Source organism: Azospirillum sp. TSH58 (genome assembly GCF_003119115.1).
Lineage (GTDB): Bacteria > Pseudomonadota > Alphaproteobacteria > Azospirillales > Azospirillaceae > Azospirillum.
This window is the reverse complement of the sequence record NZ_CP022367.1, coordinates 1,561,265-1,618,935: the sequence shown is the minus strand read 5'-3', so window position 1 is coordinate 1,618,935 and position 57,671 is coordinate 1,561,265. Positions and strand designations below refer to the sequence as shown.

Sequence of the window (57,671 nt, the reverse complement as noted above, 5' to 3'; positions counted from 1 at the left end):
CCATCCTGACCATCGTCGCGGTCAGCTTCTGGGACTACGACAGCATCCGCATCTACCCGGACTTCGTGCTGACCAACTACGAGGAGCTGCTGACCTCGCCGGTCACCTGGAAGACCTACCTGAACACGGTGAAGTTCGCGGCGCTGACCTGGGTCATCACATTGCTGATCGGCTTCACCGTCGCCTATTTCCTGGCCTTCCACGTCCAGTCCACGACCTGGCAGATGGTGCTGTTCCTGGTCTGCACGATCCCCTTCTGGACCTCCAACATCATCCGCATGATCTCGTGGATTCCCTTCCTCGGGCGCAACGGGCTGCTGAATTCGGGGCTGATCTCCGCCGGGCTGATCGACCAGCCGCTGGAGTTCCTGCTGTTCTCCGACTTCGCGGTGGTGCTGGCCTTCGTGCACCTCTACGCGCTGTTCATGGTAGTGCCGATCTTCAATTCGATGATGCGCATCGACCGCGCCCTGGTCGAGGCGGCGCGCGACGGCGGCGCCAGCGCGGCGCAGGTGGTGTGGAACGTCATCCTGCCGCTGGCCAAGCCGGGCATCGCCATCGGCTCCATCTTCGTCGTCACGCTGGTGATGGGCGACTTCATCACCGTGCGCCTGATGAGCGGCGGGCAGAGCGCCTCCATCGGGCTGATGATCGCCAACGAGATCTCGCTGCTGCAATACCCCGCCGCCGCCGCGAACGCCGTCGTCCTGCTGGCCGTCGTCCTCATCATGGTCGTGGCGATGCTGCGCATCGTCGACATCCGCAAGGAGCTGTAAGCGATGACCGGCACCGGCACCCGGCGCGGCCTGTCCTTCTACCTGCTCGCCGCCTTCTTCGGGCTGTTCGTCCTGTTCCTCTACGGGCCGATCGCCACCATCACCATCCTGTCCTTCCAGGGGCCGGAGGGCGGGCTGACCTTCCCGATGAACGGCGTCTCCCTCCACTGGTTCAGGAACCTGTTCGAGCAGCAGGCGGTGGGCGATTTCGGCGGCTCCTTCCGCCGCTCCATCGCGCTGGGGCTGACGGTGATGGTGCTGACGGTGCTGTTCTCGCTGCTCGCCGGCTTCGCCTTCCGCCGCCGCTTCCTGGGCAGCGGGGCGCTGTTCTATCTGGCGGTGGCCAGCCTGATCGTGCCGTCGATCCTGGTCAGCCTGGGCATCGGCCTGCTGTTCAACATCCTGGGCATCGAGCCGACCTGGTACGGCTCGGCGCTCGGCGCGCATCTGACCTGGACGCTGCCCTTCGGGCTGCTGATCGTCTTCGCCATCTTCAACCGCTTCAACCCGGCCTACGAGGAGGCGGCGCGCGACCTCGGCGCCACGCCCTGGCAGACGGTGCGGCATGTCGTGCTGCCCATCCTGCTGCCCAGCCTGATCGGCGTCGGGCTGTTCGGCTTCACCCTGTCCTACGACGAGTTCGCGCGCACGCTGATGACCGCGGGGTCCTTCAACACCCTGCCGCTGGAGATCTACGGCATGACGACCAACGTCACGACGCCGGTGCTCTACGCGCTGGGCACGCTGACGACGCTGTTCTCCTTCACGGTGATCGGCCTGTTCCTCGCCGGGGTGATGATCCTGCGCCGCCGCCGTCTGCGGCGGACCGGCGCCGCCGCTTGAAACGCAGGGAGCCAGCCATGCGCATCCTGGTCGTCAATCCCAACACCACCGCCTCGATGACCGAGAAGGCCGGAGCGGCCGCCCGCGCCGTCGCGGCGCCGGGGACGGAGATCGTCGCCGCCAACCCGGCCATGGGACCCGCCAGCATCGAGGGCTATTACGACGAGGCGCTCGCCGTTCCCGGCCTGCTGGAGGTCATCGCCGCCCATGAACGCGCCGCACCCGGCATCGACGGCGTGGTGATCGCCTGCTTCGACGATGTCGGGCTGGACGCCGCGCGTTGCCTCGCCGCCGTCCCGGTGGTCGGCATCTGCGAGGCGGCGATGAAGACCGCCACCCTGCTCGGCGGGCGGTTCAGCGTGGTCACCACCATGCCGCGCTCCGTCCCGGCGCTGGAGCATCTGGCGGAGCGCTACGGCGTGGCCGGGCGCTGCCGGGTGCGCGCCGCCGGCGTGCCGGTGCTGGCGCTGGAGGACCCGGCGTCCGGCGCCGTGGAACGGGTGCGCGAAACCATCCGCCAAGCCATCGCGGAGGACGGGGCGGAGAGCGTCGTCCTGGGCTGCGCCGGGATGGCGGATCTGGCGCGTGCCCTGACCGCCGAGATGGGCGTGCCGGTGGTTGACGGCGTCACCGCCGCGGTGAAGCTGGTGGAGGGGCTGGCCGTGCTGGGCTTGCGCACCGGCAAGACCGGCGGTTACGCTTTCCCCCTGCCCAAACCCTACGCCGGGGACATGGCGCGCTTCGCCCCCGCCCCGCAGCCCTGAACCGGAGGGACGCCATGGAAGGCTACCGCGTGCGCGTGATGAGCCGGGCCGAGCTGGATCTGGCCGTCGACTGGGCGCGGGCGGAGGGCTGGAACCCCGGCCTGCACGACGCCGGAGCCTTCCACGCCGTGGACCCCGAAGGTTTCCTGATCGGGGAGCTGGACGGCGAGCCGGCAGCCTGCCTCTCCGTCGTCCGCTATCCCGAGAACTTCGGCTTCCTCGGCTTCTACATCGTACGGCCCGGAATGCGCGGGCGCGGGCTCGGCTGGGACCTCTGGAAGGCAGGGCTGAGGCATTTGGAAGGCTGCACCGTTGGGCTGGACGGGGTGGTGGCCCAGCAGGACAACTATCGCAAGTCCGGCTTCGCGCTGGCCTACCGCAACGTCCGCTACGGCGGCGCCCCGCCCGCCGGAACCTCCTCCGCCGCGGCGCTGGTGGACGCCCGGACGGTGCCCTTCGACCGGCTGCTGGCGTGGGACCGCGCCCTGTTCCCGGCGCCGCGCGCCGGTTTCCTGTCCAATTGGATCGCCCTGCCCGGCGCCACCGCGCTGGCCGCCGTGGTCGACGGGGAGTTGCGGGGCTTCGGGGTGATCCGCCCCTGCCACAGCGGCAGCAAGATCGGCCCGCTCTACGCCGCCGACCGCGGCACGGCGCGCGATCTGGCTCTGGCGCTCGCCGCCACGGCGGGCGACGCCCCGATCTTCCTCGACGTTCCGGAGGTCAACCGCGACGCCGTCCTGCTGGCGGAGGAGCTGGGCCTGACACCGCAGTTCGAAACGGCCCGCATGTATCTCGGCCCCGCCCCAACCATCGACACCGCGCGTCTGTTCGGGGTGACGACCTTCGAATTGGGCTGACGGCGGGCCGGGCTGAACCGTAACAGTCCGTTACCAAACAGGGGGGCGCCGGACACACGCCGGCAACAGGGTGGGCGCAGCATCGGGGCATCGGGATCACGATCCCAGCCTGACGAAACGAGGGATACCCCCATGTCGCGCATCCTGATCGCCGCCATGACCGCCGCTACCGTGCTGGCCGGCCTGGGCACCCAAGACGCTGCCGCCGCCGGCTGGGGACCGGATCACCGCGAACCGCCGCGGATCGAGCGGGACCACCGCGGTCCCGATCTGCACCGCCCCGATCTGCACCGCCCCGATCTGCGCCGTCCTGAATCGCACCGCCCGACTCCGCCGGTCCACCGCGCGGCGCGGCACTGGAAGCCCGGCGACCGGCTGCCCACCGCCTACGCCTCGCGGCGCCACGTCATCGCCACGCCCGCCGCCTATCACCTGCACCGGCCGCCACGCGGCCATCACTGGGTCCGCGCCGGATCGGACGCCATTCTGGTGGCGTCCGGATCGGGAATCATGGTCCGGATCGTCCCCGGCCTGTTCCGCTGAGAACCTGCCCTTCCTTCGTGGACGCGCCCCGGCCGGGCGGTCTACTCTCCCCCGAGTTGCACCGCCCTTCCCCGCGATGCCCGCTCCCACGATGGACGCTCCATGACGGACAGCCGCAATCCCCGGCCCTCGCTCACCGATGCCCTGACCCTGCATAACGACGGCCGGGGCGACGAGGCGGAGCGGGCGTACCGCCAGATCCTGAAGCGTGAGCCGCGGAATCCCGACGCCTGGCACCTGCTGGGCGTGCTGCTGTCCGAGCGGGGCGATCACGACTCCGGCATCGCCAGCATCCGCACCGCCCTGTCCTTCCGGGAAGCCTTGGAATACCGCCTGAATCTCGGCTCGTCCCTGCTCGACGCCGGCCGCGTGGACGAGGCGCTGGACGCCCTGATGGCGGCGCTGCGCCTCGGTCCGGACCGGGCGGACGTCCATTTCCGGCTGGGCAACCTGTTTCGTCTTCAGCGCCGCCCCAACGAAAGCGTCGCCGCCTACCGTCAGGCCATCGCGCTCCAGCCCGGCTTCGTGGAGGCGTTGAACAACCTCGGCTCGCTGTTCCTGGAGGTCGGGCAGACCGACGCCGCCATCGCCGCCTTCACCGACGCCATCCAGGCGGCGCCGGCCAACGCCGAGTCCCACTGCAACCTCGGCTACGCCCTGGATCTGCAGGACCGGCTGGGCGAAGCGGCGGCGGCCTACCGCGTCGCGCTGGCCTTCCAGCCCGATTTCGCCCTGGCCTGGTCCAACCTCGGCAACACCCTGAAGGGGCAAGGGCACCCGGACCAGGCCATCGCCGCCTACCGCTCGGCATTGACGCACCGTCCGGATTTCCCGATGGCGCACAGCAACGCCCTGATGGCGCAGCATTACCTGCCGGAGTGCGGAAACGCCGACTTCCTCGCCGCCGCCCGCGACTGGGTCGAACGAAGCGGCGGCGGCCTCCCCGTCGCCGCTCCGGCGGTCCGCGACGATCGTCACCGTCCGCTGCGCATCGGCTACGTCTCCAGCGACTTCAACAGCCATCCCGTCGGCTATTTCCTGGAAAGCGTCCTGAGGGCGCACGACCGCTCGGCGGTCACCGCCTACGGCTACGCCAACAACGGCCGGACCGACGACGTGACGGACAGCCTGCGCGCCGCCGCCGACGGATGGCGCCCCATCGTCGGCATGGGCGACGCGGCCGTGGCCGAGCTGATCCGGCGGGACGGCATCGACATCCTCGTCGATCTGTCCGGCCACACCGGCAACAACCGCCTGCCCCTGTTCGCCCGGCGGCCCGCCCCCGTCCAGGTGAGCTGGCTCGGCTATTTCGGGACGACCGGCCTGCCGACGATGGACTGGATCATCGCCGACCGCCACGTCCTGCCGCCGGGGGAGGAGCGCTTCTTCACCGAGAAGGTCTGGCGCCTGCCCGGCAGTTATCTGTGCTTCACCCCGCCGGCGGAGGATGTGCCGGTCGGGCCGCTTCCCATGCTCGGCGGCGGTCCGGTCACGCTCGGCGCCTTCCACAACCGGGCCAAGATCACCCGGCCGACCGTCGCGCTGTGGGCGCAGGTCCTGACCGCCCTGCCGCAAGCCCGCCTGCTCCTGAAATCGCGGGAGTTCGCCGATTACGGGGTGCGGCAGACCCTGCGCGACCAGTTCGCCGCGCACGGCATCGCGCCGAACCGCCTGCGCATGGAAGGGAAGACGCCGCGGGCGGACTATTTCCACAGCCACAACCGCATCGACCTCGCCCTGTCCCCCATCCCCTTCGGCGGCGGCACGACGACGGCCGAGAGCCTGTGGATGGGCGTGCCGGTGGTGACCCTGCGCGGCGACCGCTGGGCTGGGCGCATCGGGGTCAGCTTCCTGGAAACGCTCGGCCTCGCCGACCGGCTGGTGGCGGACAGCCCGGAGGACTACGTCGCCAAGACCGCCGCCCTGGCCGGCGACCCGGAGGCCCTGGCCGCCCTGCGCGCCGGCCTGCGGGAGCGTCTGCGCCAATCCCCGCTGTGCGACGCGCCGGCCTTCGCCCGCTCGCTGGAGGAGGCCTACCGGTCGATGTGGCGCGAACCGTAAGGGTGCCGTGGGCGTGCCAAAGGAAGTCCTTCCGATACGCCCTGGCACAACGGCGCCGAACATGCGTTGAAGGACCCGACGACGCAGCGGAAGCGAGGCCGAGACGCCGATGATGAAGGATCCCAAACAGATCGCGCGGGTTGCCCTGCAATCGGCCCGCGTCAATGTCGAGGTCTACGAGGCCTGCGGCCTGATCGACACGCCGTCGGCCCACGGCCTGCGCTACAAGATCGCCGTTCAGGCGAGCGACGTGAACGGCGACGAGTGCCGTTTCCCCTCCTGCGCCTGCCCCTGGCCGGACTGTTCCCGCCAGGCGGAGGCGGGGGCCGCGGACGGTCAGCCCAGCGGGCCGACCGTCTCCACGTAACGCTCCATGGCGGCCACGCCTTCTTCGGTCAGCTCGATGAAGACGCGGCGGCCGTCCTTGTCGTCGGCGATGCGCCGGACCAGCCCGCGGTCGTGCAGGTCGGTGATGCGGCGCAGCGCCGTGGTCTGCGCGACGCCGGACGCGATGCACAGCGAGGACACGGAAATCCGCCGCCCCTGGAGATGGTTGATCATCAGGTCCAGCAGCATGTCCCAGCAGGGGTCCTCGAACAGCCCCTTGGGAAAGAACTTCTCGCGGGCGGCGCGCTTGCGCCGGATCGCCGTCAGGATGCCCAGGCTGTCCGGCACACCGCCGTCCGCCACCGCTTCGCAAACGGGTGGAGCCACGGTCGCGATGGCCGCGGGGGACGCCGTCGGTGCGGCGGCCGCGCGCTGGGCCGCGACGAAGGGCATCACGCGGGCCGCCGCGGCTTCCCCGCGCAAGGCCCGCACCGTCTCGACCAGCGCCAGCCCGTGACGGTAGGCCTGCTCCAGCGCGTCGTCGCGGCTGTCCATCGCCGCCGGGAAGTCCGGAACCGGCGATGCGCCCAATTCGCCACTGTCCAGGACACGGGCCAGCGCGCGCTCGATCTGCGCGTCGTCCTCCGGGTCGGTCACCACGTCGGCCGCCTCCAGACGGAGGGCACGCACCACGTCGTCGGCCTCCGGGTTGCGGGCGAAGAGGATGCAGGCGAGGCCGCGGTGGGTGCGGTGCAGCCGCTCCATCAGCGCCAGACCGTCGAACCAGGGCGACCCGCCGTCCACGAACACCACGCCGACGCTGCGGTCCACGTCGAGCAGGCCCAGCGCCGAGATCACGTCGCGCGTGTCCTGAACCCGGTGGCCGAGCCGCAGGGCGCAGTCGCGGATGCCGGCGATGGCCGCGCTGTCGTTGCCGATGATCAGAATGGAAGGCGCCGCCGCCGAGTAGGCCGGTGCCGAGTAATTCGGTGCCGCTTGACTGGTCGCCGTTTGACCGGCCGCCATATGGCCAGTCAGCGCGAGACGCTCCGCCGAACGCGAAACCAGGGACCGTTGCATGCCGCTCTCACCCGCATCAGATCGCGCGCCGGTTGACCGGCGGCGGTGTCAGGCCCGGCGCGGCGACCCGATGCGGCGGAACCGTCCGCCACTTCCAGGTACCCGCTTGGAACCGTCAATCATTCGTTGGGTGATGTATAGCATTACCCCGTTCGAACGCGTATCAACGGCCGTTGATACTTTTCTGTCGGAGTAACGTGCGGTTTATTATTGCATATTAATCATTATCGTCAAGAATCGTCGGATTCCAATGCATAACCGACCCCGCGGACGGTAATGATCGGCGAGGGTGCGCCGTCGTCCAGCCGCATCTTGCGGCGCAGCCGGGTGATCAGCGTGTCCACCGTGTGCTCGCTGATGGAACGCGGGTCGCGGTTGCTGATCACGTCCAGAAGATATTCGCGGCTGACCGGGTTGGGCCGCATGGCCGCCAGCGCCGCCAGGATGTTGAACTCCCCCGTCGTCAGCGCGAGGTAGGAACCGTCGGGACGGAACAGCGCGCGGCGCACCAGATCGAGACGCCATCCCCGGAAGGTCAGCGGCGCGTCGGGCGCCGGCCCCGCCGCCGCCTCCACGGATGTGGGCGGAACGGCGGGCGCCCCGGAGCGGCGCAGCAGGTTGCGGATGCGGATCAGCAGCTCAAGCAGGTCGACCGGCTTGGTCACATAGTCGCCGCCGTGGGACAGGCCGGCGATGCGGTCGGTCGGGCTGTCGCGCCCGGTCACGAAGATCAGCGGAACGGTTTCCCCCAGCCGCAACCGCTCGGCCAGGGCCAGCCCGTCGCAATCCGGCAGGTTGATGTCCAGAAGCACAAGGTCCGGCCGGTCCTGCGCGATGCGCTCGGTCAGTTCCGCCCCGTTCGCCGCCCGCAGCACCCGCAGCCCCTGATGCTCCAGGTAGGTCGCGATCAAATCCTGCGTCTCCGGGGAATCCTCGACCACCAGCACGGTCCGCCCGACCAGCTCCGATCCGACGCTCATGATGCCCCGCCCACCGCCGCCGCTCCCGTCGCGACAACCCCTGTCGCACCACCTTCTGTCGCATCAACCCCTGTCGCCGTCATGTCAGCCCCGCCTCCCCCGTTTCGATGGCGCGCAGGGCGGCATGAAGCCGATCCCGAAGCGCCGCCGCATCCCCTTGCATGGAAGCGGCCTCCCCATTCCCGTTCTCGACGGCCTGCGCCGCCCGCTCCAACGCCCGCGCCGCGGCGCTCACCTCCGGAAACCCATAGGTGCCGCCACTGCCCTTCATGCGGTGGGCCGCGTCGACCACGCGCCGGGGCGGCGATTCCGCATCGTCAAGAACCGCCAGCACCTCCCGGCAGGCCTGGGCGAAGCGCTCCATCAGCCGCGCGCGGTCGGCGCTGGACAGCCCCCCCGGGAGGAGCCCCCTGGCGAGCGGCGCCTGCCGGACCGCGAAGGACGGAGCGGGCGCGGACGCGCTGGAGCCGGACGGCGCGTGACGCGCGAGCGCGTCCTGAAGCGCGTCGGGGTCCACCGGCTTGGCCACCACCTCGTCGACCCCGGCGTCCAGATAGTCCGCCCGATCCTCCGGAGAGCTGTTGGCGGTCACCGCGATCACCGGCACCAGCGCCCGCTCGGCGTCCGGCAACGCGCGGATGCGCCGCGTCACCTCCACCCCGTCGATCCCCGGCAGCCGCATGTCGAGCAGCACGACGTCCACGGTCCTGGTGGCCAGAACCGCCATTGCCTCCTCCCCGCTGTCCGCATAGACGGCGCGGTGGCCGCCGGGCGCCAGATACTCGCGAAGGATGGCCTGATTCTCCGGCGCGTCCTCCACCACCAGGATGTCCAGGCTCCCCGGCACCGGCATGGGCGCGGCGCGGCCCGGCGAGGGATCGGCGACGGGAAGCGGGCGTGTCGGAAGCGAGACCGTGAAGAGGGAACCGCCGCCCGTCCGGCCTTCCAGGCAGACGTCGCCCCCCATCAACTGCACGAGCCCGTTGACGATGGCGAGCCCCAGCCCGGCGCCGTCGCGTCGGTTGCCTTCCAGCCGAGCCCCCTCCAACCGATGGAAAGGCTCGAAGATGATGGCCTGGGCCGACCGCGGAACGCCGGGGCCGCTGTCCGCCACGGTCAGGCACAGGACGACCGTCCCGCCCACCGTGTCCGCCGGAGCCGGCCTTACGGTCAGCGTCACCTCCACCCCGCCCCGTTCGGTGAATTTCACGGCGTTGCTCAGCAGGTTCAGAACGATCTGGCGCAGGCGCAATGGATCGATCCAAAAGCGCGCCGCCCCCAGCCCGCTGACCGTCAGGGACAGGTCGATGCCCTTCTCCTCGGCGCCCGCGCGCATCAGCGCCACGGCGTCCTCCACCAGCGCGACCACATCGGTGGGCTGTGGATGCAGCTCCATCCGGCCCGCCTCCAGCCGCGACAGGTCGAGGATGGTGTCGAGCATGGAGACGAGATGGCGCCCCGCCTCGTCGGCGACGCGCAGCCGTTCGTCGAGCTGGCCGGTCGGGCCTTCGCGGCGGATCACCCGCACCATGCCCAGAACGGCGTTCAGCGGGGTCCGGACCTCGTGGCTGAGGTTGGCGAGGAAGCGCTCCAGCGTCGCGGACTTGTCCGACAGGGCGCGGGTGCGCTCGGCGATCTGGCGCTCCAGTCCTTCGTTGAGGGCGGCCAGTTCCTGCGACAGCCGGCGCTCGTTGAGGAAGGCCGTCTCCACCCGCCGCCCCAGCACCAGCGCGTGGCTGAACAGGAACAGCAGCGCGCCGTAGGGAACGAGGTCGATGCTCTCGAAGAAATGCGCGTACATCAGCGCGTCGTGCACCACCGCCCCCAGGAAGGCCAGCGCCCCCGCCCCCAGCAGGAGCGCGCCGGAATGGCGGCGCAGGGCGGCCACGGCGAGGCGCCACGCGAAATACAGGGCCGACAGCACCAGCAGCAGGCTCGCCACGTCGCGCAGCCGGGTGAATTGCGCCGGCTCGGTCACCAGCACCAGGAACATGCCGGGCACCGCGACCGCCATCATGGCGCGCCCGACCCCACGGTGCAGGCATCCCGGGAACAGCTCGCGCAGCAGGTGGAAATAGATCGGGTAGAACATGTAGATCGGCAGATATTCCAGCCGGTAGGCCCAGACCTCCGACACGCCGGGGAAGAAGACGCGCAGCAGTTCGCTGGTGCACATCAGCCGCATGGCGCAGGCGGCCAGCAGCATCACAAGGAACAGCGGGGCCGCCGACAGGCGTCGGCGCAGGAAGGCGCCGATGAACAGCGCCATCAGCGACAGCGACATCAGCGCCCCGGCGTTCGTCATCAACTGCCGCTGCCACAGCCGCGACAGCCCGCCGTTGGCGTCGAGATAGATCGTGCGCCCGATCCCGCCTTCGAAATGGAAGTGGTTGGAGACCTCCACCGCCAGCTCGATCACCCGCTGCCCGCCATGCAGCGTGACGAACCGGGAAACGGAGGAGGACTGCTCCTGCGCGGCGGCCAGCGCCGGAACCCCGGCGGCGGCGACCGAGCGGCCGTCCACCCACACCCGCATGGCGGAATTGACCGGCGGCATCTTCAGCGTCAGCGGCGGCATGCCGGGCGGCAGCAGGATCTTCAGGCGGAAGGTGGCGGCGCCAAACCCGCCCATCTCCCGCCCGTCCGGGCGCTCGGCCCCGTTCCAGATCGCCGGCAGGGTGAAGGGCGTCCACAGCGCCCCATCCGGCTCCGGCAGGGGATTCAGGCTTTCCTCGCCGGCCAGCCGGTCCCAGGACACCAGCCATTCGCCGTCCAGCGAGACCGGCCCGTCGAGGTCGGCGTACCAGCCGCGCAGATCGAGCACGCCGCGCTCCGCCTGCGGCAGGACGGTGGCCAGGGCCGGAACGGTGCAAAGGAGAACGAGAAGCAGAACCGCGCCCAGCCGTCGGGCGACACGCGCAACAAAGGCGGTTAGAGACGGCATGGCGGCAGGCGGCGGAGGCACCGGGGCACAATTCCTTCGGCAGGCGCACGGCACAGGCCGCGGCCAGACCCGCAGGTCGAGGGGTGCCGAGCCAGTCCCGTCATGAGAGGTATCGCAAAACGGTCGTTGCGGAAATACCGATGCACCCTGGCATTTAAAGCCGAAACCCCATGAAACCGAAACCGGCCACGCAGCGAAGTATAATCGGCCATCGGCGCAACAACGACTCAGAAATTCGCAACAAGCTTCATCAATCGTAAATCCTATAGAAAATGTGGTTTTAACCTCTCAATCGAAGACACGGCCCATATTTGGCGCTGACCGCTGGACAGGACGATTTCAACAGAAGCCTCTAATAGGCAGAGCGTCCGGAACCGCCCGAACACAGGCGAACTTCCGGACGCTCCGATGCAATGCGACCGATCGGCCGGGGCGCTGAACGCGGTCAGGCCATGGCCTTCATCTGCTTGTCCATGCGGGCGAGCACGGCCATCACCTCCTTGCAGCGGCTCTTCACATCCTCGTCGGTTTCCGGGATGCCGTCCTGCGAGGAGATGTTGCGCCAGTCCTTCAGGAAGGCCTTCAGCTCGGGCATCTTCGGCAACTGGGTGCCGACGCCACGGATGTCCTCCTTCCACAGGTCCTGGTAATCGCCCACCGTCTTCGCCGTCTTCAGCTTCTTCGCCAGGGACAGCATGTATTTTTCCAGGATCTCCCGCCCCTTGGCGCGCACCTTGTCGGCCTTCTCGATGGCGTCCTTCATGCCCTCGTAGTCATCGACAATCTTGTCGCCGAGCGAGGACTGGTTGAAGGCGACGAAGAGCTGGTCGGCGGCCTTGGCCACCTTCTCCGCGTGGGCGGTGGAGTCCTTCGGGATCAGCTTGTTCGACTTGAACTTCTTCGCCGTCGCCTCGGCCAGATCGCGGAGCTTCTGGAGCTGGGTGCGCAACGGCTCGACCGAGCGCTTGTACTCCGCCCGCGCCTCGTCCAGCAGCGAGTCGAGATCGTCCAGTGTGGCGTTGCTGGGGGCGTTCACCGACACGCTCAGCTTCTTCCAGTCGATGGCGCCGTGCGCCTTGTCCACCGCCTTCATCGCGTCGCCGACGCCGGTCTTGCCGGCGATCTTGGCGATGGCGCCCTTCTTCTTGTCCCAGTCCTTCTGGGTCAGGATGTCCGGGATGTCGATGCGCTTCAGGGGACCACCCATCTCTCAGCTCCTCCGCTTAACCAAACATTCACCCTACCGGCCTGCATGGTAGGAGGCGGGCGCGCCCCTCGGAATCGGCGATTGCTCCTCTCCCGCCGCTACCGGAGCCGAATGGGTCCAAAACGGCGGCTTCGCTCCCCGCCTCGTTTCAGCGACCGCCCACCAGCTGCACCACGCCCTTGCAGACGGTGGCGAACTCCTTGATGAGGTCGGTGATCTGGCGGGCGGTGTAGTCGGGCGGCACGCGCATCGGCGGCCCGTCGCCGCCCTGCCCGGCCCAGGGGGCAAGCTTCCGGCGGTAGAAGTCCGGATCGGCGCGCAGCCCGTCCAGCGCCTTCGCCGCGGCGAGCTGGGTGGCGAGATCGCGGGCCAGCGCCGGGAACAGCTCGTTGTAGGTGTCCGGCGTCGGCTTGGCGCGCACCTTGGCGACCCCGGCGGCGGCGCGGGCCAGCGCGCCGTTGATGTTCGCCTCCCACCGCTTCTGCGCGCGTTCCGACGAGGCGGCGTCCTTTTCGGCCTGGGCGGCTTGTGCCTTGGCGCGGTCGGCGTCCGCGCCGATGGCCGCCTCCAGGTCGGCAAGCTCCTTGGCGAGCGCCTTCAACGCCCGTTCGCAGGCCGCCGCCGCGGCCTTGTCGCCACGGATTGCCGTATCCTCGTCGAGCGCCTTGTCCAGCGCGGCCAGATAGGCTTTGCGCGCCTTCACGGCGTCCTTCCCGGCGGCGGCGAGATCCTTCGCCGCCTCCTCACCGGCCCCGTCGCTGGCCGTGGCGGCGCGGTGGACGGCGTCGCCGGCCTTCAGCGCCTTGACCAGCGCGGCTTCGCCGTTCAGCGCGGCGGCGACCGCCTTGGCGTCCTTCGGCCGGTGCTTCGCCGTCGCGGCCTCGAAGCGCTTGCGGGCCGCGGCCCAGCGCTGCTCGTAAGGGACATGCGCCATCGCCGCCCGCCCGTTCCGACGCTACGCGACGGTCGGCTGGAGACGATCCTCCAGGGAGCGGATGGCGGCCCAGTCGCACTCGAAGACGGCGCGGTCCGGATGCGCGAGATAGATTTTCGCCAGCACCTGCGTCAGATCGAGCGTCGGAACCACCTCGTCCCCCAGCCGCGGCACGAGGCCGTAGCCGCGCACGCTCGCCATCCCGTCCAGAATGGAGAGATCCGGCAGCCCCTCCACCCGGCCAGACACCAGAACCGGCAAATAGAGGACCATCGCGTCGGCCAGGAACCGGTAATGGCCGTCGAGCAGCGGCTCCATCGCCGCCGCCCCGTCGAAGGCATCAACCAGCAGATCAACCTGATCGTGCCCGGTGCCCGCCGCGACGGCGGTGGTGGAGCCGGCCGGCCCCATGGCGCGCGCCGCGATCTCCACCAGAGCCGGACCACGCGACGTCATCCGCACCTCGGCATGGCCGGCGCCGTCGGTGATCTCCAGCGCGTCGAGGACCCGGCGGATGTAGGCCATCAGCGCCTGCGCCACCGGCTCCTCCGGCGGCAGCAGCCGGTAGTAGTCGTAGACGAAGGGCGACCCGTTCAGCGTCCGCTTGGCCGACAGCAGCACGTCGCAGACATAGTGGCGCCCGCCGCGGCTGACCGTGTTGACGACGTATTCGAGGCCGTCGAGGTAGGTCTGCACCAGCACCCGCTCGTTGGCCGAGCCGCAGAAGTCGCGGCTGCCCAGGATGGCGTCGACGGCGGCGCGCAGTTGCGCAGGCGTGTCGCAGAAATAGACATGGTCGGTGGAGGCGCTGGCCATCGGCTTCGCCACCACGGGCCAGCCCGCCCGCTCCGCCCACTCCACCGCCTCGGCGGCGCCGGTCGCCATGGTCTGGCGGGCGGTCAGCAGGCCGGCGGCGGCCAGCCGCTCGATCATCATGAACTTGTTGCGGCGGGCGGCGGTCAGCTTCGGGCTGTTGCCCGGCGTGCCGAGAGTGGCGCCCAGCGCGTCGGTCAGTTCCACCGCGGACTCGTTGCCCGGCAGGACGAAGGCCGGCGCCAGCGGACGCAACCGCTCGGCCAGCGCGTCGAGATCACCGTCATGGAGGATGTGCGCCGCGAAGTCGTCAGGCTGGTAGCTGCGCAGCAGCGACGGGGCGAGGTCCGGGCGGCTCTGCACCGCGACCACCTCGTAGCCCCGCGCGCGCAGGCGCGGCGCCAGAAGGATGCCGGTGGAATAGGGATCGACGACGACCGCCGTCTTGCGGAAGGCGATCATGGCGTGACCTCCAGCGCGGCGTCCTGCGGCAGGGGGTCTTCGGACAGGGCCGGCACGGCCTCCACCGGGCGCGCGTAGGTGACCAGCGGCACGGGACCGTCCAGCTCCACCGAACGCCCGACCCAGCCGGCCTCGATCACCGCCCTCTGCTCGTCCAGCTCCGGCACGGCGAAGACGCGCTCGCTGCCCGGCACCCAGGCGGGCGGCGCCGCCCCCAGGTCGCGGTGCAGCAGGTAGCGCAGCCGCCCGCTGGCGTGCATGACCAGCACCCGACGCACCAGGAAGCCGCCCGCCAGCAGGTTCGACAGGCTGCGCGGGTTGGACAGGGCGACGCGCGAGAACAGGTGCGGGCGCCCGGCCCCCAGAGCGTGGAGCGTGCGCAGGGTCACCAGCAGCCGCTGCAACCCGTTGCCGCGGAAGTCGGGATGGACCATGCAGCTCGCCATGTGGGCGGTGGCGGTTACGGCGGGGCGGGTGCCCGGCAGATCGTCCACGAAGGCCGGCATGCCCGGCAGGGGCAGGCCCAGGATGGCGCAGCCGATCAGCCGCCCCTCGGCCTCCAGCCCCAGCGTCACGCCGCGCTCGCCCAGATGCAGACCGGCGAATTCCGGCGTTTCGGGGAAATAGGCGTCGATGTCCGGCAGCTGCCCGAAGATGTAGCCGCGGAAGGCCTCCAGCGCCGGCAGGTCGGCGGGGCCGAGGAAGCGGATGCGGTAGGGAACGCAGACCGGCTGGCCGCGCCGGACGCGCAGCATGCCCGTGTGGACCGTCTGTTCAGGGGATAAGAGGACCGTCATGTCAGGCGTCCTGCACGATTTCGGCGATGTTGAGCAGGCGCATCGGCGGGTAGAGGTCCAGTTGCTTGGCCGCCCCGATGCGCAGCAGCAGGGAGAAGCGGTTCAGCGTCTCCACCGGGATGCCGTCGGCGGGCTTGGCCCCGCTCAGGATCTCCACCGCCTTCAGGCCGGCGAAGCGCCCGACGTTGACCGCCGGGCTGACCAGCCCCATCAGCAGGTTGGCCCGGCGGATCGGCAGCTCGGTGGAGCAGAAGGTGGCCAGCCGGTGGGCCAGCGCCTGCTCCGCCACCACCGCGTTGTTGCTGGAGGCGACCAGCGTGTCCGGCCCGATGTAGACCAGTTCCGCCCCGGCGCGGGCGGCGTCGGCGATCAGGTCGGGAATGGCCGCGGCGACCGGCGCGCCGGAGGCGTCGCGCGGCAGGGCGGCGTCGTGGACCTCCACCCCCTGGCGGGCGGCCTCCTCCTTCAGGTCGCGCACGGCGACGACCATGTTGTCCTCCGCCGGGTTGTAGACCGCGGCGATCTTCTTCCAGCGCCGGTAGGACAGCATCGTCTTCATCTGAACCGCGACCGGCGCGATGTGCCGCGTGCCGGTGACCGCGCGCCCCGGACGGTCGAGCGCGCGCACGACGCGCGAGGCCACCGGGTCGGTGACCGAGGTGAAGACCACCGGCACGTCGGTCAGGAAGCGCGACGGGTCGGGATCGTCGTAACGCCCGACCGTCGCCAGGGTCAGCGGCGTGAAGACCGTCACCACCAGATCGGGCTTGGACGCCCGGATCTCCGGCAGCAGCGTCGGCATGGCGGAGGCCTGCGGCACCTCGCGCACCTCCACCGTGGCCGACAGGCCGCTCGACGCGATAAAGTCGCGCAGGCCCAGAACGTCGCCGACATCCTTGCGCGGGGTCAGCACGACGATGCGCGCCGGCTTGGCGGCGGTGAAAGTCCTGGCCGCCGGACCGAAGGATGGCTGCGCGAAGGCCGGAAGACCGCCGGCCGCCAGCGTACCGGCGGTGAGGGCTCCCGTCAGGACGGTGCGGCGGGACAGGCTCATGCGGGGGTCCTCTGCGGAAGGTCGGCGGCGGGCGGGCGCGGGCGGAACAGGGTGCTCAGCAGAAGCTGCACGGCGACGCAGGCCGCCAGCACCGCGCCGATGCCCTTCAGCGCCCCGGCGTAGCCGTAATGGGCCAGGAACATCCCGGCCAGGAAGGGAGCGACGACGGAGCCCAGCCGCTCGATCAGGCGGAACATGCCGATCACCGTGGTCTCGCCCAGCGCCGCCCGCTCCTTGACGCAGACGTCGGCGAGCATGGCGAGCTGCGGCGCGCCGAGCATGGCGTGCGCCACCCCCAGCAGGGCGACCCCGGCCAGCGCCGTGCCGAGCGACCCCGGCATCGACAGCACCCACGCCGCCCCGGCGGCGACCAGCCCGCCCACCACCAGGAAGCCGATGCGCTGGCCCGAGCGGTCCGACAGCTTCGCCGCCATCGGCGACACCACGATCATCAGCAGCCAGTAGAGCAGCAGCACGCGCCCGATCCAGGACTGGCTGACCCCCTGGTCGTCCAGCGCCAGCGGCAGCAGGAAGAACAGCAGCGCCGTCAGCCCCAGCTTGGCCGGGACCGCGCTGAAGACGGCCAGCCCGACGAAGCGCGGGTTGCGCAGGCAGAGCACGGCGTCGGCCAGACGCAGGCCGCGGCTGGATTTCGCCTGGGCCGCGCGCACCCGCGGCAGCACCTGCCACGCCATGAAGGCGGCGAGCAGCGCCAGCCCGGCGGAGATCAGGAAGGTCGTGCGGAAGCCCACCTGCCCGGCGATCACGCCGCCGATGGCCGGGCCGCAGACGCCGGCGCTGAGGATGCCGCCGGCGTACATGGCGATGGCCTGCGCGCGCTGCTTGGGGTCGGTGGCGTCGATGACGAAGCCCTGCGCGGCGATGAAGACGCTGGCGTAGCCGATGGCGGTCAGGCAGCGCGCGACGATGAGCTGGATGAGGTCGGTGGCGAGGCCGGAACCGACGAGGCCGGCGAAGGACAGCAGCGCGCCGCCGAGGAACACGGCCCGCCGCCCGCGCCGTTCCGACACGCTGCCGGCGATCGGCTGGCTGACCGCCCAGAGCAGCATGAACAGGGCGATGGGCGCGCCGATGACCATCTCCATCGACAGGCCGGGCACCGGCTCGAACAGCTGCTTGATGTAGACGGACAGGAAGGTGCGGGTCAGCTCCTCCGCCAGGGAGAAGATGAAGATGGCGAAGCGCAGCTCCACCACCCGCTGCATCATGCCGATCTTGGTCATGGCCGGCTCGGAGGCGGACATGTCGGCCTTGTGCTGCACGCTGTCCAGCGCCCAGTCGACGGCGCGCGACAGCTCCCCCACCTCGTCGCGGTTGCGCAGGGCGACGCGCACGCCGAGATGCCCGTCGGCGGCCTGCTTCATCACCGCCGTCACCCGGCGCAGCGGTGCGGCGACGGAGGAGCCGACGACCAGCAGCAGAATCTCGATGTTCAGCAGGATGGCGACGATCAGCACGGAGCCGAGGTCGAACACCACCTCGTTCATGGCGGAGCGGACATAGCCGGAATCGACGCCGACGTGCAGCCGCGCCTCCCCGTTCCCCTCAAGCGCCAGGACGGTGTCGAGGAACTGCGGGGACTCGCCCTCCGGCGGGGTGTCGGCGACGGTCAGGCGGCTGCCGGACCGCGCCTCCTCCGTCCCGGAGAAGGCGTAAAGGCGCCCGCCGATCTCCAGCGCCAGATACTTGACGTCCGGATTGGCGGCCAGCGCGTCGGACAGCAGCTCGTCCACCCCGACCAGCTTGTCCAGCTCGAAGCCGAGCGCCACCGCGCGGTCGATCTGCGCCACCACGTAGGAGCCGACGACCTCGGCCTTGCGGGCCAGCTCCGGCTCGATCAGCGGGCGGAACAGCGTGTTGACGTGGTTGGTCTGGACGGCGAGGCTGACCAGCATCAGGACGGACACGACGCCCGTCAGCATCCAGTTCAGGCGGCGGATGAAGGACAGCTTCATGGCGTGACTCCCGCCGGGCGCGTGGCCTCCGCCGGACCGGCGGGCTGGGGATGGTCCTCCTCCGCGCCGTGCTGCTGCTGTTCCAGGATGCGGTCGGCGAAGTCCTTCAGGCCGGGGGCGAAGGCCACCATCTCGGGGGTCAGGTTGGGCGGCTCCCCCATGCCCAGCTTGTTGATGCTGACCGTCATCTCGCGCAGCCGGCGCTGGATCGGGCGCAGCAGCAGCCAGACCGCGATCATGGTGACCAGCAGCCCGGTCACCAGATTGATGCCGCCGGACAGCAGCAGATCCGGGATGGTGCCGCGGATCCCCGCCTGCACCTCGCCCAGCGAATAGGTCAGGGCGACGCCGCCGGCGACACCGCCGAAGGCGTTGCGGATGCCGAGCAGAAGCGCCTGGCTGTCGCCGTCGGCGACGGCGGCCACCCGGTCGGACTTGCCGTCGCGGGCGAAGGCCGTCTTCCAGCCGGCGGGGATCGCCCCCACCGGCCCGCCGTGTCCCGCTCCCCGGCCCGCCGCCGCCAGCACCTCGCCCGTGTCGGTGAAGAGGACCAGACCGGTGATCCGGTCGTCCCGCGCCATCGCGCGATGGATCAGCGCGTCGAGATTGCGCAGGGCGGTGATGGACACGCCGAGGCTGACGGCGCCCTCGACTTCGCCCGCCAGCCCGCGCAGGGCGACGGTGAAGCGGGACGCCACGGTGTCCTCCACCATGCGCTCCATCTTCAGATAGGAGAGCGCCGCGGTGGAGAGCAGCGCGAAACAGAGCGCCACCTGCAGCAGCAAAATGATCTTGGTCGTCAGGGTCAGGCGCATGGGTCCGGTGCCGGCAAGGGGTGCGGCCACCTTACGCGCATCGCGCGCGCCGCCGTTTCCAAGACGGGTCCAGTCTGGAGAAGACCCTTGCGACATGGCTCCGCTCCGGCCCGACCGCGCCACGCGCGTTCCAGCACCGGCCAATCCGCAACCGGCAGGCGCAATTCACCGGCTTTGATGTATCGGGCGAAGAACATCCGGCACCGCAAACCGGATACTCTATGCCGTTCCGCCTAATCGATCGGATTTTTGCGGAATTTTGAGACATTTTTTGATCGCTCTATTTTGGACCATGATTGCATCCATGATGGTTTGCTTTGCGTGGTAATCCTTAAGCACAGCATTCCATGCACCCAACGGGGGAAGGGCTTCGATGCGGATCGAGTTGGAGCGACCCTTGGCGTGGCCGGTGCGTCCGGTCCAGACCAGCGCCGGCCTTCATGTTTCGGCGACGTCCATTCTGATCGCCTGCGCGGACCGCGCGCTGGGCATCGGCATGCACGACGCCTTCGAACGCAACGGCCACCGCATCCATGTGACCCACGACCCCATCGCGGCGCTCGACACGCTGGAGGCGGACGGCAGCATCGGCATCGTGGCGGTGGAACTGGCCCTGCCCCATTTCGACGGGCTGGCGCTGGTCGAGCGGATGCGCAAGAGCGTGCAGCGGCATCTCCAGGTCATCGTCGTCGCGCCCAACGCCACGGCGGCGGACGTCGTCCGCGCCATGCATCTGCGCGCGGCGGACTTCGTCAGCGACCCGCAGGACGGCAGCCAGCTCCATGGCGCGCTCGCCCGCGCCCTGGCCGCCCACCAGGCGGCGGCCCCGCTGCCCGCCCCTCCCCCGTCCACCGGCAACAGCGGGTTGAATGGCGCGCTGGAGGACGCCTACCGCCACGGCCTCGCCCTGATCGAGGCGGTGAAGGCGTTGCGCGAAGGCCAGCCGGCGGTTGCCGTCCCGGTTCCGGTCCCCGCACCGGCCGCACCGTCCTCCGCCCCCGCCGCGGCGGGAGAGAACCGGCGTCTGGCGGTGTTGAGGACGCTCCAGCAATCCCGCGTCGCCCGCGACAAGTACTTCCCGAAGGGGCTGTTCGAGGACCCCTGCTGGGACATGCTGCTGGACCTGATGGCCAACCATCTGCGCGGGCGGCGGATTTCCGTGTCGTCGCTGTGCATGGCCTCCGGCGTGGCCCAGACCACGGCGCTGCGGCGGATCACCGAACTGCACGACCGCGGGCTGGTGCGCCGGATCGCCGACGAGAAGGACGGCCGCCGCGTCTTCATCGAGCTGACCGAGCAGGGGATCGCCGCCCTGTCCGGCTATGTCGAGCACATCCAGGAACTGACCTGACCGGGCCGGATCGGCGCGAATTGGCCCGGTCCGGCGGGTTTCCCCCCCAGACTGCTTCAACCGGGACCTGTCCCGGATCGACAGCGTGCCCTGAATGCGGCGAGCATCGCGGCAAGGAACGCCCTGCGCGCAGGACGGCGGAGACCCGATGGCCGACCAGAAACTGAAGGATGTGATCGTCGTCGCGACCCCCACGGAGGGGATCGGTCCGACATCCTCCCTGCCGACGCGGCCGGCGACGCCCAGCGAGGAGCCGGACCGCCAGCGTCTGGCCGAACGGCTGCGCGCCCAGGGCTGGAGCTACCGCCGCATCGCGGAGGAGCTTCAGGTCTCCTACATCCTGGTGTCGCGCTGGCTGGGGGGCGACGGCGCCACCCCCGCCGGTGCCCGCACGCCCCCAGCCCCCGCCGCTGCCCCCGCCCCGCCGCCGCCCGCGCCCGGCGGGACGCGGACGACCAAGGCGGGCAAGGCGCCCAAGGCTGCGAAGACGGCGGCCAGCGCGGCGGCGGCCAGCGCCGACGAGGACGTTCTGGCGCTCCAGTTCCACGCCTTCGAACAGTATGTGCGCGAGGTCATCGACACGCTGGAGACGCGGCACGAGACGCTTCTCCAGCGCCAGGAGGAATTGATCCAGGCGCTCGACACGGAGCGCACCGCCGCCCGTGCGCGGGAAGAGGAGTTGCTCGCCACCCTCGACCAGGAGCGCCAGCGCTGGACCGAGGCCGAGGACCGCTTCCGCGAGGAGTTGGAGCGCTTCAAGGCGGAAATGCGCCGTGGCCAGACCGCGGCGGGCGCCGTCGCCGTCGCCGCCACGGCCCTCGGCGGCGCCGACGATGAGGATGAAGAGGAATCCTCGGATTTCTCCGCCTTCAGCTTCGACGACGACGAGGACGACGAGGACGCGGCCAAGGACGACGCCGCTGGCGGCGGTGACGCCAATGCCTTCAGCTTCGACGATGATGACGAGGACGGCAGCGATCCCTTCAGCTTCGACACCGACGACACGGACGAGAAGGCCGGCGACGAAACGGCCGAGGCGACCGACTCCGACGACGGCGGCGACCCTTTCAGCTTCGACGATGACGAAACGGAGGAGCCGTCCAAGGACACTTCCGGGGACAAGGACGCGGAGCCGGACGAGGACCCGTTCTCCTTCGACACCGACGACGAGCCGGACGAGCCCAAGGCCGGAAGCGAGCCGACCGGAACCGCGGAAGCCGACGCCGAGGACGATCCCTTCTCCTTCGACGACGAGCCGGAACCGGAGCCGGAACCCGAACCGGAGGCCCCGCCGAAGAAGAAGGGACTTTTCACCTTCTGGCGCAAATGAGGGCCGTGCCGGGGTCTTGGGAATGCGGCCAGCGCACACGTTTGCGTGTTGATCGCGCCCCGTCGCCGGTTGTATGAAATGGGACATGATTCAACCGCGCCGCTCCCTGCCCGCCGCCGAGCGGTTCGACTGGCTCCGTCTGATCCGATCGGAGAATGTCGGGCCGATCACCTTCCACCGCCTGCTGGAGCGGTTCGGCAGCGCCGGCGCCGCGCTGGAGGCGCTGCCCGACCTCGCCAAGCGCGGCGGGCGGACCAAGCCGCTGCGCATCGCGCCGAAAGCGGACATCGACCGCGAACTGGCCGCCAACGACCGCATCGGCGCCCGCCTGCTCTGTTCCTGCGAGCCCGACTATCCGGAACCCTTGGCGGCGCTGGACGACGCGCCCCCGGTGGTGTCGGCCCTCGGCCACCCGCATCTGCTGCAACGGCGCGCGGTGGCGCTGGTCGGGGCGCGCAACGCCTCGATGAACGGCAAGAAGTTCGCCGAGCGGCTGGCGCGGGAGCTGGGGGAGGCCGGGTTGCTGGTCGTTTCCGGGCTGGCGCGGGGGATCGACACGGCGGCCCACGCCGGGGCGCTCGGCACCGGCACGGCGGCGGTGGTGGCGGGCGGCGCCGACGTCGTCTACCCGCCGGAGAACGAGAAACTCTACCGCGACATAGTGCAGCAGGGCGTGATCCTCGCCGAATGCGCCGTCGGCACCACGCCGCAGGCCCGCCATTTCCCCCGCCGCAACCGGCTGATCTCCGGCCTGTCGCTGGGGGTGCTGGTGGTGGAGGCGGCGCTGCGCTCCGGCTCCCTCATCACCGCGCGCATGGCGCTGGAACAGGGGCGGGAGGTGATGGCGGTTCCCGGTTCGCCGCTCGACCCGCGCTGCCACGGCACCAACAATCTGCTGCGTCAGGGGGCGGCCTTGGTGGAAGGGGTGGACGACGTGTTGCGGGCGCTGGACAGCCTGTCGCCGCCCGCCGTTCGGGAACGCCAGGGCGACCTGTTCGCCGCCCCCCGCCCCGCCGTTCCGTCCGAGTCGGACCTTGACGCGGCGCGCGCCGTCATCCTGGAAAACCTCGGTCACACGCCGGTTGCCATTGACGAACTCGTCCGCGGGTGCCAATTGTCCGCTCCGGTGGTGTTGACCGTGGTGCTGGAACTTGAGCTTGCGGGCCGTGTCCAGCGCCAGCCTGGGAATCAGGTGAACCTGATCTGATCCCGATCCGCACCGCCGGTGTATGGGATAGGCACTTTCAGGGGCGCGGACTCTTGCCGGGCAGCAACGTCGTCATCGTCGAATCGCCGGCCAAGGCGAAAACCATCAACAAATACCTTGGCTCGGACTACACCGTGGTCGCCAGCTTCGGCCATGTGCGCGACCTTCCGGCGCGCGACGGATCGGTGCGTCCGGACGAGGACTTCGCCATGGACTGGGAGCTGGGCGACCGCTCCAAGCGCCACATCGATGAGATCGCCAAGGCGGTCAAAGGGGCCGAGCGCGTCTATCTCGCCACCGACCCGGATCGCGAAGGGGAAGCCATCGCCTGGCATTTGTCGGAGCTGCTGCGCGAAAAGCGGCTGATCGACGATTCCAAGGTCCAGCGCATCACCTTCAACGAAATCACCAAGAGCGCCGTCCAGGCCGCGCTGGAGGCCCCGCGCGACGTCTCGCGGGAGTTGGTGGACGCCTATCTGGCCCGCCGCGCCCTCGATTATCTGGTGGGCTTCACCCTGTCGCCGGTGCTGTGGCGCAAGCTGCCGGGCTCCCGCTCGGCGGGCCGCGTCCAGTCGGTGGCGCTGCGCCTGATCTGCGAACGCGAGTCGGAGATCGAGGTCTTCAAGCCGCAGGAGTACTGGACCATCGAGGTGGGCTTCGCCACGCCGGGCGGTTCCTCCTTCACGGCCCAGCTCACCCAGCTCGACGGCAAGCGGCTCGACAAGTTCGCCCTGCCCGCCCGCGAGGCGGCGGAGGCCGCGGTGGCGCGCATCAGCCCGCAGGCCTTCTCGGTCGCGACGGTGGAGCGCAAGCAGAGCCGCCGCAACCCCTCCCCGCCCTTCACCACCTCGACCCTGCAGCAGGAGGCCTCGCGCAAGCTGGGCTTCGGCGCCACCCGCACCATGCGCACCGCCCAGCGGCTGTACGAGGGCGTGGACATCGGCGGCGAGACCGTCGGCCTCATCACCTACATGCGAACCGACGGCGTCAGCCTGTCGCAGGAGGCCATCGAGGGCGCCCGCAACCTGATCGGTTCCCATTGGGGCGAGCGCTACGTCCCGGCCCAGCCGCGCGTCTACAAGACCGCCGCCAAGAACGCCCAGGAAGCGCACGAGGCCATCCGCCCGACCGATCTGTTCCGCCGCCCGGAGGAGGTCGCCTCCTATCTGGAAAACGACGAGCTGCGGCTGTACGAGCTGATCTGGAAGCGCACTCTGGCCAGCCAGATGGAAAGCGCGGTGCTGGATCAGGTGGCGGTGGACATCGCCTCGCCGTCCAAGGACGTCGTGCTGCGGGCCACCGGTTCGGTCGTGGTGTTCGACGGCTTCCTGAAGGTCTACCAGGAGGACCGCGACGACGGCGCCGCCGAAGAAGACCAGGAGCGCCGCCTGCCCGCCATGGAGCAGGGCGACGCCCTCGCCCGCGGCGACATCAGCCCGGAACAGCATTTCACCCAGCCGCCGCCCCGCTACACCGAGGCGAGCCTGGTGAAGAAGCTGGAGGAGCTGGGCATCGGCCGCCCGTCCACCTACGCCTCCATCCTCCAGGTGCTGCAGGACCGCAATTACGTGCGGCTCGACAAGCGGCGCTTCATTCCGGAAGACCGCGGGCGTCTGGTCACCGCCTTCCTGAAGAACTTCTTCAACCGGTATGTCGAGTACAACTTCACGGCCGACCTGGAGAACAAGCTCGACGAGATCTCCGACGGGCGGATCGACTGGAAGACCGTGCTGCGCGACTTCTGGCGCGCCTTCCACGTCGCGGTGGACGGGACCAAGGACCTGACCATCACCCAGGTCCTGACCACGCTGGACGAGGAGCTGGGGCCGCACTTCTTCCCGACCAACGCCGACAGCGGCACGCCGGGCCACGACCCGCGCGTCTGCCCGGTGTGCAGCCAGGGCCGGCTCGGCCTGAAGCTCGGCAAGATGGGCGCCTTCATCGGCTGCTCGCGCTACCCCGAGTGCCGCTACACCCGCCCGCTCGCCGTCGCCAACGATGAGAACGGCGAGGTGCAGGAAGGCCCGCGCGAGCTGGGCAACGATCCGGAAACCGGCCTGCCGGTGACGGTCCGGCGCGGCCCCTACGGCGCCTACATCCAGCTCGGCCCGCCCCCGGTGGCCGCCGCCCCGGCCGAGGCGGTGGTCGAGGAAGCCCCCGCCGACGGCAAGAAGACCAAGGGCAAGAAGAAGGCCAAGGTCGAGGCGCCGAAGCCCAAGCGCGTCTCGCTCCCCAAGGGCATGGCCGCCGCCGACGTGGATCTCGACACGGCGCTGAAGCTGCTGGCCCTGCCGCGCAGCATCGGCAACCACCCGGAGACGGGAGAGGAGATCAGCGCCGGCATCGGGCGCTTCGGCCCCTATCTGAAGCACGGCAGCGTCTACAAGTCGCTGACGCCGGACGACGATGTGCTGACCATCGGCATCAACCGCGCGGTGGACCTGCTGGCCGGCGCCGCCAAGAAGGCGTCGGCCCCCGCCAAGACGCTGGGCGACCATCCGAAGACCGGCAAGCCGGTCACCACCGGCGCGGGGCGCTTCGGTCCCTACGTCAAGCACGGCTCCGTCTACGCCTCCATCCCCAAGGGCACGGAGCCGGACAGCGTGACGCTGGAGCAGGCGCTGGAGCTTCTGGAGGCCAAGGCCGCCAAGGACGCCGCCAAGAAGGGCAAGGCCCCGAAGGACGCCGAACCGGCGGCGGCCGACGGTGCCGAGGCGCCCGCCAAGGCCGAGAAGGCGACCAAGGCCAAGGCGACAACCGCCAAGAAGGAACCGGCCAAGAAGGAATCGGCCAAGAAGGACGCGGTGAAGAAGGCCGCTCCGAAAAAGGCCGCGACCAAGAAGGCCGATGCCGCCGAGGCCGACAAGACCGACGCCAAGACCGACGCGAGCGAGGAAAAGCCCGCCGCCCGCAAGCGGGCTTGATCTCTCCCTCGTCATCGGCAACGCCGTCTTAAACCCTCTCCCCGCTTTCGGCGGACCGAAGGTCCGCCTGTCGCGTCAGCGCAAACGAAGTTTGCGCGTGAGCGGAGGGGAGAGGGGACAACAGCCGCTCCCTACCGCACCCAGCGCATGACACCGCCTTCGAACGGCGTCCAGGCGCCCACGGTCACCCCGGCGGCGCGCAAGGCCTTGCCGGTCCATTCGTTGCAGGTCTCGACCGGGCTGTAATGGCCGATCGCCTCGTAGAAGAGGTCGGTCGCTCCATAGCCGCTGCCCGGCAGAGGCATCACCCGCCCCGCCCCGTCGCGGCGGAAGCTGCCGCTCACGAAGGCCGCCAGGGCGCGGTACTGCCCCTCGCCCAGCACCAGCGCGCCACAGTCCGGGCTCCCCTCCGGGCTGTGCAGCGCGTAGACGTGCATCACCGAGGGACCGCGGCCGAACAGGGCGGACAGCGCCGTGGACAGGCGCAGGTCCGACCATTCGCGGGTTTCCAGATAGAAGGCGCGGTCCCCCCAGCCGAAGGAGCGATGGCTCGTCCCGGGACCGGCGCCGGGGAAATCGCCGCCTGGCATGTCGGTGGTCCAGTCCACGGCGTCCGTGACGGCGGGAAGCACCAGATCGGTGTGGACTCCGTTGGTGCAGACGAAGATCTCCACGCCCTCCCGCGCCGCCGGCTGCCCATCCACCGCGAGGCGGGACAGCACCGCAGCGGCAAGCAGATAGGCCCCGGCAGCCATCGCCGGAACGGCCAACGCCAGCAGCACCCCGTTCCGCAGTATCCTCATGGATGCGCCCCCGCCACGCCCGGCACGGTTCTGGCGCGTCTTTGCGGCGAAGCCATGGCGTTGCGGTTGGATTCGCCGCGCCCAGGGCTTACTTAAGCGGTCCACTCTCCACGGCACGGATTCCCTTGACCGACACCTCCCGCCGCTCCGGCAGCTTTCCCGGAAGCTTTCCCGACAAGGACACGGTCCTCTCCTTCATCCGCAACAGCACGACTCCGGTCGGCAAGCGCGAGATCGCGCGCGCCTTCAAGCTGTCGGGCAGCGACGACCGCGAGAGGCTGAAGGAACTGCTGAAGGAACTGGAGGCCGACGGCGCCGTGGAGCGCGGGCGCAACAAGCGCGTCGCCCCGCCGCAGTCGCTGCCGGAGGTCGCCGTGCTGGAGGTGACCGGCACCGACGCGGACGGCGAGGTCACCGCCCGCCCGGTCACCTGGACGGGCGAAGGCAACCCGCCGCGCATCTTCCTGATGCCGGAGCGGAAGGGCCACCCGACGCTGGGAGCGGGCGACCGGGTTCTGGCGAAGCTCAGCCGCATCAACGACCGGCTCTACGAGGCCCGCACCATCCGCCGGCTGGACGGGACGGTGGGGCGCGTGCTCGGCGTCTATTACCCCGCGGCGGACGGCGGGCGCATCGTCCCCACCGACAAGCGCAACAAGACCGAGCTGCTGGTCCTGCCGGCCAACCGCAACGACGCCGAGCCGGGCGAGCTGGTGCTGGCCGACCTGCTGCCGGCATCCCGGATGGGGCTGCCGCAGGCGCGCGTGGCGGAGCGGCTGGGCCACACGGCCGAGCCGCGCGCCGTCAGCCTGATCGCCATCCACACCCACGGGCTGCCCACCGAGTTCCCGCCCGCCGCCCTGCGCGAGGCGTCGCACGCCGCCGTGCCCTCCCTGAGCGGACGGACGGACCTGCGCGACCTGCCGCTGGTGACCATTGACGGCGCCGACGCCCGCGATTTCGACGACGCGGTGTGGGCGGAGCCGGACCCCGACCCGGCGAACGACGGCGGCTGGCACCTGCTGGTCGCCATCGCCGACGTGGCCTTCTACGTGCGCCCCAATTCGGCGCTGGACCGGGCGGCCTACGAGCGCGGCAACTCCGTCTATTTCCCCGACCGCGTCGTGCCGATGCTGCCGGAGGCGCTGTCCAACGACCTCTGCTCGCTTCGCCCCCACGAGGACCGCGCCTGCGTCGCGGCGCATCTGTGGATCGACCGCAACGGCGCGCTCCTGCGCCACCGCTTCGTGCGCGGCCTGATGCGCTCCGCCGCGCGGCTGACCTACGAGCAGGTGCAGGCGGCCCGCGACGGCGCCCCGGACGAGGCGACGGCGCCGCTCCTGGAGACGGTCATCGCCCCGCTCTACGGCGCCTACGCCCGCCTGTGGGCGGCCCGGCAGCGCCGCGGCACGCTGGAGCTGGACCTGCCGGAACGGCGCGTCCGGCTGGACGGGCGCGGGCGTGTGGCCGAGATCGCGCCGCGCGAGCGTCTCGACAGCCACCGGCTGATCGAGGAGTTCATGATCTGCGCCAACGTCGCGGCGGCGGACAGCCTGGAGCGGGCGGGCATGCCCGGCCTGTTCCGCGTCCACGACCAGCCGTCGCTCGACAAGCAGGAGACGCTGCGCGAGTTCCTGACCGGCATCGGCTACACGCTGCCGCGGGTGCCGCGGCTGACCCCGGCCCATTTCACCGCGATCCTCGACCGCGCCGCCGGCACGGCGGACTCGCAGCTGGTCAGCGAGGTCATCCTGCGCAGCCAGTCGCAGGCGGAATACAGCCCGGAGAACATCGGCCATTTCGGCCTGTCGCTCGACCGCTACGCCCACTTCACCTCGCCGATCCGCCGCTACGCCGACCTGATCGTCCATCGGGCGCTGATCCGCGCGCACGGGCTGGGGCCGGGCGGGCTGGACGACGCGGCCATGGCCGGGCTGACCGACATCGGCGAGCACATCTCGATGACCGAACGCCGCGCCGCCACCGCCGAGCGCGACGCCATCGACCGCTTCACCGCCGCTTTCCTGGCCGACCGCGTGGGCGCCCTGTTCAGCGGACGGATTTCCGGGGTCACCCGCTTCGGCCTGTTCATCCGGCTGGACGAGAGCGGCGCCGACGGGCTGATCCCCGCCAGCACCCTGCCCGACGACCAGTACGAGCATGACGAGCGCGCCCACGCGCTGGTCGGCCAGCGCAGCGGCCGCCGCTACCGGCTGGGCGCCGCGGTGAAGGTGGTGCTGATCGAGGCCGACCCGCTGACCGGCAGCACCCTGTTCGCCCTGCCCCGCGCCGAGGGGAACGACACCGGGGATATGGCGGGCACCACCGATCATCCGTTGCAATCCGGCCACCCTGGTCACCCCCCGCGGAACGCCCGTTTCGCGGGCCGGACAACCCAAAAGCAACGGAAGCGTGGCCGCTGAGTCACAGTGGTGGACATTCCGCAACAAAGAGTCCCGCCCCCGTCTTTTGTCCCGCCAGCCCTCTTTTCTGAAGTGCTATTCCTTATCCGTTCGAATCCGGCGGGTGACCGTCCGGGTCCGCCTGTGGGAAAGGAGGCCGCGTACGGCGCGCCATGGGCATACGGAAACGAGGATTTTCGCCGCGCGGGCGTCTGTCGGTCCCGCTCGCGGCTGCCATGCTCGCGGTCGGCCTCGGAAGCCTCGGCGGGACGCTGTCCCGTCCGGCCGAAGCCGCGACCGAAGCCGCCTTCATCAGCGAACAGGTCTTCGCCGTCGCATACGGCAAGATCGCCGAAGTGTACCTGCAACAGGTCGATTTCGGCCGCCTCGGGCTGGACGGGCTGAAGGGTCTCGCGACCATCGATCCGACCGCCCGCGCCGAGCGCCAGGGCAGCACCGTACGCCTGTACGTGTCCGGCAGCCTGATCGGCGAGTACGCCGCCCCGTCCCTGTCCGACGCCGCCGGCTGGGCCGCCTTGACCACCAAGGCCGTGGAGCGCGCACGCCTCTATTCCCCCACCCTCTACCAGGCGGTCCCGGAGCGGGTCTATCAGGTGGTCCTCGATTCCGTGATGACGGATCTGGACGGCTATTCCCGCTACACCGGCACCCAGCGCGCCACCAGCGAGCGCGCCCAGCGCGAGGGGTACGGCGGGATCGGCCTGTCGCTGGAGACGGCGAACGGGCGCACCCTGATCCGCAACGTGCTGCCGCGCAGCCCGGCCGACCGCGCCGGCATCCGCGGCGGCGACCAGCTTCTGGCCATCGACGGCGACCTGACCGCGCGCCTGAGCGAATCGGACATGCGCGACCGTCTGCGCGGCCCGACCGGGACCATGGTCCTGCTGACCGTGGCGCGCGACAACAACCCGCCGCGCCGCGCCCCCCTCCGTCGGGAGCGCGTGGTTCCCAACACCGTGAACGCCAGCGTGTCGGAGCAGGTCGGCGTGCTGAAGGTGGACCGCTTCAACGCCGCCACCGCCTCCAACCTGCGCGACGCCGTCCTCTCCACGCGGCAGAGCGTCGGCAAGGGTCTGCGCGGCTTCGTGCTCGACCTGCGCGGCAACCCTGGCGGCCTGCTCGACCAGGCGGTCGCGGTGGCCGACCTGTTCATCGCCCAGGGCAAGATCATCACGACCGAGGGCCGCCATCCCGACAGCCGCCAGCGCTTCGAGGCCGGTCCCGACGACATCGCCGAAGGGATGCCGTTGGTGGTTCTGGTCGACGGGCGCTCCGCCTCCTCCGCCGAGGTGGTGGCGGCGGCGCTCCAGGACTCGGGCCGCGCGGTGGTGGTCGGCGCCTCCTCCTACGGCAAGGGCAGCGTCCAGACGGTGACCCGCCTGCCCAACGACGGCGAGCTGTTCCTGACCTGGAGCCGCATCTACACGCCCGCGGGCTACACCCTGCACCGCCAGGGCGTGCAGCCGACGGTCTGCACCAGCCGCACCGGCCAGGACGACCCCGGCGCCCTGCTGTCCGACCTGCGCGACGGCCGGGCGCGCCCGATGACCCAGTTCGCCGGCTGGCGCGCCCGCGCCGCCGACGACGAGGAGGCGCTGGCCCGCCTGCGCGAGGCCTGCCCCTGGAAGGAGCATGAACCGGAACTGGACCTGAAGGTGGCGCTGCGCCTTCTCGCCGAACCGGCGCTCTATCAGCGCGCGGTCGCCCTGTCCTCGACCAACACGGTGGCCGAGCGCTGAGTCGTTTTTCGCCCCGATTTGCGGGCGGAAAAAGGACTCGGATCGGCCCTTCCTGGCACTTTACAAAGGCTTGACATCGCGGCTGTAGCGGGTATCTTCCCCCGCTACGACGCCGCCCCGCCGGGCTGGCGGGTCACGGATTTTTAGTCGGGATTGAGATCATGGCGAAGCAGAACACCGTCCTCATCAAGCTGGTGAGCACGGCCGACACCGGCTTCTTCTACGTGAAGAAGAAGAACCCGAAGAAGACCACCGAGAAGCTGTCGTTCCGCAAGTACGACCCGGTGGCTCGCAAGCACGTCGAGTTCAAGGAAGCCAAGATCAAGTAAGGTTTCCCCGGAGCTCCGAAATCAGAAAGGCCGCCTTCTGGCGGCCTTTTGCTTGTCCGGATGCTATTTCTCGCGACCCCGTCTCCGGGTCCCGCTCAGGGAGCCTGCAGAGCATTGGCGCGGGGATCGGCGACGCTGCGGTTGCGCCCGGAGCGCTTGGCCTCGTAGAGCGCCTCGTCGGCCCGCCGGATCAGCCCTTCGGCCGTGTCGCCGAGCCGGCCGCCGGCCGCCACGCCGATGGACACCGTGACCGGGATCTCGCCCACGTCGGCGCTGACCTTGAACAGCGTGTCGGCGATGCGGGTGCGCAGCCGCTCCGCCACCGACAGCGCCGCTTCGGCGTCGGTGTCCGGCAGGATCACCACGAACTCCTCGCCGCCGAGCCGCGCCACCAGATCGAAGGTGCGCAGGTTGCGGCTGGCGCGGTTGGACACCTCCTTCAGCACCTCGTCGCCCACGGTGTGGCCGTAGCTGTCGTTGACGACCTTGAAATGGTCGATGTCGAACAGCAGGATCGCCACCGGCTTGTGATTGTCGATCGCCCGCTCCAGCAGCCGCGGCAGATGAGCGTTGATGTAGCGGCGGTTGAAGACTCCCGTCAGGCTGTCGGTCAGGGCCATGGACAGGCTCTGCTCGTAGTTCGCGCGCAGCCGCTCCTGATAGCGCTTGCGGCGGATCTGGGTGCGCGCGCGGGCCAGAAGCTCGTTCCGGTCGATCGGCTTGATGACGTAATCGTTGGCGCCCAGTTCCAGCCCCTTGGCGACCCGGTTCAGGTCGCCCTCCTCCACCACCAGCAGGATCGGCACCTGCCGCGTGCGCTCGTGGGAGCGGAGTTGGGAGCACAGGCGCAGACCGTCCTCGTTCATCAGGGTCAGGCTGATCACCACGAGATCCAGATCGTCGCCCAGCGCGCGCTCCAGCGCCGTGGCGCAGGTTTCGGCGGACATGACATGGCCATGGTCGCGCTGCAGCGTTTCGGCGATCTTGGCCAGATCGAGCCGCGAATCCTCCAGAACCAGGATGCGGGCGCCCTCGAAGGATTCGCTGTGCAGCGTGCCGGTCGGCTCCAGGACTCCGAACTGGCCGGAGGTGGTCTCGCGCAGCCGCCATTCGTCCATCATCATCTTCAGGCGGACGAGCGAGCGCACCCGCGCGAACAGGGCCACGTCGTTGACCGGCTTGGTCAGGAAGTCGTCGGCCCCGGCCTCCAGCCCGCGCACACGATCGGCGCCGTCGGACAGGGCGGTGACCATCACCACCGGGATGTGCATGGTCGCGGGGTCCGAGCGTATCTTCTCGCACACCTCGAACCCGTCCATGCCGGGCATCATGACGTCGAGCAGAACGATGTCCGGCGACTCCCGCCGGACCGCCTCCAGCGCCTCGGGACCGTTGCTGGCGGTGATGACGTTGAAATACTCGCGCGTCAGCTTCGCCGCGAGCAGCTTCACGTTCGGAAGGACATCATCGACGACGAGGACGCGAGCGGACATGGAGCGTGCGACCGATCCCGTAAAAGGTTAACGAAGGAATTTCTGAACGGCTTGCAGGAACTTCGTCACCGAGATCGGCTTGGCGATGTAGTCCTCGCAGCCGCCCTCCCGGATCTTCTCCTCGTCCCCCTTCATCGCGAAGGCGGTCACCGCGATGATCGGAATGCTTGCCAGTTCGGGATCGTCCTTGATCCAGCGCGTGACCTCCAGCCCCGACACTTCGGGCAACTGGATGTCCATCAGGATCAAGTCCGGCCGGTGCTCCCGCGCGATGGACAGGGCGTCCATCCCGTTGCGGGTCTGAAGCGTCGCGTAGCCGTGCGCTTCCAGCAGATCGTGGAAGAGCTTCATGTTCAGCTCGTTGTCCTCGACGATCAGGACACGCTTCACGGTTCGGTCGTCCATCGGCGCCTTCTTGGGGCTGTTCGGTTCCGCGAGCATCGTGCCACCCGCGCTCCGGCTTGCAGCGACCACACCCGGAAAGACCGGTATATCCCGTTCACTGTCCCGCCGCGACGGTTAAATTGTCGTTAGCGATGGTCGTCGCTGCCCGCCACATCCCGAGAAGTCCCAGGAATTCCACGGTTTCCATCAGGCGATCACCCGCTCCGCCGGGAAATGCAGGTCGATCCGCGTGCCTTGCCCCGGCCCGCCGGTCAACACCAGCCGCCCGCCATGGGCTTCCACCAGGGACCGCACGATGGGCAGGCCCAAGCCGGTTCCGGCGCCGCCGCGGATGCGCTCTCCCGGCACCTGCCGGAAGGGTTCCAGGACGATGGGGCGGTGCTCCTCCGCGATGCCGATTCCGGTGTCGATCACGGCGATGCGCAGCCCGGTCCCGGTCCGCTCCTCCGTGCGCGTCACGTCGATGGTGACCCGCCCGCCCGCCGGGGTGAACTTGACGGCGTTGGACAGCAGGTTCAGCAGGATCTGCCGCAACGACCGCCGGTCCGCGCGCAGCCGCGGCAGCGGACGGGGAAACTGCGCGTCGAAGCTCAGCCCGGCGGAGGACAGCGCCAGTTCCTGAAGGGCGTAGACCTCGCCCACCAGCACCGCGACATCCACCTCCTCGTCGTTCAGGTCGACATGGCCGGCTTCGATCTTCGACAGATCCAGCACATCGTTGATGAGTTCAAGGAGATGCGTGCCGGAGGCGCGGATGTTGCCGATGCAGTCGCGCTGCCGGTCGGTCAGCGGACCGGTGCCCGGATGCAGCAGAAAATCCGAATAGCCGATGATGACGTTGAGCGGGGTGCGCAGCTCGTGGCTCATCCCCGTCAGGAAGTCGGACTTGGCCCGGTTCGCCTCCGCCTGGCGCGCCGCGTGGGCGGCCCGGCGCTCCCGTTCCACCGCGCGTTCGGCGGCGTCGAGCATCAGGCCGAGCGCGTCGGCGGCCATGGCGGCCAACATCCGGACGGACGGCGGCATTCCATGGGGCCGGCGGCGGTGGCCGGAGATCACGCCCCACGGCTTGCCGCCATGGACGATCGGCACGGTCAGCGCCGCCCCGGCCCCCATGCGCCGCAGGAACTCCCGGCGCGCCGCAGGCGGACTGCGAAGATGCGCGTGGGCCAGATCGGGCGGCGGATCCGCCGCGTCGACGCGCAGGAGAGGAACCGGTTCGGCCCAATGGTCGAGGACCACGCGCAGCCGCGGAAATCCGTCCGGCCCGCGGTCGAAGGCGCTCGCCGGCAAGGTCGCGCCGGGACGGAGTTCCGACGCGGCGTGGCTCCAGTCCGGCGCCTCGTCCCGCGCCACCACCTCCCCGTTGCCGGACTCGTCGAACCGGCAGACGATCACGCGGTCCATCCCGGTGAGACGGCGAACGGTCTGGGCGGTGTGAGCCGCCATCGCCTCCAGCGCCGCGACGCCGCGCAGGGACGCGATCCCCGGCAGCAGGCCGGCGGGTGCCGCCGTGGCGGGCCAGCGCTCGACCCCGGCGGGCGGCCTCTCCACCTCGAGGATCACCTGCCCGCCATGCTCGTGCAGGAAGGCCGGCAGCGGCCGGCCCCCCGGGGGCGTGACGGACGCATGCACCCCCAGCGCCCGCAGGTCGGGCGGCAGGGCGCGCAGCTTCGCCAGCAGATCCGCAAGCTCGGGGAGGCCAAGCACTTCCACGCCGCGGCCGAGCAGCCGTTCCGGCGCCAGACCGAGGAAATCCGCACTGTTGGCGCTGCAGGCCTGGATCGTCTCGCCGTCGCTGTGCAGCGCCACGAGAGCGCCGTGCGGCTGTATTCCATCGGGCGGCCTTGCGGCCGGCCCGCCGATCGCGGACGGGGACGTGAAGGGATTCGGACGGCCCGAAGACGTGTTCAGGACAGGCACCTTTGCGACGGAAAGGTGCAGATGCTGCGGTGGGATCGACCGTCCGGTCAAGCCCGGCCTGGGGGGTGCGACAGGCTGCCCGATGCCTTCGGTCGGCGACGCTTGTTCGGCGAGGGCGCCCGGCTCAGACGGTGGTCCGGCGGTTCGCCACGCAGTGACCGGTCGGCTGCCCCGCCTTGCGTCCCGCGGAGCGCGGGCGGCGCCCGGCCTTGTCGCTGTACATCCGGGAATCGGCGAGGCGGATCACCTCCTCCTCCCGGTCGTCGGCGCCGTAGGGTTGCACCCCGAAGGAAAATCGAATCGGCAGGTCGGCGTTGTTCCATCGCACGCTGCGGCGGCCCGCCGCAGCGGCGATCTGCCGGGCACGGAGGTCGCCACAGGCCGCGTCGGTTTTGGTCAGCAACAGAGCGAACTCGTCGCCGCCCAGGCGGGCCACCACATCCTCCTCACGGACCGACCCGACGAGCAGCCGCGCGATCTGCCGCAGATAGGCGTCGCCGGCCATGTGTCCATGGGTGTCGTTGATCCGCTTGAAGCCGTCCAGGTCGATGATGACCAGCACGCCGCCGCCCTTCCCGCTTCCCTTGGCGCCCTGCCGCCGCGCGGCGGCGATCTCGCGCCGGAAATGACTGAAGAAGCCGCGGCGGTTCAGCAGGCCGGTCAGCTCGTCCGTCATGGACAGGCTTTCCAGATAGGCGATCCGGTCACGCTGTTCGGCGATGGTCGCTCGGGCCTCGGCGAGTTGGCGCTCCAGGGCCGACGCCTCGACGGTCACGGCCACCACCGGATGGGCGATTCGGGGGCCGCGCATGGGCGGCATCCGCAGCAGCCGGTCGTGGGTTCCGCGGTCGAAAGGCAGTCCGTCGTGATGGTCGGCAGAAACGGCGTCCGGGTCCTGGGTGTTCACGACGGCGCTCATGGGCTTTCTCCACATGATCGGCACTGGCTGCGCCGAACTCGAAGCAATCGCCGTGCCACATGAGGATATCCAGAAGGCTAGGCCTTTCGTCCCGGCAACTTCTGCCGGGCAAGGCCGCCCCCAGGCAGAAATTGCCTGGAGAACAGCCCGTTACGGAAAATTTTATCTATTTTTGATTTATTTTCTATTTTGAACCGCTTTCGAACAAACGGCCTGTCCGGCTCCCGACAGGCCCGCTCGCGGCGACGTCACACCACGCGGTCCGGCGGCGCCGACCCGGCGAAGAAGGCGTCCAGATTGTCGAGCGCCTTGAAGCCCATGGCGTTGCGGGTTTCCACCGTGGCGCTGCCCAGATGGGGCAGCAGGAAGCAGTTCTCCAGCCCGCGGTAGCCGCTGTGCAGGTTCGGCTCGTTCTCGAACACGTCCAGACCCGCGGCGGCCAGCCGCCCGGAGGCCAGCGCGGCGATCAGGGCCTCGTCGTCGACGACGGAGCCGCGGGCGGTGTTGACGACGATCGCCCCCGGCGGCAGGCGCCCGATCCGATCCGCGTTCAGCCAGTGGGTGGTCTCCGGAGTCGCCGGGAAATGCAGCGACAGCACGTCGCAGACCGCCAGCATCGCCTCGGGATCGGCGTGGTAGACGGCCCCGGCCTCCTGCTCCACGGGCAGGCGGCGCCGGTTCGAGTAGTGGATGGTCATGCCGAAGGCCCGCGCCCGCTGCGCCACCGCCTGCCCGATTCGGCCCATGCCGATGATGCCCAGCCGCTTTCCTCCCAGATGGGTGCCGAGAAGCTGGGTCGGCGTCCAGCCGGTCCAGGCGTCGGCGCGGATCATCCGCTCCCCCTCCGACGCGCGCCGGGCGGCGCCGAGCATCAGCAGCAGCGCGATGTCGGCGGTCGCGTCGGTCAGCACGTCCGGGGTGTTGGTGACGATCAGGCCGCGGGCCTTGGCCGCGTTGAGGTCGATGTGGTCGGTGCCGACCGAGAAGGTGGCGACGATCCGCACAGCGTCGGGCAGGGCCGCGATGGCCGCGGCGTCCAGCCGGTCCCCGGCGGTGCAGAGGATGCCCCCGGCGCCGGTCTCCGCCGCCAGGGCGGCGATGTCGGCGCCGGACAGCGCGCGGTCCTCCGGGTTCAGCCGGGCGTCGAAATCGCGCGCGGCGCGGGCCTCCACCGCCTCGGGCAGGCGCCGGGTCACCAGGAGGACGGGCCGTGATGCGGGAGAGTCGCTGCGCATGTTTCTGTCCTCAGCCTTCCGTTTATTCGGGGGGTCGGGCCTTCCGCTCCGACGCCGAAACACCCATAATCCATCCGACGCTGCCAATCACCTGTGGATGTCGCTTTGCAGAACCGCCGCTCCGCCGCCCGCCTCGCCCTTTGCGCGACCTTCGGCGCGTTCCTGGTGTCCCTGACCGCCCTTCCAGCCACCGGACCGGCCCAGGCGGCCCCCGCCAACGCGGCCGGCGCGGCGGTGGGGGCGGCGGCCGGGGCGGCGGCGAACATCCTGCCCCATCGCGCCGTCTACAAGATGTCGCTGCTGTCCGCCCGCAACAGTTCGAAGGTCAGCGACGTGCGGGGCCGCATGCTGTTCGAATGGGCCGACGCCTGCGACGGCTGGACGACGGAGCAGCGCTTCCAGCTCCGCTTCGTCTACGCCGAGGGCGACGAGATGGCGATGACCACCAACTACACGACGTGGGAGGCCAAGGACGGGCAGCGCTACCGCTTCAACGTCCGCAAGCTGATCAACGGGGAAGAGGACGAGGAGGTGCGCGGCGACGCCCGCCTGGCCAAGGACGGCACCGGCACCGCCGCCTTCTCCAAGCCCGAGCCCCAGGATATGGAGCTGCCCCCCAACACCATGTTCCCCACCGCCCACACCCTGGCGGTGCTCGACCATGCCAGCGCCGGCGACACCTTCTTCAACCGGGTCGTCTTCGACGGCGCCGATTCCGAGGGGGCGACCGAGGTGTCCACGGTCATCGGGGCGGGGACGCCGATCAAGGAGGACGGCGCCGACCCGCTGCTGAAGGGCAAGAAGGCGTGGCCGGTGCGCATGGCCTTCTTCCCGCTGAAGAGCGATTCCGCCCAGCCCGAGTATGAGATGAGCCTGCGCCTGCTGCAGAACGGCGTCGCCGAATCCATGCAGATCGACTACGGCGATTTCACCGTGAACGCCATCCTGGAGAAGGTGGAGGCGCTGCCGAAGTCGGGTTGCTGACCGCCGGACGCAAAGGTCACAGCCTTTGGCGCAAATCGTTACAATTCAATTTGCCTTATTTTGAGGAAACTGGCCTAAACTGTGCATGGTGCATCCACGCCTCCACGGAGTCATGGCGTGCACCGACAGCAGGATGAAGGGTTTCCCTATGGCCAAGAAGCAGGTTTTGGTGGGACAGGTGTTCCAGACCGTTGGCGCGACCAACGCGCGGTCCTGGCGCGTGCGGGAGACCGTAACCCTGTTCGGCATCCCGCACGCCCGCGTGGTCAGCACGGAGGATGAAGGCGACGCGAAGACGCTGAGCTGCCTCGTCCTGGTCGATTCCAACTATTACCGCATGATCGGATCGGCCCCCGCCGGCAACGTCGCGGCCTGACGCCTTTCCGGTCCGAAGCAAAGAAAAGCCCCCCGGCCTCGCGGACGGGGGGTTTTCTTGTTGGCCGCCCTGCCCTTCCCGCCGAAGCGGGAAGGGAAAGGGATGGCCGGGACCGTCAGGTGGCGGCCTTCGGCGTCTCGGCGGCGACCTTCGGCTTCGGCAGGTCCAGCTTCAGGTGCAGCTCGCGCAGGCGCGCCTGATCCACCGGGGCCGGGGCCTGCATCAGCAGGTCCTCCGCGCGCTGGTTCAGCGGGAAGGCGATGACCTCGCGGATGTTCGGCTCGTCGGCCAGCAGCATCACGATGCGGTCGATGCCCGGGGCCGAGCCGCCGTGCGGCGGGGCGCCCAGCTTGAAGGCGCTGAGCATGCCGCCGAAGCGGGCTTCCAGCTCCTCCGGCGGGTAGCCGGCGATCTCGAACGCCTTGTACATCAGCTCCGGCAGATGGTTCCGGATGGCGCCCGAGGACAGCTCCACGCCGTTGCAGACGATGTCGTACTGGTACGCCTTGATGTCCAGCGGGTTCATCGTGTTCAGCGCCTCCAGGCCGCCCTGCGGCATGGAGAAGGGGTTGTGGCTGAAGATGACCTTGTTGGTCTCCTCGTCCAGCTCGTACATCGGGAAGTCGACGATCCAGCAGAAGCGGAAGGCGTTCTTCTCGATCAGGTCCAGCTCCTCGCCGATCTTCGTGCGGGCGAAGCCGGCCAGCTTGGCCGCCGGGCCGGGCTGGTCGCAGACGAAGAAGACCGCGTCGCCGTCCTCCACGCCCGCCGCCGTGCGCAGCTCCGCCTGGGCGGCCTCCGGCACGAACTTGGCGATCGGGCCCTTGCCGCCCGCCGCCTCGAAGATGATGTAGCCGAGGCCCGGAGCGCCGAGACCGCGCGCCCAGTCGTTCAGCTTGTCGAAGAAGCTGCGCGGCTTGTCGGACACCTTCGGGGCGCGGATGGCACGGACCACGCCGCCCTTTTCAAGCGTCTGCTTGAAGGCGCGGAACTCCACGTCGTCGCGCTTGAAGACGGCGGTGACGTCGGTGATCTCCAGCGGGTTGCGCAGGTCCGGCTTGTCGTTGCCGTACTTCAGCATCGACTCCGCGAAGGAGATGCGGCGGAAGGGCGGCTTGTCGATGGCCGGCGGCGTCTCGCGGCGGAAGCCGCCGAACTCGTCGAAGATGCCGTGCAGCACCGGCTCGATGGCGGCGAACACGTCCTCCTGGGTGACGAAGGACATCTCGAAGTCGAGCTGGTAGAACTCACCCGGCGAACGGTCGGCGCGGGCGTCCTCGTCGCGGAAGCAGGGGGCGATCTGGAAGTAGCGGTCGAACCCGGCGACCATCAGCAGCTGCTTGAACTGCTGCGGCGCCTGGGGCAGCGCGTAGAACTTGCCCGGATGGTTGCGGCTGGGCACCAGATAGTCGCGCGCGCCTTCCGGCGAGGAGGCGGTCAGGATCGGCGTCTGGAACTCGGTGAAGCCCTGGTCGATCATGCGGCGGCGCGCCGACGCGATGACGCGCGAGCGCAGCAGGATGTTCTCGTGGATGCGCTCGCGGCGCAGGTCCAGGAAGCGGTAGCGCAGGCGCACGTCCTCGCCGGCGTCGGTGTCCTGGTTGACCTGCAGCGGGATCTGCTCCGCCTCGCCCTGCACCGCCAGATCGGCGATCTGCACCTCGATGCGGCCGGTCGGCAGACGGTCGTTGATGGTCTCCGCCGTGCGCTTCACCACCTTGCCGGTCACGGTGATGACCGATTCCAGCTTCAGCCGCTCCGCCGCCTGGAAGGCCGGGTTGGAGGTGTCGACCACGCACTGCGTCAGGCCGTAATGGTCGCGCAGGTCGATGAACAGGAGCTGTCCATGGTCGCGCTTGCGGTTGATCCAGCCCGACAGGCGGACAATCTGACCGGCGTTCTCTTCGCGAAGCTGGCCGCAGGTGTGCGTGCGGTAGGGGTGCATGGGTCGAAACACCTTGGAAAAGGTCGGAATCCTGCGCGGAAAGGCGGCCCGACACACCACACCGACAGCGCCGGAATGTCAAGTCGCCATCCGCGTCCGCTGCACGCTGGGAGAGTTGCCGAAGGGCGAGCTTTCGCGCGGACGCGCGCTCGTGTATGAAGCCCGCATGACACTGATCACGACCACCGAAGACCTTGACGCCTTCTGCCGCTCGCTGGCCGGGGTGGACTACATCACCGTCGACACCGAATTCCTGCGCGAGAAGACCTATTGGCCGCAGCTCTGCCTCGTGCAGGTGGGCGGGCCGAACGGCGCGGTCGCCATCGACCCGCTGGCCGAGGGCATCGATCTGGCGCCGCTGTTCCGCGTGATGGTGGACCCGGCCATCCTCAAGGTGTTCCACGCCGCCCGGCAGGACGTGGAGATCTTCTGGCACCTGTCCGGCCAGATCCCCCACCCGCTGTTCGACACCCAGGTCGCCGCCATGGTCTGCGGCTTCGGCGAGAGCGTGGGGTACGAGACGCTGGTCACCAAGCTGGCCGGCGCGCGCATCGACAAGTCCAGCCGCTTCACCGACTGGTCGCACCGCCCGCTGACCGAGCGGCAGCTGACCTACGCCCTGTCCGACGTCATCCACCTCCGCCCAGCCTACGAGAAGCTGAAGCGCCGCCTCGTCCGCTCCGGCCGCGCCCACTGGCTGGAAGAGGAGATGGCCGTCCTGACCGATCCGGCCACCTATCAGGTGGACCCGGACAGCTCCTGGCTGCGACTGAAGGTGCGCACCAACAAGCCGCGCTTCATGGCCGTCCTCAAGGAGCTGGCGGCGTGGCGGGAGCGCGAGGCGCAGCGCCGCGACCTGCCCCGCTCCCGCGTGCTGCGGGACGAGGCGCTGCTGGAGATCGCCGCCCACGCCCCGACCAGCGTGGACGACCTCGCCCGCACCCGCGGCATGGGCCGCGGCTTCGCCGAGGGACGGCAGGGCGCCGATGTGCTGGCCTGCGTCCAGAAGGGTCTGGACCTGCCGGAGTCCGAACTGCCCCGCGTCGAGCCGCGCGAGGAGCCGCCGCCCGGACTGCAACCCATCGTTGAACTTCTCCGCGTTCTTCTGAAAATGAAGTGCGAAGAGAACAACGTGGCGTCCAAACTGATCGCGTCGGCCGCCGATCTGGAAGCGATCGCAGCGGACGACGAGGCCCAGGTGCCCGCGATGCAGGGCTGGCGCCGGGAATTGTTCGGCGAAGACGCGCTGGCGCTGAAGCATGGCCGCATCGGTCTGGCGGTGCTCGACCGCCGTGTCCGCATCGTTCCGACCGCCAATGGAGAGGGGCCGTAAATGGCCCCATCCGGAATCATTCCAAAATGGCGCAAGAATCCGGCCGGGCCGTTACAGGAACGCTCAGCTTCGCGACGTTTAGCCAAAATTATGAAACATTTCATCGCAATTAACAGCGCTTTAAGGCATTGTTAAAAAAGGTCATGGCTAATAAGTCACGGGCACCGTATCCATGCCGTGTAGCGGCGCGCTGTGGTTCGCGGGGGAATTCTCGCCTATAAGGTGTGCACACGCCCTATGTGCCAACCTGGGGGATTTCGCGTATGAGCAGGTTCGGCGGCAAACCACCCATGGGACGCGACCGCGTCCGCCTCTCCACGACGGAGAAGCAGGCTGCCGTCGCCGCCGCGAAGGACCAGAAGCCCGAATTTGACAACGACAAGCTGCTGAATCTGCTTCGCTCCGCGAAGGCCGAACTGCAAGGCATGCGGCTGATCCACATGCATCTGTCGCTGCTGCGCGACAAGGACCCGTCCAGCCAGATGATCGTCCGCACGATCATCCAGGAGCTGGCGAACAAGGCGTCCTATCTGCAGTCCTTCAACATTTCCAACGGCGACGTCATCATCCTCTACAAGGGCCTGAAGCTGACCGGCGTCACCGACGTCTGCCAGAAGGTGGAGCAGATCTTCCTGGCCAAGACGACGCTGACCGGGGCCAACCCCTACAAGGAATTCTCGCTCTACTCGATCATGGAACTGGCGTTGAACTTCATCAACGTCATCCGCTTCATCGAGGAGTTGCAGGCGAACGAGACCGGCGACCACTCCAACGAAACGAAGCCGCCGATCACGCTGGAGGAGATGGCCAAGCTCGAACGCTCCATGCAGATGTTCGACCTGTCGCCCTTCCTGTTCAATCAGGCCATCGCCAACATCGGCCGCAACGCCGAAGAGGACATGGCCTATTTCGAGCTCTACATCTCGATCAAGCTCCTCCAGGAGCGGCTCTGCCCGGACTACGACATCACGGCCAACAAGTGGCTGTTCAACTACTTCACCGCCAACCTCGACCAGTCGGTGCTGCGGGCGCTGAACCACGGGCTCAGCTTCATGCGGGGCCGGCGCATCGGCATCAACATCAACCTGTCCACGGTCATCTCCACCGGCTTCGTGAAGTTCGACGAGCGGCTTCCCCTCGATTTCCGCGGGCAGGTGGTGCTTGAGATATCCAAGGGCGACCTGATCGAGAACCTGTCGCTGTTCAACGAGGTCGTGGAGTTCGCCCAGGACCGCCGCTACCAGATCGCGGTGGACGGGCTGAACCCCTTCTGGGTGACGAACTTCGACCTGGAATACCTGAACGCCGACTACGCGAAGATCTTCTGGTCCAACGACATGCTGGAGATGGACCCGACCTTCGAGAAGTATTTCATGGAGCGGATCCAGGAGCAGGACCGCTGCAAGTTCATCCTGGCGCGCTGCGACAGCGTGTCCAGCCTCGTCTACGCCAACAAGGTCGGCATCACGATGGTGCAGGGCCGCGCCGTGGACAACATCCTGCGCAAGGGCGTGAGCGTCCGCGAAGCCATCGCCCACGCCAAGGTGGCGTGAGGGCTTTTCCGGTTTTTGTTGCCCACGCTTATTCCCAACACTCCCTATGCTCCCTCTCCCCTCCGGGGAGAGGGTTAGGGTGAGGGGGATGTGCGTTTTGGTACGTCCGGCACAAGCGCCCCCCTCACCGGCTCTCAGCGGATGCCATAGGCATCCGCCTGCCGCCGTCAGCGCTGGCCTTCGGCCAGCGCGAGAGGCCCTTCGGGCCACCCTCTCCGCAGAGGGGAGAGGGCTGAGAGACCTCTACTCCGCCGCCTGGGGCCGGGCCGGCGGCACGATCTCGCCCTTGCGGTTCAGTGCCTTGGCCAGCGCGTCCAGCCTCCGCTGCACCGTCTCGCCGGCCGGCACGCTGAAATCGTCCGGCAGGGTCAGCACCAGCCGCTCCCCCGACACCTTCAGCGCCGTGCGCTGCAGCAGCGCGGTGGCCCCGCCGGTCAGCGTGTGGGCCAGCCGCAGCGCCAGCCCCAGAACCAGCGCCTTGCGCGCCTGGGCGTCGCTGAGCAGCGCCCGCGGCCCCGCGGTGACCGCGTTGGGGGTGCCCGGCCCGTCGATGGACCCGGCGTAGCGGGCGTAGACGGCCAGCGCCAGGAAGGCCCGCTCGTCATGGTCGATGCCGGGGAAGGGATAGCGCAGGATGCGCAGGCAGGCGTGCTCCGCCCGGTAGTCGGGATGCTCGGCCCAGCCGACGTCGCTCAGCAGGCAGGAGGCCTGCCGCAGCCGCAGCGCCGCGTCGTCCTCCCCGGCGAAGAGGTTGCCGGTCCAGGACACCAGCAGGGCCGGGTCTCCGATGCGGACGAAGCGCTGCGCCCAGTCCTCCGCCGCGGCGATCAGCGGGTCCTGCCGCTGCGTTTCCGGGTCGAGCAGCGCGTACAGGTGCCCTTCCCGCAGCCCGAAGGCCGAGAACACCACGCTGGAGGGCTGGACCATCCGCAGCAGCCGCTCGAACACCAGCGCCGCGTAGGGCAGCGTGTCGACCCGGCGGCGCGAGCCGGACATCTTCTCCAGCGAGGACCGGCTCTGCTTGGCGATCAGCCCGGCGAAGTCGCGCGCCTCGGCGAAGGGCACGGTGTAGTGGTGGATGATGTGCAGCGGGTGCTTCACATGCTCCATGTGCAGCTTGGCCAGGGCCCGCCAGCCGCCGCCCACCGGGAAGAAGGGCTTGCCGCGCATCCGGGCCAGCCAGTCCAGCTTCTCCAGATGCTGGTCGATGGCGCGGACCAGCCCGTTCGGCTTGGCGGGGTTCAGCTCCATCAGGCGCAGCGGCCCCAGCGGCATCGTCAGATGCTCGCCGATCACGCCGCGCTCCAGCCGCACCAGTTCCAGGCTGCCGCCGCCGAGGTCGCCGACCAGCCCGTCGGCGGCGGGGGTGCCGGACAGCACGCCCATGGCGGACAGCCGCGCCTCCTCCTCGCCGCTTATGACGCTGACGTCGAGGCCGGTGCGGTCCTTGACCCGCTGGACGAAGGCCGGACCGTCCGTGGCGTCGCGCACCGCCGCCGTGGCGATGACGTCCAGCCGCCCGACGCGCATGCCGGCGGCCAGCAGGGCGAAGCGTTCCAGGGCCTCCAGGCCCTGGATCACGCCGTCCGGGTTCAGGCAACCGGTCTTCTCCACCCCGCGGCCGAGCCCGCACAGGACCTTTTCGTTGAAGACCGGAAGGGGCGACCGCTTCAGAGCGTCATAGACGACGAGCCGGATCGAGTTGGACCCGATGTCGATGACGGCGATCCGCTCGCCCTTTTCGACGACCTTGGTGGCGACCGTGTGTTCCTGCGCCGGCGTCATAAGCAACCGATGTCCTCAATCAAATGACCGTACGCAGCTTCAACCGCGGCGGCGTCTTTTTGCTGCTGAGCGCGCTGCCGCGGCCCGACAGGCTGGGGTTCGTCATGAAATAGTTATGGGCGCTGAACGCGTCCGGACCAGCCTCCACCCGATGATAGACGCCATCCGGGCCGAGTTTCCAGGTGTTCGCCTCGTCCTTCAGGTTGGCGACCATGATCTGGTCCAGCACCTGCTCGTGCACCGTCGGGTTCTCGATGGGCACCAGCGTCTCGATGCGGCGGTCCAGGTTGCGCGTCATCCAGTCGGCGGAGGAGATGTAGACCTTGGCCTGCGGGCTGGGCAGCGCGTGGCCGTTGGCGAAGCAGATGACCCGCCCATGCTCCAGGAAGCGCCCGACGATGCTGCGCACGCGGATGTTCTCCGACAGGCCCTTGACGCCGGGGCGCAGGCAGCAGATGCCGCGGATCACCATGTCGATCTGCACGCCCTTCTGCGACGCCTTGTAGAGCTGGTCGATGATCTCCGAATCGACCAGCGAGTTCAGCTTCACCCAGATGTGGGCGGGCTTGCCGGCGGCGGCGTTGGCGACCTCCGCGTCGATCAGCTGGCCCAGCTTCTGGCGCAGCGTGATCGGGGCGATGGCGATCTTCTCCAGCAGCTTCGGCGTGGCGTAGCCGGTCATGTAGTTGAACATCACCGCCGCGTCGTGGCAGAGCGCCGGGTCGCAGGTGAAGAAGGACAGGTCGGTGTAGACCTTCGCCGTGATCGGGTGGTAGTTGCCCGTCCCGAAATGGACGTAGCTGCGCAGCGCCTTGTTCTCGCGCCGCACCACCAGCGACACCTTGGCGTGCGTCTTCAGATCGACGAAGCCGTAGACGACCTGCGCGCCCGCGCGCTCCAGATCGCGCGCCCAGCGGATGTTGGCCTCCTCGTCGAAGCGGGCCTTCAGCTCGACCAGAGCGGTCACCGACTTGCCGGCCTCCGCCGCCTCGATCAGCGCGGCGACGATCGGGCTGTCCTTGCTGGTGCGGTACAGCGTCTGCTTTATGGCGACGACCTGCGGGTCGCGCGCCGCCTGCCGGATGAACTGCACCACCACGTCGAAGCTCTCGTACGGGTGGTGGACGACGATGTCCTTGTCGCGGATGGCCGCGAAGCAGTCGCCGCCGAAGTCGCGGATGCGCTCCGGGAAACGGGCGTTGAAGGGGCGGAAGACCAGATCGGGCCGCTCGTCGACGATGAGCTGGCGGGTGTCCGACAGGCCGATCAGCCCATCCAGGATGAACACGTCGTCGTTCGACACGCGCAGCTCGTGGCGCAGGAACTCGCGCAGGTCGGCGGCCATGCCGGCGTCGGTGGCCAGCCGGATGACGCTGCCGCGGCGGCGGCGCTTCAGCGCGCTTTCGAAGGTGCGGACCAGATCCTCCGCCTCCTCCTCGATCTCCATCTCGCTGTCGCGCAGGACGCGGAAGACGCCGTGGGCCTTCACCTGGAACGGCGGGAAGAGCCGGTCGATGAACAGCATCACCAGCTTTTCCAGCTGGATGAAGCGGATCTCCGACCCCGGCAGGCGGATGAAGCGGTCGAGCTGCGCCGGCAGCGGAACCAGCGCGTCAAGATGCCGCCCCTTCACCGGCTCGTGCAGTTGCAGCGCCAGCGAAAAACCCAGGTTGGGCAGGAAGGGGAACGGGTGCGCCGGGTCCACGGCGATGGGCGTCAGGATGGGGAAGATGTCGTCGAGGAACTTGGCCTCCAGCCAGTCCTTCTCCCCCTCGGTCAGGTCCTCGGCGCCGACCACCATGATGCCGGCCTCGCGCAGGTCCTGCTTCAGGCTGCGCCACATGGTCTGCTGCGCGTTCATCAGCTCGACGATGCGCTGGTTCACCGCGGTGAGCTGCTGGGCCGGGGTCAGGTTCTCGGCGCTGGGGGTCTTCACCCCCGCGGCCACCTGCCCCTTCAGGCCGGCGACGCGGACCATGTAGAATTCGTCGAGGTTGCTGGCCGAGATCGACAGGAACCTCAGCCGCTCCAGAAGCGGGTGGTTCGGGTTGGAGGCCTCATCCAGGACGCGCTGGTTGAAGGCCAGCCACGAGAGTTCGCGGTTGATGAAGCGCTCCGGCGCGTCCGCTTCGATGCAGGTCGCTTCCAGGTCCTGAAGTTCGGTCACAGCAGCCTCGGGCTTTTGCGTGATGGGTGGTGCCGCTACAGTCCGGGCGAACCGGACCGCCCGCCGCGGTCGACGGGCCAGGCAACCTACCCCAACTACGTTACGGTTTTGGGTCAGACAGCATAATACTGCCGTCACGATAATACCGCTGCGAAAACAGTCGCACCCCCGGCGCATCCCGCCGGAGCGCGATCCGGACAGGAAGGGACACCCCCGATGAAGACCCTGTATCTCATGCGCCACGGCAAGTCCGCGTGGGACGATCCCTCCCTGGACGACCACGACCGCCCGCTGGCGCCGCGGGGCCGGAAGGCGGCCCGGCTGGTCGGCCACGAGTTGAAGGAGCGCGGGGCGCGCATCGGGCTGGTGCTGTGCTCCACCGCCCGGCGCGCCGCGGACACCGCCGACCGGCTGCTGGAGGTGATGGACGCGCCGGACATCCCTGTGGAGCGCGAGCGCGGCCTCTACCTGTGCGGGGCGCGGGTCCTTCTGGAACGGCTGCACGACGCGCCCGAGTCCGTGTCGTCGCTGATGCTGGTCGCCCACAACCCGGACCTCCACGACCTCGCCCGCGAGCTGGCCGGCAGCGGCGACGAGCGGCACCGCGCGGCGCTGGCGGAGAAGTTCCCGACCGGCGCCTGCGCCGTTCTCCTGTTCGAAGCGGCCCGCTGGGCCGACCTGGACAGCGGGGCGGGACGGCTGGCCGATTTCATCCTGCCGCGGAAACTCTCTTAACGCCCCTTTGGCAAATGGGGTATTTCAACCCCGAACCGAGCAGGCCCGGAACCGAGCAGGAGTCGCCCCCGTGTCTTCCGCGCCCCAGAATGCCGCACCCGCCGCGGTGTCCGCCGTGCGCGAGGTGGAGATGAAGCTCCACCTCGACCCGCGCGATCTTTCCCGCGTCGTGGACCTGCCCGCCCTGAAGGACGCGGCGGAGGGCGCCCCGGCTGTCCGCGACCTGCGCACCGTCTATTACGACACGCCGGACCGCCGCCTGTTCCTGGGGGGCGTGGCCCTGCGGGTGCGGCAGGACGGCGACCGCTTCGTCCAGACGCTGAAGACCATCAACGCCGCCACCCCCGGCGATTCGGCCGCCGTGGCCATCCGCAAGAAGTGGGACTGGACGATCCCCACGGCCGCCCCCGACATGACGCCGCTCGACGCGGAAGGCGTGGCCGCCCTGGTGCCGGAGGACGCGCGCGCGGCGCTGGTGCCGCAGTTCACGACGGAGTTCCGGCGCACCACCCTGCTCGTCCGCCCGGACGCCCTGACCTCCATCGAGGTGGCGGTGGACGAGGGGCAGATCACCGCCGGCAACGCCTGCGCCCGCATCAGCGAGGTCGAGCTTGAGCTGAAGTCGGGCCGCATCGGGCGTCTGTTCGATCTCGCGCTGGCGCTCCAGCGCCGCGTGCCGGTGCGCATCGGGACGGAGAGCAAGGCGGAGATCGGCGACCGTCTCGTCACCGGGCGCCTGCCCGCCCCCGTCCTGCCGGAACCGCTGGGCCTCACCCCGGTCACCACGGTGGCCGAAGCCTTCCGCCACATCGTGCGGCACGGTCTGCGCCTGCTGCTCGCCAACGAAGCCTGCGCCCTGGCCGGCGGCGACGTGGAGGGGCTGCACCAGATGCGCGTCGCGCTGCGCCGCCTGCGCACCGCCATCCGGCTGTTCCGCCCCCTGGCCGGGGTGCCGGACGCCTGCCGCGCCGGGAACGACATCCGCTGGTTCTCCCGCCAGCTCGGCCCGGCGCGCGACTGGGACGTGCTGCTGTCCCATGGGATCGCGCCCTTCGCGGCGACGGAGAAGGCCCCCGCCGACGGAATCGCCGCGCTGACCGCCGCGGTGCGCGAGGCCCGGCGCGGACCGGCGCTGGCGGCCGTGGAGGCGATCCAGTCGCCGCGCTGCACCGGTCTGATCCTGGCGCTCGGCGCCTGGCTGGAGGACGGAGCGTGGCAGACCGGCGCCGCGCCTGAGGTCCGCGCCCAGCTCGACCGCCCGATGGCCGAACTGTCCGGCCCGTGGCTGGCTGGCCAGCACGCCAAGGCCTTGAAGGCGGGGGCGCTGAAGACGGGCCGCGACCTGGAGGGCGGCGACGCCGCGGCGCGCGACCGGCTGCGCCGCCGCCTGCGCAAGCTGCGCCACACGGCGGAGTTCTTCCGTGGCCTCTACGCTGAAACCGCAACGGTGCCCTTCATCGCCGCGCTCGACACCCTCCTGAGCGCGCTGGACGCGGAGCACGACGCCGCGGTGGCCGCCGGTCTTCTGCGCGGCCTTTCGGCGGACCGGCCGGAGCAGCGGTCTGCCGCCGACGCCACCGCCCGCTGGCTGGCCAAGCAGGCCGACAAGCGCCGCAAGGCGCTGCCGGGGCTGTGGAAGGCGTTCCGCGACGGGCCGGTGTTCTGGTGAGAGAGTGACGTTGCCCCCACCCTAACCCTCCCCCGCTAACGCAGGGGAGGGAACCATTCTCCCTCCCCTGCGAAGCGGGAGAGGGCCGGGGTGGGGGCAAGCCTCTCAACGACAAACGGCCTACAGCGTCCCCGCGTAGGCGCCGCCGTCCAGCAGGACGTTCTGCCCGGTCATGAAGCCGGCGTGGGCCGAACAGAGGAAGGCGCAGGCAGCGCCGAACTCCGCCGGGTCGCCGAACCGGCCCGAAGGATTGCCGGCGCGGCGGATGTCCATCTCCTCGTCCAGGCTGCGGTTGTTGGCCTTGGCCCCGCCCTCCATGGTGGCGCGCAGGCGGTCGGTCTCGAAGGGCCCCGGCAGCAGGTTGTTGATCGTCACGTTGTGGCGCACGGTCTGGCGCGACAGCCCGGCGACGAAGCCGGTCAGCCCCGCCCGCGCCCCGTTGGACAGGCCGAGGATCGGGATCGGCGCCTTCACCGCCGCCGAGGTGACGTTGACGATCCGTCCGAAGCGGCGGCCGATCATGCCGTCCACCGTCGCCTTGATGAGGAAGATCGGGGCCAGCATGTTGGCCTCGACGGCGCGGACCCAGTCGTCGCGCTCCCAGTCGCGGAAGTCGCCCGGCGGCGGGCCGCCCGCGTTGTTGACGAGGATGTCCGGCTCCGGACAGGCGGCAAGGGCCGCGGCGCGCCCCTCCTCCGTCGCGATGTCGCCGACGGCGGTGGTCACGGTGGCGCCGGTCTCCTTGCGGATCTCCTCGGCGGCGGCCTCCAGCAGGTCGCGGCCGCGCGCGGTGATGGTGACCTGCACCCCCTCGCGCGCCAGCGCCAGGGCGCAGGCCTTACCCAGTCCCTTGCTGGCTGCGCACACGATGGCGCGGCGTCCGGCGATTCCCAGATCCATCCTCGTCTCCTCCCTTCCCGGCCTCCAGACCGGCCAGCACCTCGCGGGCCAGCGGCACGGTCAGGGGACGGTGCGCGGCCAGCGAGGCGCGGTCAAGCGCCGCGACCACCCGCCCCGCCGCTTCCAGCGACCGCTCCATCCGGGCCAGCAGGTAGGTGATGAGGTCCATGCCGGGCCGCAGCTGCCGGTCGGCGAACAGCTTGACCAGAACGGCGGCGAGCAACGCGTCGTCCGGCGCCTCCACCCCCACCGCGGGGGCCGCCTTGATGCGGGAGCGCAGGTCGGCCAGCTTCATCCGCCAGCGCGACGGCGGGCGGCGCGACAGCAGGAGCAGATGCCCGCCCGAGTCGCGGGCGAGGTTGTAGAGATGGAACAGCGCCTCCTCCCGCGCCGGCGCGCCGGCCACCCGGTCGGCATCCTCCACCACCACGGCGTTGGCGCGGGCCAGCAGGGCGTGCGGGTCGATCTGGTCCAGCGTGTCGCCCATGGCGATGGGGGCGTGGCTGCGCGCCCGCCAGACATGGCCCAGATGGGTCTTGCCGCAACCGTCCGGCCCGTACAGCGTCAGGGCCGGCGCCGGCCAGGACGGCCAGCGGTCGAGCCACGCCACCGCCTCGGCGTTGCTGGGCGCCACGAGGAAATCCTCGCAGCCCATGGCGGCGCGGTGACCGAGGTCGAGCGGGATCTGGGCCGCTAATGTCATGGGGCAGAGGTCATGTGGCGAAGGCCATCAGGAAGGGGTACCGCGGTAGTAGGGACTGTCAAGATAGCGCCCCAACGCGAAGCGTGTCAGCACCCCGATCACCGCCGCCACCGGAACCGCCAGCAGGACGCCGACGAAACCGAACAGCGACCCGCCGGCCAGCAGGGCGAAGATCACCCAGACCGCGTGCAGCCCGACCTTCTCGCCCACCAGCTTCGGCGTCAGGACGTTGCCCTCCACCGCCTGCCCGAACAGGAAGATCGCGATGACGATGGCGACTCGCCACGGGTCGTCGAACTGCAGCAGCGCCAGCCCGGTGCTCGACACGAATCCGAACAGCGAGCCGACATAGGGGATGAAGGACAGCAGCCCCGCCATCAGCCCGATCACCAGCCCGAAATCCAGCCCCGCCACAGACAGCGCCACCGCGTAGAACACCCCGAGCACGAGGCAGACCAGCGCCTGCCCGCGGACGAATCCGGCCAGAGTCTCGTCCACCTCGCGCGCCTGCTCGCGGATGGTCGCGGCGTGGTGCAGGGGCAGCCAGCCGTTCACCTTGGCGACCAGGATGTCCCAGTCGCGCATCAGGTAGAAGGCCACGATGGGCGTGATGAACATCACCGACAGCACGTCGAACAGCGCCAGCCCGCTCGACAGGATGTGCTTGAGCACCCGTCCGACCCAGCCGACGACGTCCCCGGCGTAATTGCCGGCGGCGCCGCGCAGCCGCTCCACATCCTCCGGCGACAGGCGGTGCACCAGCCGGTCGAGCATCGGCATCAGCCGGTCCCGCGCGGCGTTGGCGTAGTTGGGAAGCACCTCGATCAGGTGGGACACCTGCGCCTGCACCAGCGGCAGCAGCAGAAGCCCCATCAGCACCAGGACCAGGACGAAGGACAGCAGCACCAGCGTCGTCGCCAGCCAGCGCGGCAGGCGCCAGCGCTCGACCCGGTCGACCACCGGGTCCAGCAGATAGGCGATCGCCAGCCCCACCACGAAGGGCAGCAGCATGCCGGACAGCAGCCACAGCGCCAGGACGAACAGGCCGAGGCCGATCAGCCAGAAGCGGATCTGCTTGCCCGCCGTCACGGCACCCCTCCGTGCCGGCTGAACAGAAGGCCGCCGCGGTAGACGTAGGCGAGCCCCGACAGCACCGTCGTCGCGGCGCAGACCCAGATGAGCAGCGGCACCAGCTCCCGCCCGAACAGGTGGAAGTCCGGCAGCCCCAGCCCCGCCGGGGCCAGCACCGCCGCCGCCAGGGCAAGCTGCACCGCCGTGTTGATCTTGCTGACATAGAGCGGCTGCATCGCCAGCGACTCCTTCAGCGTGTAGAGCAGCATCACCCCGCCGACGATCATCAGGTCGCGGAACACCACCAGGATGACCAGCCACAGCGGCAGCACGCCGATGTGGCCCAGCGAGACGTAGACGCTGACCAGCAGCGCCTTGTCGGCGATCGGGTCGAGATAGGCGCCCAGCACCGTGCGGGCGCGGAACATGCGGGCCACCGCGCCGTCCACGGCGTCGGACACGCCCGCCCCGACGAACAGCCAGAAGGCGACCCCCAGCTCCCCGGCCAGGATGAAATAGACGGCGACCGGCACCACCAGGATGCGGCCGAAGGTGATGATGTTCGGGATGCTCACCGCGGTGCCTTCTGCCGTTGTCCCTTGCGCCGGCGCCCCTTCATGGGCCGATCCCGGCCCGTCTGTAACGCCGTCACGCCCTTTGCCGTCACGCCCTATGCCGTCAGGGGCGCGCCGTGCCGGTGGCCGGCAGCGTGCCCAGAATGCGCGGCGGCGCCCCCGGCGCGGCCATCGGAGCCGGCGTCACGCTGGGATAGGCCGACGGCGCGGCGGCCGGCGAAAAGCTGGAGGGGCTGGCGGCCGGGACGGACGCCGGCGACGCCGCGGCGGGTTGCGCCAGGGACGCCCCGGCGCCCTTCGCCAGCACCTGGAGCTGCCATTCCGGCGTCGGCGCGACCGGCGGAAGCGGCTGGCCCGGAACGGGCACCGGAACCGGCGCGGCGACCGCCCCGGTGCGGGCGAGGCCGAGGTCGCGGCGGGCCAGCGCCTGGCGCAACCGCTCCACGTCGCCGCGGTGGGTCAGCGCGACCAGCGCCTCGTAGCGGCTGATCGACAGCACGTCGGTGCGGGTCACGGCGTTGACCATGCCCAGCCGCTTGCGCGTCTCCACCCAGTCGTTGAGGCTGGCCAGCGGCACGCGCACCAGCGTCGACTGCTCCGGCCCGCTCGCCACGGTGTTGTCGCGGCGGTAGGACTCGTCGATGGCGGCGGACACGAAGGTCGTCGCGCGGGTCAGGAAATCGCCGGCCCGGTCGGCCATGTCGGCCTTCACGTTGACGGTCTGCTGGTCCCGCGCGCCGTCGGGCGTGTAATGGGTCACCTCGACCGCCAGCGGACGGCCGAGATCGAGCCCGCCCGCCGGCATGTCGGTCTTGGCGACGATCACGCCTCCGGCGTTGTAGCGCTGGGCGATGCGCGCCAGCGCCTCGGGATCGCCGGACAGCGCCTCGTTCACGCCGATGGCGGAGATGTCGGCCAGTTCGCCGTCCGGAACGACCAGCGGCACCAGCGAGGCGCCGGCCGGACGGCCCTCCCAGGCCTCGCGCCAGTCGGTGCGGTCCTCCCACAGGACGGGGCGCCCGTCCACGACGGTGACCGGCAGGACCACATAGGGCCGGGCCGGCGGCTCGACATACTGCTGGCCGCCGCCGGCCAGAGTCTCGCGCACCGAGTTGGGGCGGAAGCGCACGGTGATGCTGCCCACATAGCGGGTCGCCGACACCTTCTCGTCGTCGATCTCGAAGCCCTGGACGAGCCGGGCGAGTTCGATCTCCGACACCCGCGGCACGGAGGTGGCGGTGGGGACGAGGCGCTTGTACAGCTCCGCCCACGCCTTCACCTGCGCGTCGCGGATCGCCTGATCGCGGGCGGCGTTGGCGTTGGCGGCGCTGACGTCCACCTTGACGCCCGACACGGTGAAGGGGTCCGCTGCCGGAACCACGGGCGCGCCCCCGGGAGCCGCCCCAGGCGTTGCCGCGGGCGCCGCCACCGCGGGTGGAGCGGCGCCGGGCACCTGCGCGTCCACGGAGCCGGCCGGAACGGCCAGGGCCACGGTGATGGCGGCGAAGCCCGCAAACAGCGGCGCATGGCGGCGGTGGAGCATTGCAAAGCCTTCCGATTCGAGTATGTTCGGCCCGTTCCCTATTGACCCGGCCCAAATTGACCCGGTTCAGGTGGCCCAGGTATATAGCTCAGCCCAAGCGAGGATACCATCAGCACCCAGTCTAATAACACGTCCGACGCCTACAAGCAGGCCGGCGTGGACATTGATGCGGGCAACGCGCTCGTTGACGCGATCAAGCCGCTCGCCCGTTCCACCGCGCGCCCGGGCTCCGACGCCGGGCTGGGCGGGTTCGGCGCCCTGTTCGACCTGCGCGCGGCCGGGTATCACGACCCGCTGCTGGTCGCCACCACGGACGGCGTCGGCACCAAGCTGAAGGTCGCCATCCTGGCGAACCGGCACGACACGGTGGGCATCGACCTCGTGGCGATGTGCGTGAACGACCTCGTCGTCCAGGGCGCGGAGCCGCTGCTGTTCCTCGATTACTACGCCACGGGCAAGCTGGACGTCGCCGCGGGCCGCGCCATCGTCGCCGGCATCGCGGAAGGCTGCCGTCAGGCCGGCTGCGCGCTGGTCGGCGGCGAGACGGCGGAGATGCCGGGCATGTACGCCGAGGGCGACTACGACCTCGCCGGCTTCTCGGTCGGCGCGGTGGAGCGCAAGGACGCCCTGACCGGCGCCACCGTGCAGGACGGCGACGTCGTGCTCGGCCTCGCCTCCTCCGGCGTGCACTCCAACGGCTATTCGCTGGTCCGCAAGCTGGTGGAGAAATCCGGCCTCGGCTACGACTCGCCCTGCCCCTGGGACGCCGGGAAGACGCTGGGCGAGGCGCTGCTGACCCCGACCCGCATCTATGTGAAGAGCACGCTGGCCGCGGTGCGCGCCGGCACGGTGCGGGCGATGGCGCACATCACCGGCGGCGGCCTGATCGAGAACATCCCGCGCGTCCTGCCGGACGGGCTGGGCGTCACGCTCGACGCGTCGACGTGGCCGCTGCCGCCGGTCTTCAACTGGCTGATGAAGACGGGCGGGCTGACCCCGCTGGACATGGCGCGCACCTTCAACACCGGCCTCGGCATGGTCGTCGTGGTTCCGGCGGACAAGGCGCAGCAGGCGGCCGACATCCTGGCCCAGGGCGGCGAGACGGTCTTCACCGTCGGCACGGTCCACGCGGTCAAGGACGGCGACGCCCGCGTCACCGTCACCGGCATGGACACGGCATGGTCGGCCTGACGGCATCCGGACTGAAGGTTGGAGTCCTGATTTCCGGGCGCGGCAGCAACTTGCAGGCGTTGATCGACGCCTGCGCCGCCCCGGATTTTCCGGCGGGCATCGCGCTGGTGCTCTCCAACAAGGCCGACGCCTACGGGTTGGAGCGCGCGGCCTCCGCCGGGGTCCCGGTCGCCGTGGTCAGCCACCGCGACTTCCCCGGCGACAAGCGCGCCTTCGAGGAAGCCATGGACGCGCGCCTGCGCGACGCGGGCGTCGAGCTGGTCTGTCTGGCCGGCTTCATGCGGCTGCTGTCGCCCTGGTTCGTCGAGCGCTGGCACGACCGGATGATCAACATCCACCCGTCGCTCCTGCCCTCCTTCAAGGGGCTGGACACGCACCAGCGGGCGCTGGACGCCGGGGTGCGCTTCCACGGCTGCACCGTCCATTACGTGCGCCCGGAAATGGACGAGGGGCCGATCATCGCCCAGGCCGCGGTTCCGGTCCTGCCCGGCGACGACGCCGACCGGCTGTCCGCCCGCGTTCTGCAGGCCGAGCACCGGCTCTACCCCCAGGCGCTGCGCCTGATCGCCGAAGGCCGCGCCCGCGTCGAGGACGGCCGGGTGGCCTTGTCAAACTCGGCAGCGGACTTGCCGACGCTCATCAACCCGCCGGCGTAACGCTGAGCAAGCGGGACCCTTGCCGCAACCGTCCGCACTCCCCACATTCTCCGCCGGAACCATAACAGGGGAGGCAAAGGGCGATGGCGGTTACCGATCACGGCCACAATCCGGTCAGCGAGGATGTCGTCCGCCGCCACGAGGCGGGCTGGCACGCCTTCACCCGCTTCATGACGCTGGCGACCGCGGGCGTGATCGCCGTGCTGGTCTTCATGGCGATCTTCCTGGTCTAGCGGCCCCATCCGGCCGCCGACCGGACCGGCCGCGGCGGGGCGCTTACGCCCCGTCCGGCAGACGGCCGAGCAGCAGGTCGCGCATCTCGCCGACCAGAGCGTCCACCTGCTCCTCCCACGCCTCGGTGCCGCCCTGGATGGCGTGCATGACGTGGGTCGCGAGGTGGATCAGCGCGGCGCGCACGCAATCCTCCGCCGGAAAATCCAGACCGATCGTGTCCTGAAGGAACTGGCCGAGCTGATCGGCGGCGTTCCAGGGGTGGACGACCACCGTGTCGAAGCCGCTGGTCCCGAGGAACACCGCGTTCAGCGCCGTCGCCTGCGCGTTGATTGCGTCGATGGCCGCGTCCTGCTCGACGTTGCCGCGCAACACCTCCTGGAAGGCCGCCAGGCACTGGTCGACGTAACCGCGCACCAGCAGTTCCACCACGCCCGGATCGCTCAGGTCGTTCCTGCCCTTCACGAGGGGCGGCAGCGGTTCCAGCAGGGCCGCGACGATCGGCTTGACGTCGGGATTTTCCATGGCGGGGGTACTCCTAGCGGTAGAATCCCCGAATACTCGACTTCGCCACGCCTGTCCACGATGCCGTGACCCGGCGCGGGCGACAAGTTGCGGGCGGAAGGCGGTGAATCGGCCCGGAATCGAAAAGGGCCGTCCCGGTCGGGACGGCCCTTCGCGCAAGGCTGCGAAGCGGACGGGCCGCGATCAGCCCACCAGCTCGATGCCGGCGAAGAAGAAGGCGATCTCCTGCGCGGCGGTCTCCGGAGCGTCGGAGCCGTGCACCGAGTTGGCCTCGATCGACTCGGCGAACTCCTTGCGGATGGTGCCCTCGGCGGCGTTGGCCGGGTTGGTGGCGCCCATGATCTCGCGGTTGCGGGCGATGGCGTTCTCGCCTTCCAGAACCTGGAGCACGACCGGGCCGGAGATCATGAAGGAGACG

At 69.8% G+C, this 57,671-nt stretch carries 49 protein-coding genes (2 of these 49 running past the window's edge); 23 read left to right on the top strand and 26 right to left on the bottom strand.

Annotation, left to right across the window (positions count from 1 at the left end; all coding sequences use genetic code 11):
- The 7 genes from TSH58p_RS28745 to TSH58p_RS28715 form a co-directional block, all read left to right on the top strand.
- Positions 1-776, top strand: partial view of an ABC transporter permease gene (locus TSH58p_RS28745; RefSeq protein WP_199230195.1) — the 3' portion only. Its footprint begins 148 nt before the window's first position; the window shows 776 of its 924 coding nt (coding positions 149-924); its start codon lies beyond the left edge, outside the window; it ends in the stop codon at positions 774-776.
- Positions 777-779: 3 nt separating this feature from the next.
- On the top strand, positions 780-1,619 hold the full coding sequence (locus TSH58p_RS28740; RefSeq protein ID WP_109071501.1) for an ABC transporter permease: 840 nt from the start codon (positions 780-782) through the stop codon (positions 1,617-1,619).
- A gap of 17 nt (positions 1,620-1,636) precedes the next feature.
- Entirely contained in the window at positions 1,637-2,383 is a 747-nt protein-coding gene (locus TSH58p_RS28735; protein ID WP_109071502.1) for an aspartate/glutamate racemase family protein, read from the top strand.
- Positions 2,384-2,397: 14 nt separating this feature from the next.
- Positions 2,398-3,240 (top strand): GNAT family N-acetyltransferase, encoded by an 843-nt coding sequence (locus TSH58p_RS28730; protein ID WP_109071503.1) that lies wholly within the window; start codon positions 2,398-2,400, stop codon positions 3,238-3,240.
- A gap of 132 nt (positions 3,241-3,372) precedes the next feature.
- The gene (locus tag TSH58p_RS28725; RefSeq protein ID WP_109071504.1) at positions 3,373-3,783 is read left to right on the top strand and encodes an RcnB family protein; all 411 of its coding nucleotides are present in this window, start codon (positions 3,373-3,375) and stop codon (positions 3,781-3,783) included.
- Positions 3,784-3,885: 102 nt separating this feature from the next.
- The gene (locus TSH58p_RS28720; protein WP_109071505.1) at positions 3,886-5,844 is read left to right on the top strand and encodes a tetratricopeptide repeat protein; all 1,959 of its coding nucleotides are present in this window, start codon (positions 3,886-3,888) and stop codon (positions 5,842-5,844) included.
- A gap of 109 nt (positions 5,845-5,953) precedes the next feature.
- On the top strand, positions 5,954-6,211 hold the full coding sequence (locus tag TSH58p_RS28715; protein ID WP_109071506.1) for a hypothetical protein: 258 nt from the start codon (positions 5,954-5,956) through the stop codon (positions 6,209-6,211).
- On the opposite strand, the gene TSH58p_RS28710 is transcribed toward TSH58p_RS28715, so the two are convergent.
- The 10 genes from TSH58p_RS28710 to TSH58p_RS28660 form a co-directional block, all read right to left on the bottom strand.
- On the bottom strand, positions 6,181-7,197 hold the full coding sequence (locus tag TSH58p_RS28710) for a response regulator (protein ID WP_247874193.1): 1,017 nt from the start codon (positions 7,195-7,197) through the stop codon (positions 6,181-6,183). The two genes, TSH58p_RS28715 and TSH58p_RS28710, sit on opposite strands and share 31 nt — an antisense overlap.
- 284 nt (positions 7,198-7,481) lie before the next feature.
- A complete protein-coding gene (locus tag TSH58p_RS28705) occupies positions 7,482-8,231 on the bottom strand; it encodes a response regulator transcription factor (RefSeq protein WP_109071508.1) in 750 nt (249 codons plus the stop codon).
- A gap of 79 nt (positions 8,232-8,310) precedes the next feature.
- On the bottom strand, positions 8,311-11,196 hold the full coding sequence (locus TSH58p_RS28700) for a response regulator (protein WP_109071509.1): 2,886 nt from the start codon (positions 11,194-11,196) through the stop codon (positions 8,311-8,313).
- A 424-nt stretch (positions 11,197-11,620) separates the two neighbouring features.
- A complete protein-coding gene (locus TSH58p_RS28690; RefSeq protein ID WP_109071511.1) occupies positions 11,621-12,382 on the bottom strand; it encodes a hypothetical protein in 762 nt (253 codons plus the stop codon).
- 148 nt (positions 12,383-12,530) lie between these two features.
- Entirely contained in the window at positions 12,531-13,316 is a 786-nt protein-coding gene (locus tag TSH58p_RS28685; protein WP_109071512.1) for a hypothetical protein, read from the bottom strand.
- Positions 13,317-13,337: 21 nt separating this feature from the next.
- Positions 13,338-14,591: an ATP-grasp domain-containing protein gene (locus TSH58p_RS28680; protein ID WP_109071513.1), complete on the bottom strand. Its 1,254-nt coding sequence runs from the start codon at positions 14,589-14,591 to the stop codon at positions 13,338-13,340.
- The gene (locus TSH58p_RS28675) at positions 14,588-15,388 is read right to left on the bottom strand and encodes a GNAT family N-acetyltransferase (RefSeq protein ID WP_109071514.1); all 801 of its coding nucleotides are present in this window, start codon (positions 15,386-15,388) and stop codon (positions 14,588-14,590) included. Before TSH58p_RS28675 ends, TSH58p_RS28680 begins: the two co-directional genes overlap by 4 nt.
- Before the next feature lies 1 nt (position 15,389).
- On the bottom strand, positions 15,390-16,442 hold the full coding sequence (locus tag TSH58p_RS28670; protein WP_109071515.1) for an ABC transporter substrate binding protein: 1,053 nt from the start codon (positions 16,440-16,442) through the stop codon (positions 15,390-15,392).
- Positions 16,439-18,418 (bottom strand): MFS transporter, encoded by a 1,980-nt coding sequence (locus TSH58p_RS28665; protein ID WP_109071516.1) that lies wholly within the window; start codon positions 18,416-18,418, stop codon positions 16,439-16,441. The genes TSH58p_RS28670 and TSH58p_RS28665 overlap by 4 nt, the downstream gene beginning before the upstream one ends.
- Positions 18,415-19,263: a hypothetical protein gene (locus TSH58p_RS28660; RefSeq protein WP_247874194.1), complete on the bottom strand. Its 849-nt coding sequence runs from the start codon at positions 19,261-19,263 to the stop codon at positions 18,415-18,417. Before TSH58p_RS28660 ends, TSH58p_RS28665 begins: the two co-directional genes overlap by 4 nt.
- Positions 19,264-19,606: 343 nt before the next feature.
- On the opposite strand from TSH58p_RS28660, the gene TSH58p_RS28655 reads away from it, so the two are divergent.
- The 4 genes from TSH58p_RS28655 to topA all read left to right on the top strand — a co-directional run bounded on the left by TSH58p_RS28655 (position 19,607) and on the right by topA (position 26,045).
- A complete protein-coding gene (locus tag TSH58p_RS28655; RefSeq protein WP_109071518.1) occupies positions 19,607-20,584 on the top strand; it encodes a response regulator transcription factor in 978 nt (325 codons plus the stop codon).
- 148 nt (positions 20,585-20,732) lie between these two features.
- Positions 20,733-21,914 (top strand): helix-turn-helix domain-containing protein, encoded by a 1,182-nt coding sequence (locus TSH58p_RS28650; protein WP_109469600.1) that lies wholly within the window; start codon positions 20,733-20,735, stop codon positions 21,912-21,914.
- 85 nt (positions 21,915-21,999) lie between these two features.
- Positions 22,000-23,121 (top strand): DNA-processing protein DprA, encoded by a 1,122-nt coding sequence (dprA, locus tag TSH58p_RS28645; RefSeq protein WP_109469625.1) that lies wholly within the window; start codon positions 22,000-22,002, stop codon positions 23,119-23,121.
- Between the two features lie 53 nt (positions 23,122-23,174).
- A complete protein-coding gene (topA, locus tag TSH58p_RS28640; RefSeq protein ID WP_109469599.1) occupies positions 23,175-26,045 on the top strand; it encodes a type I DNA topoisomerase in 2,871 nt (956 codons plus the stop codon).
- 131 nt (positions 26,046-26,176) lie between these two features.
- On the opposite strand, the gene TSH58p_RS28630 is transcribed toward topA, so the two are convergent.
- Positions 26,177-26,848 (bottom strand): TIGR02117 family protein, encoded by a 672-nt coding sequence (locus TSH58p_RS28630; protein ID WP_109072451.1) that lies wholly within the window; start codon positions 26,846-26,848, stop codon positions 26,177-26,179.
- 125 nt (positions 26,849-26,973) lie between these two features.
- On the opposite strand from TSH58p_RS28630, the gene rnr reads away from it, so the two are divergent.
- The 3 genes from rnr (at position 26,974) to rpmG (ending at position 31,339) form a co-directional block, all read left to right on the top strand.
- Entirely contained in the window at positions 26,974-29,271 is a 2,298-nt protein-coding gene (gene rnr, locus TSH58p_RS28625) for a ribonuclease R (protein ID WP_109072452.1), read from the top strand.
- A 215-nt stretch (positions 29,272-29,486) separates the two neighbouring features.
- Positions 29,487-31,010, top strand: a complete 1,524-nt coding sequence (locus TSH58p_RS28620; protein ID WP_109072453.1) for a S41 family peptidase — start codon at positions 29,487-29,489, stop codon at positions 31,008-31,010.
- A gap of 161 nt (positions 31,011-31,171) precedes the next feature.
- Complete coding sequence (gene rpmG / locus TSH58p_RS28615; protein ID WP_012974790.1) at positions 31,172-31,339, top strand: 50S ribosomal protein L33; 168 nt, start codon at positions 31,172-31,174, stop codon at positions 31,337-31,339.
- 95 nt (positions 31,340-31,434) lie between these two features.
- Here the strand turns inward: rpmG and TSH58p_RS28610 are convergent, their stop codons facing one another.
- The 5 genes from TSH58p_RS28610 to TSH58p_RS28590 all read right to left on the bottom strand — a co-directional run bounded on the left by TSH58p_RS28610 (position 31,435) and on the right by TSH58p_RS28590 (position 37,311).
- On the bottom strand, positions 31,435-32,832 hold the full coding sequence (locus TSH58p_RS28610; protein WP_109072454.1) for a PleD family two-component system response regulator: 1,398 nt from the start codon (positions 32,830-32,832) through the stop codon (positions 31,435-31,437).
- 27 nt (positions 32,833-32,859) lie between these two features.
- Positions 32,860-33,237 carry a response regulator gene (locus tag TSH58p_RS28605; RefSeq protein ID WP_137140681.1) on the bottom strand — a complete coding sequence of 126 codons (378 nt, stop codon included), beginning with the start codon at positions 33,235-33,237 and terminating at the stop codon, positions 32,860-32,862.
- Positions 33,238-33,423: 186 nt separating this feature from the next.
- Positions 33,424-35,046, bottom strand: a complete 1,623-nt coding sequence (locus TSH58p_RS28600; protein ID WP_247874278.1) for an ATP-binding protein — start codon at positions 35,044-35,046, stop codon at positions 33,424-33,426.
- Positions 35,047-35,281: 235 nt separating this feature from the next.
- Positions 35,282-36,076, bottom strand: coding sequence for a GGDEF domain-containing protein (locus TSH58p_RS28595; protein WP_109072456.1), 795 nt, complete (start codon positions 36,074-36,076; stop codon positions 35,282-35,284).
- Positions 36,077-36,324: 248 nt separating this feature from the next.
- The gene (locus TSH58p_RS28590; protein ID WP_109072457.1) at positions 36,325-37,311 is read right to left on the bottom strand and encodes a D-glycerate dehydrogenase; all 987 of its coding nucleotides are present in this window, start codon (positions 37,309-37,311) and stop codon (positions 36,325-36,327) included.
- Between the two features lie 105 nt (positions 37,312-37,416).
- Here TSH58p_RS28590 and TSH58p_RS28585 point away from each other — a divergent pair, with 105 nt between their 5' ends.
- Both TSH58p_RS28585 and TSH58p_RS28580 read left to right on the top strand, forming a co-directional pair.
- Positions 37,417-38,295 (top strand): cell envelope integrity EipB family protein, encoded by an 879-nt coding sequence (locus tag TSH58p_RS28585; protein WP_247874279.1) that lies wholly within the window; start codon positions 37,417-37,419, stop codon positions 38,293-38,295.
- Between the two features lie 178 nt (positions 38,296-38,473).
- Complete coding sequence (locus TSH58p_RS28580; protein ID WP_247874280.1) at positions 38,474-38,671, top strand: hypothetical protein; 198 nt, start codon at positions 38,474-38,476, stop codon at positions 38,669-38,671.
- 115 nt (positions 38,672-38,786) lie between these two features.
- On the opposite strand, the gene aspS is transcribed toward TSH58p_RS28580, so the two are convergent.
- Positions 38,787-40,616 carry an aspartate--tRNA ligase gene (aspS, locus tag TSH58p_RS28575; RefSeq protein ID WP_109072460.1) on the bottom strand — a complete coding sequence of 610 codons (1,830 nt, stop codon included), beginning with the start codon at positions 40,614-40,616 and terminating at the stop codon, positions 38,787-38,789.
- Positions 40,617-40,782: 166 nt separating this feature from the next.
- On the opposite strand from aspS, the gene rnd reads away from it, so the two are divergent.
- Both rnd and TSH58p_RS28565 read left to right on the top strand, forming a co-directional pair.
- Positions 40,783-41,949: a ribonuclease D gene (gene rnd, locus TSH58p_RS28570; RefSeq protein WP_109072496.1), complete on the top strand. Its 1,167-nt coding sequence runs from the start codon at positions 40,783-40,785 to the stop codon at positions 41,947-41,949.
- 263 nt (positions 41,950-42,212) lie between these two features.
- A complete protein-coding gene (locus TSH58p_RS28565; protein ID WP_175426496.1) occupies positions 42,213-43,502 on the top strand; it encodes a hypothetical protein in 1,290 nt (429 codons plus the stop codon).
- Positions 43,503-43,745: 243 nt separating this feature from the next.
- Here the strand turns inward: TSH58p_RS28565 and TSH58p_RS28560 are convergent, their stop codons facing one another.
- Entirely contained in the window at positions 43,746-45,287 is a 1,542-nt protein-coding gene (locus TSH58p_RS28560; protein WP_109072462.1) for a Ppx/GppA family phosphatase, read from the bottom strand.
- Positions 45,288-45,306: 19 nt separating this feature from the next.
- Entirely contained in the window at positions 45,307-47,454 is a 2,148-nt protein-coding gene (locus TSH58p_RS28555; RefSeq protein ID WP_109072463.1) for an RNA degradosome polyphosphate kinase, read from the bottom strand.
- Positions 47,455-47,670: 216 nt separating this feature from the next.
- Between TSH58p_RS28555 and TSH58p_RS28550 the strand changes: the two genes are divergently transcribed.
- Together TSH58p_RS28550 and TSH58p_RS28545 are read left to right on the top strand one after the other, a co-directional pair.
- Positions 47,671-48,189 (top strand): histidine phosphatase family protein, encoded by a 519-nt coding sequence (locus tag TSH58p_RS28550; RefSeq protein WP_109072464.1) that lies wholly within the window; start codon positions 47,671-47,673, stop codon positions 48,187-48,189.
- A gap of 70 nt (positions 48,190-48,259) precedes the next feature.
- Complete coding sequence (locus tag TSH58p_RS28545; protein ID WP_109072465.1) at positions 48,260-49,858, top strand: CYTH and CHAD domain-containing protein; 1,599 nt, start codon at positions 48,260-48,262, stop codon at positions 49,856-49,858.
- 120 nt (positions 49,859-49,978) lie between these two features.
- Here TSH58p_RS28545 and TSH58p_RS28540 read toward each other — a convergent pair whose 3' ends face one another.
- From TSH58p_RS28540 to TSH58p_RS28520, 5 genes are all read right to left on the bottom strand, one after another.
- Positions 49,979-50,758, bottom strand: coding sequence for an SDR family oxidoreductase (locus TSH58p_RS28540; RefSeq protein ID WP_109072466.1), 780 nt, complete (start codon positions 50,756-50,758; stop codon positions 49,979-49,981).
- Positions 50,697-51,461, bottom strand: a complete 765-nt coding sequence (locus TSH58p_RS28535; protein WP_247874281.1) for a DnaA ATPase domain-containing protein — start codon at positions 51,459-51,461, stop codon at positions 50,697-50,699. The genes TSH58p_RS28540 and TSH58p_RS28535 overlap by 62 nt, the downstream gene beginning before the upstream one ends.
- Before the next feature lie 27 nt (positions 51,462-51,488).
- Positions 51,489-52,550 (bottom strand): AI-2E family transporter, encoded by a 1,062-nt coding sequence (locus TSH58p_RS28530; RefSeq protein WP_109072468.1) that lies wholly within the window; start codon positions 52,548-52,550, stop codon positions 51,489-51,491.
- Positions 52,547-53,107 (bottom strand): CDP-alcohol phosphatidyltransferase family protein, encoded by a 561-nt coding sequence (locus TSH58p_RS28525; RefSeq protein ID WP_014197467.1) that lies wholly within the window; start codon positions 53,105-53,107, stop codon positions 52,547-52,549. Before TSH58p_RS28525 ends, TSH58p_RS28530 begins: the two co-directional genes overlap by 4 nt.
- Positions 53,108-53,210: 103 nt before the next feature.
- A complete protein-coding gene (locus tag TSH58p_RS28520; RefSeq protein ID WP_109072469.1) occupies positions 53,211-54,650 on the bottom strand; it encodes a DUF2066 domain-containing protein in 1,440 nt (479 codons plus the stop codon).
- Positions 54,651-54,806: 156 nt separating this feature from the next.
- Here TSH58p_RS28520 and purM point away from each other — a divergent pair, with 156 nt between their 5' ends.
- The 3 genes from purM (at position 54,807) to TSH58p_RS28505 (ending at position 56,730) form a co-directional block, all read left to right on the top strand.
- Positions 54,807-55,841, top strand: coding sequence for a phosphoribosylformylglycinamidine cyclo-ligase (gene purM, locus TSH58p_RS28515; protein WP_371732450.1), 1,035 nt, complete (start codon positions 54,807-54,809; stop codon positions 55,839-55,841).
- Positions 55,829-56,497 carry a phosphoribosylglycinamide formyltransferase gene (gene purN / locus TSH58p_RS28510; RefSeq protein ID WP_109072471.1) on the top strand — a complete coding sequence of 223 codons (669 nt, stop codon included), beginning with the start codon at positions 55,829-55,831 and terminating at the stop codon, positions 56,495-56,497. The genes purM and purN overlap by 13 nt, the downstream gene beginning before the upstream one ends.
- Positions 56,498-56,580: 83 nt before the next feature.
- Positions 56,581-56,730 (top strand): aa3-type cytochrome c oxidase subunit IV, encoded by a 150-nt coding sequence (locus TSH58p_RS28505; RefSeq protein WP_109072472.1) that lies wholly within the window; start codon positions 56,581-56,583, stop codon positions 56,728-56,730.
- A gap of 43 nt (positions 56,731-56,773) precedes the next feature.
- Here the strand turns inward: TSH58p_RS28505 and TSH58p_RS28500 are convergent, their stop codons facing one another.
- Both TSH58p_RS28500 and ndk read right to left on the bottom strand, forming a co-directional pair.
- Positions 56,774-57,253, bottom strand: coding sequence for a hypothetical protein (locus TSH58p_RS28500; protein WP_109072473.1), 480 nt, complete (start codon positions 57,251-57,253; stop codon positions 56,774-56,776).
- Between the two features lie 183 nt (positions 57,254-57,436).
- Positions 57,437-57,671 carry the 3' portion of a nucleoside-diphosphate kinase gene (ndk, locus tag TSH58p_RS28495; RefSeq protein ID WP_014197473.1) on the bottom strand. It continues 188 nt past the right edge of the window, so 235 of the gene's 423 nt are visible here — the last part of the coding sequence; its start codon lies off the right edge, out of view; the stop codon is at positions 57,437-57,439.

Excerpts from the sequence above, each read along its gene's own strand:
- TSH58p_RS28740 (WP_109071501.1), top strand. The coding sequence starts at position 780 with ATGACCGGCACCGGCACCCGGCGCGGCCTGTCCTTCTACCTGCTCGCC.
- TSH58p_RS28735 (WP_109071502.1), top strand. The coding sequence starts at position 1,637 with ATGCGCATCCTGGTCGTCAATCCCAACACCACCGCCTCGATGACCGAG.
- TSH58p_RS28730 (WP_109071503.1), top strand. The coding sequence starts at position 2,398 with ATGGAAGGCTACCGCGTGCGCGTGATGAGCCGGGCCGAGCTGGATCTG.
- TSH58p_RS28725 (WP_109071504.1), top strand. The coding sequence starts at position 3,373 with ATGTCGCGCATCCTGATCGCCGCCATGACCGCCGCTACCGTGCTGGCC.
- TSH58p_RS28720 (WP_109071505.1), top strand. The coding sequence starts at position 3,886 with ATGACGGACAGCCGCAATCCCCGGCCCTCGCTCACCGATGCCCTGACC.
- TSH58p_RS28715 (WP_109071506.1), top strand. The coding sequence starts at position 5,954 with ATGATGAAGGATCCCAAACAGATCGCGCGGGTTGCCCTGCAATCGGCC.
- TSH58p_RS28710 (WP_247874193.1), bottom strand. The coding sequence starts at position 7,197 with ATGGCGGCCGGTCAAACGGCGACCAGTCAAGCGGCACCGAATTACTCG.
- TSH58p_RS28705 (WP_109071508.1), bottom strand. The coding sequence starts at position 8,231 with ATGAGCGTCGGATCGGAGCTGGTCGGGCGGACCGTGCTGGTGGTCGAG.
- TSH58p_RS28690 (WP_109071511.1), bottom strand. The coding sequence starts at position 12,382 with ATGGGTGGTCCCCTGAAGCGCATCGACATCCCGGACATCCTGACCCAG.
- TSH58p_RS28685 (WP_109071512.1), bottom strand. The coding sequence starts at position 13,316 with ATGGCGCATGTCCCTTACGAGCAGCGCTGGGCCGCGGCCCGCAAGCGC.
- TSH58p_RS28680 (WP_109071513.1), bottom strand. The coding sequence starts at position 14,591 with ATGATCGCCTTCCGCAAGACGGCGGTCGTCGTCGATCCCTATTCCACC.
- TSH58p_RS28675 (WP_109071514.1), bottom strand. The coding sequence starts at position 15,388 with ATGACGGTCCTCTTATCCCCTGAACAGACGGTCCACACGGGCATGCTG.
- TSH58p_RS28670 (WP_109071515.1), bottom strand. The coding sequence starts at position 16,442 with ATGAGCCTGTCCCGCCGCACCGTCCTGACGGGAGCCCTCACCGCCGGT.
- TSH58p_RS28665 (WP_109071516.1), bottom strand. The coding sequence starts at position 18,418 with ATGAAGCTGTCCTTCATCCGCCGCCTGAACTGGATGCTGACGGGCGTC.
- TSH58p_RS28655 (WP_109071518.1), top strand. The coding sequence starts at position 19,607 with ATGCGGATCGAGTTGGAGCGACCCTTGGCGTGGCCGGTGCGTCCGGTC.
- TSH58p_RS28650 (WP_109469600.1), top strand. The coding sequence starts at position 20,733 with ATGGCCGACCAGAAACTGAAGGATGTGATCGTCGTCGCGACCCCCACG.
- dprA (WP_109469625.1), top strand. The coding sequence starts at position 22,000 with ATGATTCAACCGCGCCGCTCCCTGCCCGCCGCCGAGCGGTTCGACTGG.
- TSH58p_RS28630 (WP_109072451.1), bottom strand. The coding sequence starts at position 26,848 with ATGAGGATACTGCGGAACGGGGTGCTGCTGGCGTTGGCCGTTCCGGCG.
- TSH58p_RS28620 (WP_109072453.1), top strand. The coding sequence starts at position 29,487 with ATGCTCGCGGTCGGCCTCGGAAGCCTCGGCGGGACGCTGTCCCGTCCG.
- rpmG (WP_012974790.1), top strand. The coding sequence starts at position 31,172 with ATGGCGAAGCAGAACACCGTCCTCATCAAGCTGGTGAGCACGGCCGAC.
- TSH58p_RS28610 (WP_109072454.1), bottom strand. The coding sequence starts at position 32,832 with ATGTCCGCTCGCGTCCTCGTCGTCGATGATGTCCTTCCGAACGTGAAG.
- TSH58p_RS28605 (WP_137140681.1), bottom strand. The coding sequence starts at position 33,237 with ATGGACGACCGAACCGTGAAGCGTGTCCTGATCGTCGAGGACAACGAG.
- TSH58p_RS28595 (WP_109072456.1), bottom strand. The coding sequence starts at position 36,076 with ATGAGCGCCGTCGTGAACACCCAGGACCCGGACGCCGTTTCTGCCGAC.
- TSH58p_RS28590 (WP_109072457.1), bottom strand. The coding sequence starts at position 37,311 with ATGCGCAGCGACTCTCCCGCATCACGGCCCGTCCTCCTGGTGACCCGG.
- aspS (WP_109072460.1), bottom strand. The coding sequence starts at position 40,616 with ATGCACCCCTACCGCACGCACACCTGCGGCCAGCTTCGCGAAGAGAAC.
- rnd (WP_109072496.1), top strand. The coding sequence starts at position 40,783 with ATGACACTGATCACGACCACCGAAGACCTTGACGCCTTCTGCCGCTCG.
- TSH58p_RS28565 (WP_175426496.1), top strand. The coding sequence starts at position 42,213 with ATGAGCAGGTTCGGCGGCAAACCACCCATGGGACGCGACCGCGTCCGC.
- TSH58p_RS28560 (WP_109072462.1), bottom strand. The coding sequence starts at position 45,287 with ATGACGCCGGCGCAGGAACACACGGTCGCCACCAAGGTCGTCGAAAAG.
- TSH58p_RS28550 (WP_109072464.1), top strand. The coding sequence starts at position 47,671 with ATGAAGACCCTGTATCTCATGCGCCACGGCAAGTCCGCGTGGGACGAT.
- TSH58p_RS28540 (WP_109072466.1), bottom strand. The coding sequence starts at position 50,758 with ATGGATCTGGGAATCGCCGGACGCCGCGCCATCGTGTGCGCAGCCAGC.
- TSH58p_RS28535 (WP_247874281.1), bottom strand. The coding sequence starts at position 51,461 with ATGACATTAGCGGCCCAGATCCCGCTCGACCTCGGTCACCGCGCCGCC.
- TSH58p_RS28520 (WP_109072469.1), bottom strand. The coding sequence starts at position 54,650 with ATGCTCCACCGCCGCCATGCGCCGCTGTTTGCGGGCTTCGCCGCCATC.
- purN (WP_109072471.1), top strand. The coding sequence starts at position 55,829 with ATGGTCGGCCTGACGGCATCCGGACTGAAGGTTGGAGTCCTGATTTCC.
- TSH58p_RS28505 (WP_109072472.1), top strand. The coding sequence starts at position 56,581 with ATGGCGGTTACCGATCACGGCCACAATCCGGTCAGCGAGGATGTCGTC.
- TSH58p_RS28500 (WP_109072473.1), bottom strand. The coding sequence starts at position 57,253 with ATGGAAAATCCCGACGTCAAGCCGATCGTCGCGGCCCTGCTGGAACCG.